Below are 56,683 nucleotides of genomic sequence, written 5' to 3' on the forward strand. Positions count from 1 at the left end.
CCAGGGGAGCGCGACACGGGGCAGACGGAAGTGGGTGGACACGGGGCTGCTCGTACGGGCCTACGTGGTCCTGCACGAAGAACGGCAGCACCCTCTCGCTCCGCCTGGGCATGGGCGGACAGGCCACCGGCCTGAAAGGAGCAACCCCATGACCGAACACGCACGGCCGGACCACACCCCGGCCCGAGACGCTGAGTCGAAGGCGTGGTCCGCGTTCATCACGCACGCCGCAGTCTGCAAAGGCCGGTGCCGGACCCACGGTGAGGACTGCGAGACCGCGGCGGAACTGCGCACGGTTTGGCGCGCGGCACGCGCCGAGGTCGTCGACCAGGACAGGCCGTGACGCTAAGGAGTGCCATCAGCCTTGGAGGTGTTCACTCGGCAGGTCAACGCGCTTTTGTCGGCGGTCGTAGCCACGCCATGTCATGGACTCGGATACTGCGACGAAGGCTTGCACGAGGGGACGGTTGTCTCCTCGACGAGTGGCCATGAAGATCCGGCTCACTGCGGGAGGCCCGTCGAGTTCGAGACGCCTGGCGCCTGCGGGGAGCAGCGTCGTGACGCTGTAGGGGGCGATGGTGACGCCAAGGCCGGCGGCGACGAACATGATGATGGTGTGCCAGTTCGAGCACTCTTGCGCGACCTGGACATCGATGCCGGCGTCCCGCAACGGCTGTGTGTTCACGTCGAAAGCTTGAGCCCCTGCTGTACGTGGAAAGAGGATCAGCGGGTCAGCGGCTAGCGCCCTTGCTTCCACACGGTCACCCCTCGCGGCGGGGTGCTCGGTGGGGATGACGGCGACAAACCGCTCCGTCATCAGCAGGGAAAGATCGATATCGTCTCGCTCCTCGGCATCCCGCACGATCCCGATGTCGGCTGTCCCCCGCTCCAGGGCCGCCAGCACGTCGACCGTGAAGCCGTCGTGCAGCTTGATCTGCACGTCTGGGCGGCGGCGGGAGAATTCACGGAGCCGTTCGCTGACGATCGCGGTGGCGGACGTGATGAAGGCGACATCCAGGCGACCGGCCTCGCCGCGCCCGACACGGCCGGCCTCGTCGAGGTCGGCCGCCAGACGACCCAGAAGGTCCCTCGCCCGTGGCTGGAACGTCGCTCCCGCGTCTGTGAGGCGGACGCTTCGAGAGGTCCGCCGGAACAGCTCAACACCGATAATCTTCTCAAGCTGCCTGATCTGTTGGGACAGGGCGGGCTGGGCGATGTTCAGCCGCTGGGCGGCACGGCCGAAGTGGAGTTCCTCGGCCACAGCCAGGAAGTACCGCAGATGGCGGAGCTCGATGCGCTGATCCATAGTTCAAACTTATCGATAGAGGCAACCGCTTGTATTGGACATATGAGTAGGTGGGGTCGGAGGCTGCTCACGGGAAGCCGCACCCGAAAGGAAACCCGCCTCATGCCGCACGCAACCGCCCCAACCGTGGTCTCCTCGATCGCCTCACAGAGTGATGCCGACGCGTTCCGCGCGTTGAACGAGGAGTGGATCTCGCGCCTGTTCACCCTGCAGGAAGAGGACCGGGCAGTTCTCGGAGATCCGTTCGGCCGCATCGTGGACCCGGGCGGCGACGTGCTCCTGGCCCGAGAGCCCGGCAGCGGCACCGTCGTCGGGTGCGTCGCACTACTGGCCTACCCGGACGCCGTGCTCGAGTTGGCGAAGATGGCCGTGGCCCCCGCCGCGCAGGGACGCGGCATCGGCCGCCAACTCATAGCCGCAGCGATCGACCGCGCCCAGGCACTCGGCGGGGCCCGGCTCTTCCTCGGCACGAACAGCAGGCTGGCTCCCGCCATCCACCTCTACGAGGAAGCCGGGTTTGTCAGGATCAGCCGCGACCGATGCCCGGTGGCCGACTATTACGCCCGCGCCGACATCCTCATGGAACTGAAGTGACGCCCCCGGCGGCTGTCATTCCCCGGTCGTGGGCTCATAGTTCGCGGACCGACGCGGGCGGGAGATGGCCCGGGCCGTGTAGAAGGACGGCTGGAGCCGGCCGGTCAGCGTGAGGAAGGCGACGAACACGCCTGTGACGGTCCAGCCGGGCCATCCGGCCATACCCATGTGCAGGGGATCCAGGGTCGCCTGGGGATCGGCGAACTCCTTGACCATGCCCACACTCACCGAACTCACGAACGCGTGGCCGATGACAGCGGGTACGACCGAGCCGGAGCGCAGACGCAGCCAGGTGAAGACCGGCAGGATGAGGACGCAACTCACCAGCATGGCGGGCACCGACACGTACCAGGGCCGCCCCGGGTACTGGCCGCCCATGAGCAGCGTGGGCAGGTGCCACAAGGCGAAGGCCGCGCCGGTGACCACGTACGCCCGTATCAGGCGCCGGCGGCCACCGTCCCGTGCGAGGCGCGGGAAGAGGTAACCCTGCCAGCCCAGTTCCTCCCCGAAGAACAACGGAAGCGACACCAGCATGTTCAGCACGGCTCCGGCCGCCCACGCACCGAGCCCGTTCCAGTGCACGCCACCGAACGGGTAGCGGCCGGCGAAGGTGCCGATGACAAGAGCGGCCGTGGTGAGGCCGGCGGGGACGACGAAAGCCGTCAGGCACGCCCGTGCGGCACGCCCCCAGGGCTTGGTCCAGCGTAGGGCGAGAGTGTCCCGTACCCGGCCGCCGCGCTCGACACAGCGGACGACGAGGATCGCGGCGAGGGCAGGGGCCAACATCGCGGCCGCGATACACACCTGCTCGAGCGCGCCGGTCTCCTCGCGCGCGTCGCCGCGCCGGTAACCACTGGCCAGGAGCGGTGACATGGCCGCCCACATGCCGATGTAGGCGACAGCGAGGAAGACGAACAGGCCGCGTCGCCGGTTGGCGAGTGGTGGGGAGCCGGTTGAGAGCGTCATGGCATGGACGCTACGGATCAGCACAGGGGCGAAGAATGGAGCGCGGGCGTGTATCGACAGTGGACCCAGCCCCACTTCCGCCACGGGAGTCTGCTCTACCCGGCGAAACTGACGTCGTGGGTTTGCGGTGAGTATGGGACAGTGACACGCCGACCCCACGGCGTGTCACTGTCCGATACTCACCGCAAATCCCCTCGCGCCGTTGTGGGCAGCCGCCTTCAGGACCCCGACGGCGCCACCAGCCCCGCCTCATAGGCGAGGATCACCAGCTGCACCCGGTCGCGGGCGTCGAGTTTGGCGAGGAGACGGGTGAGATAGGTCTTGGCGGTGGCCACGCTGATGCACAGCCGGTCGGCTATCTCGGCGTTGGACAGGCCGCTGCCGACCAGGGTCAGCACCTCGCGCTCGCGGTCGGTGATGCCGCCGAGCCGCGCGCGGCGCGGGGGCGTGGTCGTGGGGCGGGCGGCGAACTCCTTGATGAGCCGGCGGGTAACGCTCGGGGCGATCAGGGCGTCGCCGGAGGCTACGACGCGGACGGCGGCGAGGATGTCGTCCAGGGCCATGTCCTTCACCAGGAACCCGGAGGCGCCGGCGCGCAGCGCGCCGTAGACGTAGTCGTCGTCGTCGAAGGTCGTCAGGACGACCACGCGGGCCGTGCCGGGGCCGGTGGTGATCAGGCGGGTGGCCTCGATGCCGTCCATGCCGGGCATCCGGATGTCCATCACCACAACGTCGGGGGCGAGTTCGGCCGTCAGCCGGACCGCTTCGGCGCCGTCTCCGGCCTCGCCCACGACCTCGACGTCCGGGGCGTCGGTGATGACCATCCGCAGGGCGGCTCGCACCAGGGGCTGGTCGTCCGCGAGGAGGACTCGTGCGGACGTGACGCCGCTGTCGTCGGGGTCCCGAGTGGTCATGGCAGAAGCGTAGGTCAGCGGGTACGCGCGTCCGCCGGGAGCGGCAGGCGGGCCGCGACCCGGAAGCCGCCGTCGGTGCCGGGTCCGGCGGTGAAGTCGCCGTCCAGGAGGGCGATGCGCTCGCGCATGCCCACCACGCCGTACCCCGTGTCGTGCCCGGCGTCCGGGGCGGGGCCCTTCCCCCGGTCGCGGACCTCGATGGCGATCTCCTCCTCGCCGTAGTCCACGCTCACCCGGCAGGAGTCGGCGCCCGAGTGGCGTACGACATTGGTCACCGACTCCTGGACGATCCGGAACGCCGCGAGGTCGAGGTCCGGGGGCAGCGGCCGGCGCCTGCCCTGCCAGCGGACCTCCACGCGGACGCCGGCGGCGGTCGTGGTCGCGGCGAGTCGCTCCACGTCGGCCAGGCCCACGGCCGGGCGCAGCGATGCGGGGGCGGCGGGCTCCTGCGGCACCTCGGCGGTCCGGGCGGTTGTCCGGGCGGTGGTTCGGCCGGCTGTCCGGGCGGTGTCCTGGCCCGCCATGCCGTCGGCCTCCCGGTCCGCCTGGCGCAGCGCGCCCAGCATCCGCCGCAGCCCGGCCAGTGTCTCGCGGCCCGTCTTCTCCACGGTGAGCATCGCCTCGCGGGCCCGGTCCGGCTGGGTCTCGATGACCCGGGCCGCGGCGCCGGCCTGAAGGGCGATGATGCCGATGCTGTGGGCCACCGTGTCGTGCATCTCGCGGGCGATGCGCAGCCGTTCCGCGGTGACGGCCTGGGCGGCGGCCCGGGCGTGCAGTTCCTCGGTGTGGAGGCGGGACTGGCGTATCGAGTTGCCGACGAGCCACGCGATGACCACGATCAGGGCGATGTACGGGTCCGAGCCGAGCGCGTCCTGCTCCCCGAGGCCCAACCGCAGGGCCAGGTAGCAGGGCAGCGTGGCGAGCGCCGCCGCGGCCGCGATGAGCGAGGTCCGCCGGGGACGGGCGGCAGCGATGTAGCAGAGGGCGATGTCCACACCCAGGTACTGCACGGGCGGGATCTCGTGCTGGCGCCACGCCACCGTCGAGAAGACCGTACCGGTGAGCAGCAACCCATAGCCCATCGACGTCCTGCGGCGGAGCTGCGCGCTTCCGGCCATGATCATCACGAACGCGATGGCGAGCAGCAGCCGGGCCGACAGCGGGTCCAGGCCGTGGCGGGGGTAGCTGAGCGAGTACTTCCGGCTCGGCGGCATCAGGACGTACTCCACGATGGGTTCCACCGCCACCACGAACCACACCAGCCCCACCCACAGACCCGGCGGTATGCGCTTGAGCAGCGGCAGAGATGGTGAGGCGGACATGGCCGGATCGTAACGGCGGGGCCGTGGGCCGGACATCGGACCGTGGCTGTACAACCAGGGTCGACACGGGCTCCGGCGATTGTCAGCGGCGGTCCGACGACGGGCGGGGCCGCCCGGCGGCACCGTTGCCCCCGTGATCGAAGTCAAGCAACTCACCAAGCGGTACGGCGGCACGACGGCCGTCAAGGACCTGACCTTCACGGTGGATCCCGGCCAGGTGACCGGGTTCCTGGGGCCCAACGGGTCGGGCAAGAGCACCACCCTGCGGATGATCCTCGGCCTGCACGAGCCCACCAGCGGCACGGTCACCGTCGAGGGCCGCCCCTTCCGCTCCCGCCCCCGCGGGCTGCGCCACGTCGGCTCGCTGCTCGACGCGCAGGAGGTGCACGGCGGGCGCAGCGCCGTGGCGCATCTGTCGGCCCTGGCCCGGAGCAACCGCATCCCCCGCCGGCGGGTGGACGAGGTGTTGGAGCGGGTCGGTCTGGCCGAGGTCGCCGGGCGCCGGATCGGGGGCTTCTCGCTCGGCATGAAACAGCGGCTCGGCATCGCGGCCGCGCTGCTCGGCGACGCGCCGGTGCTGCTCTTCGACGAGCCGCTCAACGGCCTCGACCCGGAGGGCGTGAAGTGGGTGCGCGACCTGTTCCGGGGGCTGGCCGCCGAGGGCCGCACCGTGTTCGTCTCCAGCCATCTGATGTCCGAGATGGAGCACACCGCCGACCAGTTGATCGTCATCGGCCGTGGCGAGCTGATCGCGGCGGAGAGCCTCGAGGAGTTCTCGGCCCGTGGCACCCGCCAGAGCGTCATGGTGGGCACGCCCGACACCGAGATCCTGCGGGACCTGCTGGCGGCCGAGGGCGCGGCGGTGCGCGCGGACGGCCGGCTGCTGACCGTGACCGGGCTGAGCGCGGCCCGGGTCGGGGAGATCGCCCTGGTGCACCGCGTCCCGCTGCATCACCTCAGCACCCGGTCGGGCTCTCTGGAGGAGGCGTTCATGGAACTCACCGCCGACAGCGTCCAGTACCTGGCAGGAGAGCCCCGATGACCATGACCGCCGCGCACCCCCGGGCCACCGAACCCCGCCCCCGGTTCTCTGATCTGGTCGCCGCCGAGTGGATCAAACTCCGGTCGCTGCGCTCGACCTGGCTCGGATACGGGGCCACCGCGCTGGCCGTCATCGGGTTCAACGTGGGCACCGCCTATGACACCTACCACTACTGGTCGGAGGAGGACGCGGGGGACCGGGCCGACTTCGTCCGGGACGGGATCCCGCTCCAGGAGGCCTTCACCGGGAACGCCGCCACGGTCATGGTGCTCGCGCTCGGCGCGCTCGGTGCCATGGCCGTCCTCGGGGAGTACGCCTCGGGCACCATCCGTACGGCGTTCGCGGCCGTTCCCGCGCGCCGTTCGGTGATGGCGGCCAAGGCGGTGGTGGTCACCGCTGTGACGGCCGTCTTCGGCGCGTTCGTCGCGGGGGTCTCGTTCGCCGCCACCCAGGCGATCCTGGACAGGCGGGGCCTGGGCGTCTCGCTCGGCGACCCGGGCGCGCTGCGCGTCGTGGTGGCGTCCGCGCTGCTCGCTCCGCTGTGCGCGCTCGTCGGTCTGGCCCTCGGCACGGTCCTCCGGCAGACCGCGGCCACCATGATCGCTTCCGTTGTGGTCCTCCTGGTGCTGCCGGTGGCTCTCACCGACGGCCGCCACTGGTCGGCGGTCGCCTCCCACAGCACGCTCTACCAGGCGTGGAACCGGCTGGTGTCGGTCGCGTACCACCCGCTCCACTACCCGTGGACGATCGCGGGGGCCTGGACCGTCTACGCGGTGTGGGCGGTCGCCGCGGCCGTGATCGCCGTCGCCGCCGTACACCGGCGTGATCAGTGAACGACAACTCCTCCCCAGGCGGACGACTGCCCCGCCCCTGACCGGGAAATGACCATGAGGACGCCCCGCCACCCCGGTTGGGCGTGTCACCGGACGGGTCCCGGTCGTGAAAGGAGCAGCAGGTGCGGCGGTTCGAGGGTTATGCGGTCGTACTCACCGGCGCGGGCCGGGGCATCGGCGAGGTCACCGCCCGCCGCTTCGCCGCCGAGGGCGCCCGCGTGCTGATCACCGACCTCGACGGCGAGCGGGCCGCGAAGGCGGCCGCGGCGATACGGGCCGACGGCGGCGAGGCCGAGTCGCTGGCCTGCGACGTCGCCGACCGCGCGGCGGTCGAGGCCGCCGTCGCGCACGCCGTGGACCGCTTCGGCCGGCTCGACGTGCTCGTCAACAACGCCCTGTCCTGCCACCCCGACACCCCGCTCTTCGAGGACCAGCCGGACGACGAGTGGCAGCAGGACCTCGACATCACCCTGAGCGGCGCCTTCCGCTGCGCCCGCGCCGCGCTGCCCCACCTGGCCGCGGCGGGCGGGCGGGGCGCGATCGTCAACGTCGGCTCGGTCAACGGCGAGCAGGACTTCGGCAACCACGCCTACAGCGCAGCCAAGGCGGGCCTGGCGAGCCTCACCCGCACCCTCGCCGGCGACGCCGCCCCCCGTGGCGTCCGCGTCAACCTCGTCGCCCCCGGCACCGTCCGCACCCCCAACTGGGACGGCAGGGAGGACACCCTCGCCCGCGCCGCCCACGTCTACCCCCTGGGCCGCGTCGGGGAGCCCGCCGACATCGCCGCCGCGATCACCTTCCTGGCGTCCTCCGACGCCGCCTGGATCACGGGCGTCACCCTCCCGGTGGACGGCGGGCTCCTGATCAGCAACCTGGGTCTGCAGGCCGCCTTCCGGGGCGATTCCTGACCCGCGACTCCTGACCCGCGATTCCTGACCCGTGACGCCTGACCCGTGACGCCTAACCCGTGACGCCCAGCGAGGCGAAGTCGTAACCGCCCGAGTAGGCGTCACTCGTGTAGACGTTGGTCAGCCGGGGGCCGCGCCAGCTGTAGCTCTTCATGAAGACCAGCGGGACATAGGCGGCGGCATCGGAGATCCTCCGGTTGATCTGGGCGTAGACCTCCCCGGACTTCCGGGGGTCCTGCTCGGCGATCGCCTTGTCGAAGAGGCCGTTGATGGATTCGTCGTCCAGGTCGGCGACGTTGAAATTCCCGGAGGGCGTGATGAAGCGGCCGTCGGCCAGGGGTTGCAGAAATCCCTGGCCGGTCGGGAAGTCGCCCAGCCACCGCTGGACGATGATGCCGTAGCCCTTCTTCTTGACGACCGAGGGCGTGCCCACGGTCCGGTAGTAGTCGGCGAATCCGATCTGCTTGATGTCGACCTTGATCCCGACCGAGGCCAGCGAGGACTGCAGCGACTCGGCGCCGCTCAGCTCGTCGGGCCGGCTGCCGCTCACCACGAGGGTGGTCCGGAAGCCGTTGGGTTTGCCGCAGGCCTCCAGCTCCTTCTTCGCCTGGGCGATGTCCGCCTTTCCGCCGTTCTTGACCACGTCGTACGGGTCGTCGGTGGGGTCCGCTCCCGCGATGCCCGGGGGGAGCATGTTGGTGGCGATCTCACCGCTGGCGGCGGGGCCGCCGAAGGCCGTTTGCACGGATCGCCGGTCCGCCGCGTGGACGACCGCCTTGCGGCAGTGGATGTTGTCGAACGGTTTGACGGTGCGCGGCAGGGCCAGGTAGCGGATGCCCAGGGTGTACGGGTTGTCCAGGCGTGACTTGAGCTTGTCGGTGTGCAGGGCCTTGGCGACGGCGTCCTTGGAGAGGGTGGTCGGCTCCAGGTCCACGTCGTACCGGCCGCTGAGGAGCCCGCTGCTCCGGGCGCTGTCGTTCCCCACGAAGTCGACCGTGATCCGGTCGGGCAGGGCGGTGCGGATGGGGTCGGACTTCTGCTTCCACGCCGTGTTGCGGACCAGCTCGAGCGACGTGCCCGGCCGGTACGCGCCGAATTTGTACGGCCCGGAGGAGAAGGGCCGCTTGCCGTAGTCGTCCTTGGTGTCCTTCGCCCTCGGCACGGGCGAGCCGGCCGGCATCGCCAGCATGTGCTCGAAGTCGCCGTTCGGCTTGGCGAGATGGAAGGTGATGGTCTTGGAGTCGGGCGTCTTGATGGACTTCAGGCCCAGCTCGTCGTCCTTGTAGGGGCCCTTGTACGTGCCCTTGGGGTCGAGGACCTGCTGGAGGTAGGCCGGGCCGCCGGAGATGACATCGGGGGCCCAGGCCCGCTCGATGCCGTATTTGACGTCCTCGGAGGTGATGGCCGAGCCGTCCTCCCAGGTGATGCCGTCGCGCAGGGTGTAGGTGTACGTCTTGCCGTCGTCGCTCACCTCGGCCTTGCCCGCGGCGAGGTCCGGGACCAGCTCGGCGCCGTCGTGGCCCTGCTTGGGGGCGTAGGTGACCAGCTGGCGGGTGAAGTAGCGGGAGAAGTTCCACACATAGCCGTAGTAGCCGCGCTGCGGATCCCAGGAGTCGGCGTCCAACCTGCCGACGAACTTCAGCGTGCCGCCCTTGGCCCTGGACGGGTTGACGACGCCGTGGGCCGCGTCGTTGTACTCGGGGGCGGGAGCCGGGGCCGGCTTCGGGCTGCTCGTCGCCGTCGGCGACTTGTGCGCGGCCGGCTCCTTGCCGGAGTCGTCCCCCATCCAGCCGTTAACCAGCGGGATGCCGGCGGCCAGCAGGCCGGCGGCGACCGCCGCCGCTACGGCGGAGCGGACGAGGACCCGGCGCCTGCCCGGTCCGCCGCCGGGGGCCGCGGCCGGCAGCGGAGCCGGACCCGGGGCGAAGGCCGGAGGCCAGCCGGGCGGCGGTGTGGCCGGAGGGCCGGACAGCGGCCCGGGCGGTGGCGTGGACGGTGGCCCGGACGGCGGGGGCGTGGACGGCGGCCCGGACGGCGGAGGCCCGGACAGCGGCCCGGGCGGCGGAGGCCCGGACAGCGGCCCGGGCGGTGGCGTGGACAGCGGCCCGGACAGCGGCCCGGACGGCGGGGGCGTGGACGGCGGCCCGGGCGGGGGCGGCGGGGGTGCCTGCCCGGGGGCGTACGGCGGGGCCGGCGGGCCGAAGACGGGCCCGGCGGGGGCCACGTTGTGCGCCAGGGCGAGGCCGCCCGCGGTGCCCCCGTCGCGCTTGTGCGGCAGCGGCCGCCCCCTGGCGCCCAGCGCCGCGTACACCCGCGCGTACACCGTCTCCAGGTCGAGCGGTTCGGGCCCGCCCGGCACCCCGTCGTTCAGCAGCCTGAGCAGCTCGCCGGTGAAGGCCGTGTGGGGCTCGCCGGGCGGGGCGAACGCGAAGCTGTTGTCGGGGACGGCGGCCAGCAGGCAGGCGCCCTCGATCGCCGACCGGTCGATCAGCGCCTCGACCCCGTCGACGAAGCCGGGCACCTCACGGCTGAGGCAGCAGTCGAGCAGCATCACCCGGCGGCGAGCCCGCCCGTCGAGCACGACGTCGCGCAGGGTGGCGTAGGCCAGTCCCGTGTAGGACCGCTGCCGCACCGACCCGGTGAGGCTGAGGAACAGCTCGCCGCGGCGCTGCTCGACCAGGCCGTGGCCGGCCACGTACACCAGCAGGGCGTCGGTGGCCTCCTCGGCGGCGGCCCGGACGGCGTCCAGGACCTCGACCGCGCTGCCGGGGTTCTCGATGACCGTGCAGTGCTCGGGCGCCAGCCCCCACGCGTGCGGGGCGCACAGGGCGGCGGCCAGCGCGCGGAGGTTGTTCGCCACCGCCGGGAGCGGCTCCAGGTGGTCGTAGCGGCTGGTGCCGATGAGCACCGCCCGTGAGGCGGCCGGCTCGGGCAGGACCGTCACAGCTGCCGTCCCCCCTCCGCGCCACCGGGCGCGGCGGCGATCCGCCGCGGTCCCCGCTCCCCACCGCTCACGTCCCTGTCGAACCGCAACGGGCCCCCCTTGTGTGACGACGAGCTCGTATTCTGCCTCATGCCCCGACGGCCGGAAGGGCTCAACCGGCGTGCAGCATCAGCCCGATGCCCGCCACCATCAGCCCCGCGGCCGCGAGCCTGGGGGCGCCGAAGCGCTCCTTGAAGAAGAGCGCCCCGATGGCCGCGCCCACGATGATCGACGACTCGCGCAGCGCCGCGATCGGGGCGAGCGGCGCCCGGGTCTGGGCCCACAGGACGAGGCCGTACGCGAAGACCGACAGCACGCCGCCGAGCAGCCCGCGCAGTGCGACCGGCCGCAGCTGGCGGGCGAGCGCCCCGCGCCGGGTGGCCAGCGCGTACGCGGGGACGGCGAAGCCCTCCAGGAGCATCAGCCAGGCGATGTAGCCGAGGGCGCTGCCGGAGGCGCGTACGCCCAGGCCGTCCACGACCGTGTAGGCCGCGATGGACAGGCCGGTGGCCAGGGCCGCGCCGATCGCGGGCCACTGCGGGCCGCTCCCGGGGCGCCGCCCGGAGCCCCTGATGCCCCACAGCGCCAGCCCGACCAGGCCGGCGGAGGCCACCGCGATGCCGGCGGCCTGCCGGGCGTCCGGGGTCTCGCCGAGGAACACCGCGGCGACCACCGCCACCACCAGGGGCGCGGTTCCGCGCGCGATCGGGTACATCTGGCCGAAGTCGCCCAGCCGGAAGGAGCGCATGAGCAGCACGTAGTACAGCACGTGCACCAGCGCGGAGACGATCAGCCACGGCCAGGCGCCCGCCGCGGGCAGCGGGGTGAAGCAGACCATCACCGCTCCGCACAGCGCCCCGCCGCCGCCCACCAGCGTGAAGGCGAGGAGCTGGTCCTTGATGCCGTGCGCGATGGCGTTCCAGGCGGCATGCGTGACGGCGGCGACGAGCACCGCCAGCGCGACGAGCGGGGTCACGCGGCGGACTCGGACACGGAAGTACGTGTAGTCGGCATGCGCATGACCCTACGCTCGGCGGTGGGTCACGGGCCAGGCCGCGCGCCCGCCGCGCGGGGCAGCGCCCGGAAGGCCCCGGCCAGGCTCAGTAGTCGCCCGGCTCAGTAGCCGCCCGGCTCAGTAGTCCTTGAGCAGGTACGAGGGGACGACGTCCGACTCGGCCCGGAGGCCGGTGGTGAACTCCTCCGCCTCCACCTCGCCCAGCTCGACCGCCTTCCGGGCCTCCACCATGGCCTTGTTGATCAGCGCCAGCTCCTGGTTGCCGGTCACATACGCGCGCAGCTCCCGCTCGTAGGCGGCGAAGGCGGCCTCGTGGTCCCCGTCGGCGGCCTTCAGCTCGCCCGCCAGGACGTACGCGGCGACCAGGGCCACGCTGGTGCCCTGGCCGGACATGGGCGAACCGCAGTAGCCCGCGTCGCCGAGCAGCGTCACCCGGCCGCGCGACCAGGAGTCCATGCGGATCTGGGCCATGGAGTCGAAGTGGAAGTCCGGCGCCCCCCACATGTGCTCCAGCAGCCGGGGCATTTCCCAGCCGGCCCCCGCGTACTTCTCGGCGATCAGCCGCTTGTGGGCGCGCGGGTCGCGGGAGCGGAGCTCGGCCGGGGGCTCGTCCCACTCGAATCCGGCGTAGACGCGCAGCTCCCGGTTGTCGCGGACGCTCATCACCAGACCGCCCCACAGCGCGCCCCGCATCCGGTAGACGACCTGCCAGCGGTCGAGGCCGAGGATGTTGGGCGCCGTCCACACGGCCAGCGAGGTCCCCAGGTGGTGCAGGAAGTCCTCCTCGGGACCGAAGGCCAGCCGCCGGGTGTGGGAGTGCAGCCCGTCGGCACCGACGACCAGGTCGAAGACGCGCTTGGCGCCGCCGCGGAAGACGACCCGCACCTCCTCGGCGTCCTGTTCCAGCCGTTCGACGGAGTCGCCGAAGACGTACTCGATGCCGTCGCCGCCCGCGTCCGCGACGATCGTGGCGAGGTCGTCGCGCAGGATCTCCACGTCGGGGCTGTCGAGCTCGCCGCCGCTGACGGTCCGCTCGGTGGTGCGGAACAGCTCCCGGCCCTCGTCGTCGACCACCGACATCCCCCGCAGGCCGGTGGCGTGGGCGCGGATCCGGTCCAGGACGCCCATGCGTTCGGCCACCTCCAGCGCCGGGCCGCGCACGTCGATCGCGTGTCCGCCCGGGCGCGGCCCGGCGGACTGCTCGACGACCGTGACGTCGTATCCGTACCGGTCCAGCCAGTAGGCGAGCGCGGGCCCGCCGATGCCGGCGCCGGATATCAGGACGCTCTGCTGACGGCTCTGGTGACGCATAGTGACTCCCCAACAGTCCCTCGGTGATGGTCGGACAGCCCGATGCTGGCCCGGGCCGCCGACGCGCCACCGACGCGGAGCCGACAGGCGCGCGGATACGCCGACGCGGCGCCGACAAGGCCCTTTCAGGCCCCGCCGACGCCGCGTCCGCCGTCCGTGGGAGGTCGCCCGGGTCAGCCCGCGCGCAGCACCGAGGCCACGATCGGCCCGGCCGAGTCGCCGCCGTGGCCGCCCTGCGGGACCACGGCCGCCGCCGCGAGGTCCCCGCGGTAGGCGGTGAACCAGCCGTTGGGCTCCTTCTGGCCGTCGACCTCCGCCGAGCCGGTCTTCGCGCCGAAGTCACCGCTCATCCCGGACATCGCCTGGGCGGCGGTGCCCGAGGTGGCGGTCAGCTTCATCAGGCTCTTCAACTGCTGCCGGGTGCCCGGCTTCAGGCCGCGCGCGGCCTTGGCCAGGGTCCGGCCGTCCACGCTCGGGGAGACCAGGTACGGCTGGCGGAAGACGCCGCTGGCGACGGTGGCCGAGACCGACGCCATGTTGAGCGGGTTCATCCGCACCCCGCCCTGCCCGATCAGCGAGGCGCCCTTGGAGGCGGCGGACTGCACCGGCACCGCGCCGTCGAAGGAGGAGATGCCGGTCTTCCAGTTCAGCCCGATCCCGAAGACGTCCCGGGCCTCCTTGGTGAGGTCGTCGTCGGCCAGCTTGGGGGCCTGGCTGATGAAGGCCGTGTTGCAGGAGCGGGCGAAGCTCTGCTCGAAGCGGCCGCCCTTGATCTCGAACTTGTCGTCGTTCTGGAACTTCCAGCCGCCGTACGAGAAGTACTTCGGGCACGGGTGCGGCTTGCCGTAGCCCGCCAGTCCCTTGTCGATCAGCAGCGCCGAGGTGATGACCTTCATGGTCGAGCCGGGCGCGTACGACCCCTGGAAGGCGGTGTTGAACCCCTGAGCGGGGGAGTTGGCGACCGCCAGGACCTCGCCGGTGCTGGGCTTGATCGCCACCACCGCGGCCTTGGACCGCTTGTTCACCGCCCGCTCGGCCGTGGTCTGCAGCTTCGCGTCGATCGTGGTGCGGAGGGTGCCGGGCTTGCCCTTGGTGAGCACCTTCAGCGTCTCGTCGGGGGTCTTGGAGCCCTTGGCGCGGGAGATCCAGGTCTCCACGCCCGCCGTGCCGCCCGCCTTCTTGCCGTACCGCTCCCGGAGGCCGTCCAGGATCGCCTTGAGCGTCGGGTGGTCGGCGGCGCGCAGCTCCGCGCCGTCGCGGTCGACGGCCTTGACCGGCGGCGTGCCCGCCGGGCCCGTCTTGAGGGCGTCCCCGGCCCGCAGCTTCGGGTGGACGACCGACGGCTTCCAGTCGACGACCGCCGCCCCGGTGGTCTTGTCGCGGGTGACGGTCAGCGCGGATTCATACGTCCAGGGGACCTGCCGCCCCCCGTAGGAGATCCGGGCGTTGACCGTGAACGGCACCGTCCGGCCGGTCCGCTGCCCCGCCGTCAGCGCCACCTTGCCGATGTGGGCCGCTTCACGGTAGGCGGTGAGCGCGTCGGCGGCGGCCTTCTCGTCGTCCGTCAGCGCGGCGGCCTTCCCGGCCTCGCCCGCGGACCAGGCGGCGAGGAAGTCCCGGGCCGTGGCCTTGACCTCGGCCGCGCTGGGCGGGCCGGTCTTCACCTTCTTGACCACCGGCTTGTCGTCGCCCGACCCGGCCCCGGCGCCGTCCTTCGATCCGGCCGAGCCGTCCTGACCGCCACCGCAACCGGCGACCCCGACCATGGCGGCGAACACCGCACCGATGACCGCGGCTCTCGCGCCACTCCGCATTGCAGAACCCCCACAGTCCCTCGAAGCCCTCCACCACTCGATGGAGGTCGTGGTCCGGGGCACTCTACCGGCATCCCGCGCCCCGCCCGGGCCCCGCACGGGCCGCTCTAGATCCAGGTGTCGAGCCAGATCCGGGCCCGCCACTGGTCCATGGGCAGGGTCTGGCCCGTGTAGAGGGGGAAGAAGTAGATGAAGTTCCAGAAGATGAGCAGCACCAGCACGCCCGCGGCGACCGTGCCCACCACCCGCCGGTTCTCCCTCGCCCCCGGCGGCCCCACGATGGCCCCGACCATCATCGCCACCGCCAGGCACAGGAACGGCACGAAGACGACGGCGTAGAAGTTGAAGATCGTGCGCTCCTGGTAGAGGAACCACGGCAGATAGCCCGCCGCCAGCCCGCACAGGATCGCGCCCGCCCGCCAGTCGCGCCGCAGCGCCCACCGGAACAGCAGGTAGGCCACCGCGAAGCAGGCCGCCCACCACAGCAGGGGGGTGCCCAGGGCCAGCACCTCGCGGGCGCACTTCTCGGTCGCGTCCTTGGGGCAGCCGGCCTCACCCGGGGAGGGGGACTCGTAGAAGTAGGAGACCGGGCGGGACTGGATGATCCAGCTCCACGGGTTGGACTGGTAGATGTGCGGGTCGTTCAGCCCGACGTGGAACTTGTAGACCTCGTGCTCGTAGTGCCACAGGCTGCGCAGCGGGTTCAGCCAGGCGAGGGGGCCGTGGTCGCTGTAGCCGCCGCCGCCCTGAGACGTCGGCGTCTCGGCCCAGTGGCGGAAGTAGCCGCTGTGGGTCCAGCCGGTCCGGGGGCTGTAGCTGCCGCTGTTGGCGAACCAGCCCCACCAGGTGGCCAGGTAGGTGACGAGCGCCACGGGCACGGTGGACAGGAAGGCCCACGGGGTGTCGCGGCGCAGCACCGAGAGGAAGGGGCGGCGGGCGCCGGCCGTGCGGCGGGCGCCGATGTCCCACAGGACCGTCATCACGCCGAAGGCGGCCAGCACGTACAGGCCGTTCCACTTGGTGCCGGTCGCGAGACCCAGCATGACCCCGGCCGCGATCCGCCACGGCCGCGCGCCGAGCTTCAGCCGCGCGGCGACCTCCGCGTCGGGCCGGGCGGTGCCGTCCGGGGCGAGGGGCAGGGCGGCGGCGAGCCGCGCCCGCGCCTGGTCCCGGTCGACCAGCAGGCATCCGAAGGCCGCCAGGACGAAGAACATGACGACGATGTCGAGCAGCGCGGTGCGGCTCATCACATAGTGCAGACCGTCCACGGCCAGCAGCGCGCCCGCCAGGCACCCCAGGAAGGTGGAGCGGAACAGCCGCCGCCCGATCCGGCACAGCATCAGCACCGACGCCGTGCCGAGCAGCGCGACCATGAACCGCCAGCCGAAGGGGGTCAGGCCGAAGAGCTGCTCGCCGACCGCGATCACCCATTTGCCCACCGGGGGGTGGACGACGTACCCGGCGGCGTCGCTCAGCGGGATCTGCTGCGGGTCCGCCATGATCTTGGCGTTGGCGTTCTTCGGCCAGGTGCCCTCGTAGCCGAGCTGGAGCAGCGCCCAGGCGTCCTTGGCGTAGTACGTCTCGTCGAATATGACCTTGTGCGGGCTGTCCAGCCGCCAGAAGCGCAGCAGCCCGGCGAACAGCGCGACCAGCAGCGGCCCGCCCCAGCCGGTCCAGCGGGCGATCCGCGCCGCCGCCGGCGGGGCCGCGCCCAGCGCCTCCCACAGCCGGGTCCCCGGCTCCGGGTAGGGGGGCACCAGCCGCTCCCGTACGTCGGACCGCGGCCGGCCCGCGTATCCGAAGCGGCGCAGCCGCCGCTGCCAGGCGGGCGGATGCTGGCCGGCGGCTCGGCCCGGCTGGGCGTGGGTCGCGGTGTCACTCGTCACCCGGCCATCGTAGGGAAGCGGTGCGTGGGAGTGGGGGGCCAAGTCGCCCGGCCGGGGGTCGGCCGGGCTCCCGGCCCCGCCGGGAGGGGCCGCGGGGCGCCGGCCGGGACTGCGGGCCCGCCGGCCGGGGCCCGCCCGCCGGCCGGGGCCCGCCCGCCGGTCTCCGGCCCCGCCGGCCGGGGCCGCGGGGACATCGGGGTTCCGGGGCCCGGCGGCCCGGCTGCGAGGATGGGTCGCGTGACAGGAACGCTCGTACTGGCAGGGACCCCCATCGGCGACACGCGGGACGCGCCCCCGCGGCTGGTCGCCGAGCTCGCCGAGGCCGACGTGGTGGCCGCCGAGGACACCCGGCGGCTGCGCCGCCTCGCCCAGGCGCTGGATGTGCGGCCGGGCGGGCGGGTGGTGTCGTACTTCGAGGGCAACGAGGCGGCCCGTACCCCCGAGCTGGTGGAGGCGCTGGCCGGTGGCGCGCGGGTGCTGCTGGTGACCGACGCCGGGATGCCGTCCGTCTCCGACCCCGGCTTCCGCCTGGTCGCGGCGGCCGTCGAGCGGGGGATCAAGGTCACCGCGGTGCCCGGCCCGTCGGCCGTGCTCACCGCCCTCGCGCTGTCCGGGCTGCCGGTGGACCGCTTCTGCTTCGAGGGCTTCCTGCCGCGCAAGGCGGGGGAGCGGCTGGGGCGGCTGCGGGAGGTCGCGGCCGAGCGCCGCACGCTGGTGTACTTCGAGGCGCCGCACCGCCTGGCCGACACGCTGGCCGCGATGGCCGAGGTGTTCGGCGCGGACCGGCGGGGCGCGGTGTGCCGGGAGCTGACCAAGACGTACGAGGAGGTCAGGCGCGGCCCGCTGGAGGAGCTGGCGGCCTGGGCGGCCGAGGGCGTACGGGGCGAGATCACCGTGGTGGTCGAGGGGGCCGCCGAGCCCGGGCCCGGCGCGGCCGACCCGGCCGAGCTGGCCCGCCGGGTCGCGGTGCGGGAGGAGGCGGGGGAGCGCCGCAAGGAGGCCATCGCGGCGGTCGCGCAGGAGGCGGGCCTGCCCAAACGGGAGGTGTTCGACGCCGTCGTGGCGGCAAAGAACGCGGCAGGAACGGAGCCACGCGAAGGTAAAGGGAAAGGCTGAAAAGCAAAGGTTGGGCCGGGTGGCGGGGGTGTTGTGGCATCCGGCCGCCAAATCTCCCTCAAGAGGTGGAAGGGCGGCTGCGCTCCGGGGCCTCGAAGGCGTCCACTAGGAGGTGGGACGTCCAGTCCCGGAAGACTTGTCCTGCGGACAAGAGGAGTTGCCATGAGCGAAATCGCGGGTACCTCGAGCGGCGTTCGCCCGATAGCCCACACCACCACCGGCGCGACGGAGGGGGAGGTCGCCCATGAGGCGTACGCCTTCGCGTGCATGAAGTGCGGGCACGGCTGGGAGCAGTCGTACGACATCGAGCACCATGTGGACGCCGAGGGGAGGGCGTTTGTCGTCTACTTCACCGACGGCATGCGCGTCCGGTCCCCGCTGACCAGCCCCAACTGCCACAACTGCGGCGCCGACCTCGTGCGCATCATGCGTTCGGGTCAGGTGTCCACGGCCCTCAGGAGCCTGGGCTCCCAGCCCCGCCGGCGCGGCCGGCGGGGGGCCGCCGAGGCCCCCGACAGCCCGCCGGCCGGACCGCCGGCGCAGCAGGACGGGCAGCGGCGCCACCACTGGCACCTGTCGGATCTGCTCCACCCGTTCCAGAACCACCGGAAATGAACCGCTGGAAGTGAAGCGGCGGAAGTGAAGCGGCGGAAGTGAGCCGCCGGAAGTGAGTTCGGCCACGCGCATATGAGCCGGACCGTATCCGAATGAGCGCCGGAGCGCGATTCATTGCATTTCGCCGGCAAATAGAATCGCGCTCATGGCGCAGACGCAAAAAGAAAAGGACCTGCCCCCGCCGCTCCCCGAGCCGCTGCGGGTGCCGGTCGCCGATTCGCACACCCACCTGGACATGCAGTCGGGCACCGTCGAGGAGGCCGTGGCCAAGGCCGCGTCGGTCGGCGTGACCACCCTCGTCCAGGTGGGCTGCGACCTCGCCGGGTCGCGCTGGGCGGCGAAGACGGCCGAGGCCCACGAGAACATCTGGGCCACCGTGGCGCTGCACCCCAACGAGGCGCCGCGCATCGTCCACGGGGACCCGGACGGCTGGTCCCGGCAGGGCGCGCGGGAGCCCGGCGGCGAGGCGGCCCTGGACGCCGCGCTGGAGGAGATAGCGGCCCTGGCCGCGCTCCCGCAGGTGCGGGGCGTCGGCGAGACCGGCCTCGACCACTTCCGCACCGGACCCGAGGGCAGGGCCGCCCAGGAGAAGTCCTTCCGCGGCCACATCGCCATCGCCAAGCGGCACGGCAAGGCGCTGGTCATCCACGACCGGGACGCCCACGAGGACGTGCTGCGGGTGCTGGCCGAGGAAGGCGCGCCCGAGACCGTCGTCTTCCACTGCTTCTCCGGCGACGCCGCCATGGCGAAGATCTGCGCCGAGCGCGGCTACCACATGTCCTTCGCGGGCAACGTCACCTTCAAGAACGCGGCCCCGCTGCGCGAGGCGCTCGCCGTCGCCCCGCTCGACCAGGTGCTGGTGGAGACCGACGCGCCCTTCCTCACCCCCGCCCCGTACCGCGGACGGCCTAACGCCCCGTACCTCGTTCCGCTCACCCTGCGGGCCATGGCGGAGGTCAAGGGCGTGCCCGAGGACACCCTCGCGGCCGCCGTGGCGGCCAACACCGCGCGGGTTTTCGGCTATCGCGCGCCGGTCTCCGCGACCCGCGAGCCCGGGGAAGGGCGTCACGTACAGTAATCGTACCGCTTTGGAGAGTCGTCGCCGCTCCGCTACAGTCCCGGGACCCGTGCCCTGACCAGTGGACTTGTGGAGTGTTGCCGGAGTGTTCTCGTGAGCCGTACGCAGGGCCGCCGCCGCGCCCAGGGCGCCCACCGGGGCGCGGGCGGCCGGGCCGCCGCCCGCCGAGCCGCGCGCCGCGGCCAGCGCGCCGACCGGCCCGAGCAGCTCCGCCGGCTGCTGCCCCAGGCGCTGGTCGTCGCCGCGCTGGCCGGCGGCACCTCCGCCTTCGTGGCGCAGGACAAGGCCGTACGGCTCAGCGTCGACGGCAGCGCCCGCACCCTCCACACCTACGCCGAGGACGTCGGCGAGCTGCTCGCCGACGAGGACGTGCGGGTCGGCGCCCACGACCTCGTCGCCCCCGACCCCGGCCAGGCCCTCGTCAGCGGCGACCGGATCGCCGTCCGCTACGGCCGCCCGGTCACCCTCACCATCGACGGCGAGCGCCGCCGGGTGTGGACCACCGCCCGCACCGTGGAGGGCGCGCTGCGGCAGCTCGGGGTGCGCGCCGACGGCGCCCACCTGTCCGCCTCCCGCTCCGCCGCGATCTCCCGGCGCGGCCTGGACCTGCACGTACGGACCGAGCGCAGCGTCACCTTCATGGCCGACGGGCGCGAGCACACCATCCGCACCAACGCCGCCACCGTCGCCGCCGCCCTGGCGGAGGCCGGGATCGCCCTCCGCGACCAGGACACCACCTCCGTGCCCCGGGAGAGCTTCCCGCGCGACGGCCAGACCGTCTCGGTCCTGCGGATCACCGGCCGCCAGGAGGTGCGCGACCGGACCATCCCGTTCCAGACCGTCCGGCGCGCGGACCCCACCGTCCTCCAGGGCACCGAGCTGGTGGCCTCCGTCGGCGAGCCCGGCCTCGAGCGCACCACCTACCTGGTGCGCACCGTCAACGGCGTCCGGGAGCGGCCCCGGAAGCTCACCACCCGCGTGGTGCGCGAGCCCGTCACCCGCGTCGTACGGGTCGGCACCAAGCCCCCGCCGCCGCTGCCCGTCGCCGGCGCGGAAGGGCTCGACTGGCGGGCCATGGCGCAGTGCGAGTCCGGCGGGCGTCCGGACGCGGTCGACCGCTCCGGCCGCTACGGCGGGCTCTACCAGCTCGACCAGGACACCTGGCACGACCTGGGCGGGCAGGGCCGGCCGCAGGACGCGCCCGCGGCAGAGCAGACCTACCGCGCCAAGAAGCTGTATGTGCAGCGGGGCGCGAGCCCGTGGCCGCACTGCGGCCACCGGCTGAGCCGGTAGGCCCGGGCCCGGAGCCGTACGGGCCGCCGGCCCCGGCCGCGGGGCCGTAAACTTCACCGGTGAGCTCCACCGACGCAGACGTCCTGCTGGGCCCCGCCGACATCCGCGAACTGGCCGCCCGGCTCGGCGTACGCCCCACCAAGCAGCGTGGCCAGAACTTCGTCATCGACGCCAACACCGTCCGCCGGATCGTCCGCACCGCCGGGGTCCGGCCCGACGACGTGGTCGTCGAGGTCGGCCCGGGACTCGGCTCGCTGACCCTGGCCCTCTTGGAGGCCGCGGACCGGGTCACGGCCGTCGAGATCGACGACGTGCTCGCCGCCGCGCTCCCCGCCACCGTCCAGGCCCGGCTGCCCGGCCGCGTGGACCGCTTCGCGCTCGTCCACCGCGACGCCCTGCGCGTCACCGAGCTGCCCGGGCCCGAACCCACCGCGCTGGTCGCCAACCTCCCGTACAACGTCGCCGTCCCGGTGCTGCTGCACATGCTCGACCGCTTCCCGACCATCGAGCGGACGCTGGTCATGGTCCAGTCCGAGGTCGCCGACCGGCTCGCGGCGGCGCCCGGCTCCAAGGTGTACGGCGTGCCGTCGGTCAAGGCCGCCTGGTACGCCGAGGTGAAGCGGGCCGGGGCGATCGGCCGCAATGTCTTCTGGCCCGCCCCGAACGTGGACTCCGGCCTCGTCTCCCTGGTCCGCCGCGCCTCCCCGCCCCGGACCACCGCCACCAAGGGCGAGGTCTTCGCCGTGATCGACGCGGCCTTCGCCCAGCGCCGCAAGACGCTGCGCGCCGCCCTCGCGGGCTGGGCCGGATCCGCGGCGGCGGCCGAGGCCGCGCTGACGGCGGCCGGGATCTCGCCCCAGGCGCGGGGCGAGGCGCTGACGGTGGAGCAGTTCGCCGCGATCGCGGAGCGGCGGCCCGCGGCGGAGTGACCCCGCCCGCGAGACCCCAACGGCCTGAGACAAAGAGCCCGCACCAGCCCGAGGAGAGACCAGTCGTGACCCGATCCGTGACCGCCCGCGTGCCCGCGAAGGTCAATGTCCAGCTCGCGGTCGGCGGCCTGCGGCCGGACGGCTTCCACGACCTGGCCAACGTCTTCCTCGCGGTCGGGCTGTACGACGAGGTCACCGCCACCCCGGCCGACGAGCTGCGGATCACCGTCTCCGGCGCGGACGCGCACGCCGTGCCGCTCGACCGCACCAACCTGGCCGCCCGCGCCGCCCTCGCGCTCGCCGCGCGGCACGGCATCGAGCCGCGGGTCCAGCTGCACATCGCCAAGGACATCCCCGTCGCCGGCGGCATGGCGGGCGGCAGCGCCGACGCCGCCGGGGCCCTGGTGGCCTGCGACGCGCTGTGGGGCACGGCGGCCCCCCGTACGGAACTGCTGGAGATCTGCGCCGAGTTGGGCAGTGACGTGCCGTTCAGCCTGGTGGGCGGGGCGGCCCTCGGACGGGGCCGCGGCGAACTGCTGACCCCGCTGGAGACCGGCTCCACCTTCCACTGGGTCTTCGCCGTGGCCGAGGGGGGCCTGTCCACCCCCGCCGTCTACCGCGAGTGCGACCGGCTGCGCGCGGCCGACGGCCAGGGCGCGACGGTGGCCGACGTGCCCGACCCCGAGCCGTCCCCGGCCCTCCTGGACGCGTTGCGCACCGGCGACGCGAGGGCCCTCGCCGCCGCGGTGACCAACGACCTCCAGCCCGCCGCGCTGTCCCTGCGGCCCGGGCTGGCCGCCACGCTGAGCGCGGGCACCGGCGCGGGCGCGCTGGCCGCGCTGGTCTCCGGATCCGGCCCGACCTGCGCCTTCCTGGCCGAGGACGCGGAGGCGGCCGCCTCCGTCGCCAAGGGCCTGGCCGCCTCGGGCACCTGCCGTGCCGTACGGGTGGCCACCGGGCCGGCGCCGGGGGCGGCCGTCGTCGGGGCCTGACCGGTCGGGGCCTGAGCGGTCACTCGCTGATGATCAGCAGATTCACCAGCCAGGCGACGGCGAGCGCCGCGAGCGCGGCCCCCCACACCACGCGCCCGAGCAGGCGGCGGGAGAACGCCCCCCAGGTGCCGGCCAGGGCGGCGACCAGCGAGGTGTAGACCGCGATGTAGACGACGGTGTCCTGGCCGCCGTCCGTGCAGATGAAACGGGTGTCGTCGATCTCGCAGTCGGACCCGGCGGACATCGTGAGCATGGGCAGGAGCATGAGCGTCAGCCCGGCGCCCAGCCACACGAGCCCGGTCGCCACCGCCCGGAGGATCCTCTGCCCCCGCTCCGACCGCCGCCGGGCGTCGGCCGGCTCCGCGTCGGCCCGCCTCGCCCCGGCCGGCTCCTGCTCCCGGTCCGCCTCGATCGTCCCCGCACCGGCCCACGGGCTCCTCGCGTGATCCATGGCCCAGGACGCTAGGAGGAAGATCACCCGGGGGGCATCCGTACGGATACTCAGGCGAGGTACTCACGGCCGAGTACCCGGCCGGGATCTCACGGCGGAGCGCTCGCGGCGACGGGCCGCTCCGCGCGGCGACTACCCTGGGATGCCGATCGATCCGCGTACAGGAGTGTGATGGCCACCAACTTGGTCAACGTCGAAGCCGTCGGCAAGGTCTACGGCACCCGGGCGTTGCTCGACGGCGTCTCCCTCGGGGTGAACGAGGGCGACCGGATCGGGGTCGTCGGCCGCAACGGTGACGGCAAGACCACCCTGATCCGGATCCTCGCCAAGCTCGAGTCCGCCGACACCGGCCGCGTCACCCACGCCGGGGACCTGCGGCTCGGCGTGCTCACCCAGCACGACTCGCTCGACCCCGCGGCCACCGTCAGACACGAGGTCATCGGCGATCTCGCCGACCACGAGTGGGCGGGCGACGCCAAGATCCGCGACGTGCTGACCGGGCTGTTCGGCGGGCTGGACCTGCCGTCCTTCCCGCAGGGCCTGGACACCGTCATCGGCCCGCTGTCCGGCGGGGAGCGCCGGCGGATCGCGCTCGCCAAGCTGCTCATCGCAGAACAGGACCTGGTCGTCCTCGACGAGCCGACCAACCACCTCGACGTCGAGGGCATCTCCTGGCTGGCCGCCCATCTGCGGGCGCGGCGCTCGGCCCTGGTGGTGGTCACCCACGACCGCTGGTTCCTGGACCAGGTCTGCACCCGCATGTGGGACGTGCAGCGCGGCGTGGTGCACGAATACGAGGGCGGCTACAGCGACTACGTGTTCGCGCGGGCCGAGCGCGAGCGCATCGCGGCCAGCGAGGAGGCCAAGCGGCAGAACCTGGTCCGCAAGGAGCTGGCCTGGCTGCGCCGCGGCGCCCCGGCCCGCACCAGCAAGCCGCGCTTCCGGATCGAGGCGGCGAACGCGTTGATCGCGGACGTACCGCCGCCGCGGGACAGCGCGGAGCTGATGAAGTTCGCCAACTCGCGCCTGGGCAAGACCGTCTTCGACCTGGAGGACGTGACGATCCAGGCGGGCCCGAAGGTGCTGCTGACCCACCTGACCTGGCAGCTCGGCCCCGGCGACCGGATCGGCCTGGTGGGCGTCAACGGCGCGGGCAAGACCTCGCTGCTGCGGGCCATGGCCGAGGCGGCCGGCAGCGACGGCGAGCGGCAGCCGGCGGCCGGCCGGGTGGTGGTCGGCCGGACCGTGAAGCTGGCGTACCTCTCGCAGGAGGTCGCGGAGCTGGACCCGGCCTGGCGGGTGCTGGAGGCCGTGGAGCAGGTGCGGCAGCGCGTCGACCTGGGCAAGGGGCGGGAGATGACCGCCTCGCAGCTGTGCGAGAAGTTCGGCTTCACCAAGGAGAAGCAGTGGACGCCGGTCGGCGACCTCTCCGGCGGCGAGCGGCGCCGGCTGCAGATCCTGCGGCTGCTGATGGACGAGCCGAACGTGCTGTTCCTCGACGAGCCGACGAACGACCTCGACATCGAGACGCTGACCCAGCTCGAGGACCTGCTCGACGGGTGGCCGGGCTCCCTCGTGGTGATCAGCCACGACCGGTACTTCATCGAGCGGACGACGGACCGCGTCCTCGCGCTGCTGGGCGACGCCACCCTGCGGATGCTGCCGCGCGGCGTCGACGAGTACCTGGAGCGGCGGCAGCGCGCGAAGGAATCCGCCGCGGCACCGGCGGCCCCCGCCCGGCAGAAGGCCGCGGAACAGACGGGCGTGGCGCAGAAGTCGGCGGCCGAGCAGCGCGCCGCGAAGAAGGAGTTGCAGAAGATCGAGCGGCGTCTGGACCGCATCGGCGAGCAGGAGGGGGAGCTGCACGAGCGGATCGCCGAGCACGCCACGGACTTCGAGAAGGTCGCGGAGCTGGACACGCGGCTGCGGGAGTTGACGGCGGAGCGGGAGGAGCTGGAGACCCGCTGGCTGGAGCTCGCCGAGGACGCGTAGCGCGGCGGCCAAAGCGGCGGCGCCCGGCGCGGCGGGCGAAAGCAGCGCGCGGGACCGGCGTGTGAAGGCTGTGTGTTTACGAGGGCAACGGTCGCGTCACAGGCCGGTCTCAGCTGATCGATGAGCGTGAGACCGGCCCTGTGCCCGACAGGGGCGGGTGATACAAAGAACTCCCGCTTGCCTGCCGCTCACTGGTGGGTTCCGTGTCCGATTCGCTCCTTCCTGGCAGGCTTTGACCCCAGGATCGCGGGGGAGACCGGTCGGCTCACGGGCCCGCGCACAAAGGAAATTCCGATGTCACAGCCGCCTCCGCCGCCCAACCAGCCGCCGCAGGGCGGCTTCGGCGCACCGCAGGACCCCTCGTACGGCTATCCGCAGCAGCCGCCGGGACCGCCGCCCGCCCAGCCGGGCTACGGCTACCCGCAGGCGCCGGGCCAACCGCCGCAGGCTCCCCCGGCCCCACCGCACCAGACCCCGCCGCCGCCCCCGCCCGGCCTCCCGCAGACCCCTCCGTCCGGCATGCCCCAGACGCCCCCGCAGGGCGCCGGCGGCTACGGCTATCCGCAGCCGCAGTCCGTGCACGCGCAGCCGACCCAGGTGTCCATGCCCGCGGCGACCTACCCGCCCGGCCCGCAGCCGCAGTACGGATACCCGCCCCAGGCCCCGTACCCCGGCGGCCCCGTGCCGGGCGGCCCGGGTGGCGGCGGCAAGCAGTCGAAGCAGCGGATGATGATCATCATCAGCGCGGTGGTCGCGGTGGCGCTGATAGTCGTCGGCGGCATCTTCTTCGCCACCAAGGACGACGGCGGCGACCAGGCCAAGAACCCGGACAAGAAGACCAGCCAGAACGACACCTCGGGGACGACGGGCGGCAAGGACGTGCCCGCGCCCGAGACCATCGACGCCAAGCTGATCAACAAGATCGACATGCCCAAGGTGAGCGACCAGATCACCACCGAGGGCATGTGGGTCACCGACGACACCTTCGTGAAGGCCGACGTCTACAAGGTCGTCGGCTACCCGCTGGACGGCGGCAGCCCGAAGTGGACGATCCCGCTGGCCGGCGAGGTCTGCTGGTCCTCGGACCACCTGAGCGAGGACGGCCTGACGACGATCCTCTTCGCCGAGGCCAAGCCCTCCAAGGAGGACAAGTACCCCTCCTGCACCGAGGTCGGGCTGTTCGACCTGAACAACGGCAAGATGCTCTGGCAGAAGCACGTCAGCGACGGCGACGACAAGCTGCGCTTCGACGAGGTGACCCTCGGCGGCGGCACCGTGGCCGCGGGCGGCACCAGCGGCGGCGCGGCCTGGTCGATCGACGGCAAGCTGCTGTGGAAGCCGCAGCCCGGCGAGGAGTGCTCGGACGACGGCTACGCGGGCGGCGGCGACAAGCTGATCGCGGTGCGGCGGTGCGGCCAGTACGACAACCCGCAGTTGCAGGTGCAGACGCTCAACCCGAAGAACGGCAAGGTGAAGTCCAGCTACAAGGTCTCCTCGGGCCTGGACTACGTCCATGTGGCGTCCACCGACCCGCTGGTCATCGGCCTCGACGCCGGTGACACGACAGGCGCCTCGGTCTCCGACTTCCTGACGATCGACGACAGCCACAAGGAGGGCAAGGTCGTCAGCAAGATCTCCACGGAGGGCGGGAAGTACAACGCCGACTGCAAGACGACCGACGTCGAGCACTGCAAGCTGATCGCCATCAGCAAGTCGGCGAACGCCCTCTACATGGGGTCGGAGGACCGCGGCAGCGCGACCTCGGGCACGGCGAACGAGATCGTCGCCTTCAGCCTGAAGACCGGCAAGCCCATCGGGAAGACCGACGGTGTCACGGGCGCGGCGCTGACGCCGCTCGGCCTCGACAAGGACGGCTTCGTGCTCGCCTACCAGGAGAGCACCTACGACCAGGGCGGCGCGGTCTGGCGGATCGACCCGAAGTCGTACGAGAAGGACAAGCTGCTGCAGAACCAGGCGGCCGATCACCAGGTGGAGTCCGTCTTCAATGTGGAGTACTCGGCGGAGGTCATCTACGCCAACCAGCGGCTGTACATGAGCGACACGTACGCCACCAAGCCCACCAGCAGCTACGACAAGAACGACCCGCTCGCCGTGATCTTCGGCGCGGGCGGCTGAGGCACGGCCTCTTCGGCTCGCCCGCCGGCCCGGTGGTCGCTTCCCGGTGGCCCCGCCCGTACGTCGTCCCCTTCGCCAGGGGGGGGCGCGTACGGGCGGGGCCACCGCCGTTTTTCGGCTGCCCGGCCGCCCGTATCAGTCCGATTCGGGCGTGAAGTAGAGGTCAAGTAGGCGCGAATGGCCGGGATTTCGGCATTCCGGGGGGCTTCTTCCGGGTAAGGGGCGCGCGACGTCGAACAAGCGTGTAGCTTCCCGGGGACAAGGAATTGGCCTCGTTACGGGCCCGGCGGCCGAGGGGGTGCTCGCGCGGACGGCAGACGTGGTGGTCCGGGGCGGCCGGGACTCCGTTCCCGAGCGGATGGGGGGAGCTCATGGGCGTGCGACTCATGGTGGTCGATGATCACCGGCTGCTCGCCGAGGCGCTCGCCTCGGCGTTGAAGCTGCGCGGGCACCGGGTGCTCGCGGCGGCCGCGCCGAGCGCGGGGGCCGCGGAGCTGGTGGTGAGCCGGGCACCGGAGGTGTGCCTGCTGGGCACGGCGGCTCCCGCCGAGCCCGGCGCCTTCGAACCGGTCGTACGGATAAAGAAGGAGCGGCCGCAGGTCGCGGTGGTGGTGCTGGGCCCGGTGCCGAGCCCGCGCGGCATAGCGGCCGCGTTCGCGGCCGGGGCCTCCGGCTATGTGCGCCATGACGAGCGCATCGAGGGCGTCGAACGGGCGATGGTGAAGGCGCGCGCGGGCGAGGCCGCGGTGGCGCCCCAGCTGTTGCAGGGCGCGTTCGCGGAGCTGCTCAACCCGGCCGCGCAGCCGGACGACGAGGGCTCACGGCTGCTGCGGATGCTCACCCCACGCGAGGTGGAGGTGCTGATGCGGGTCGCGGACGGCGAGGACACCAGGCTGATCGCCGCGGGCATGGGGATCGCGCCGAGCACGGCGCGCACGCATGTCCAGCGGGTGCTGATGAAGCTGGGGGTGGGCTCCCGGCTGGAGGCGGCGGCCCTGGCGGCGCGCACGGGGCTGCTGGAGCGGGCGGCGACGCACCATGCGCCGCCGCCCTGAGCCCCGCCGGGCCGCGCGCCGCCGGGCTTCCCGCCGCCGTCCTGAGCCCCGCGGGCGCGGCCGCCCTGAGCCCTGCGGGGCTTACCGCCGCCGTGGCTCAGCCTTCGTCCGCGTCCCGCCTGGGGACCGGGCCGGGGCCCTCCTGGCGCGGCTCGGGCGCGGTGTGCGGCGCGGCGGTGGGCCTCAGCTTCAGCCACAGCAGGAACAGCAGCCCGACGACGAGCATGGACAGGCCCGTCCACAGGTTGATGTTGATGTTCTCGGCCTTTTTCAGGTCCGCGTCCGAGGCGGTGATCCCGGCGATGGTGACCAGGATGCCGTAGACCACGAACAGGCCGCCGATGATCCGCCGTACGTCGAAGAGCCGGGCCGCGGTCGCCGACTTCCCCTCGAGCTCCTCGACCTCGCGCTGGTACTCGTACTCTTCACTCATGATGTGAGGACTCGCCTCCGATCGGGCTCGCGGGTCACAGCGAGAACGGGACGTAGCACAGCGCGGCCAGGACGATCGCGCCCCAGCCCAGCAGGGCCGGCTTGCGGTACCAGGCCTCGTCGCCGGCCGCGGGGGGCTCGGCCAGGCCGGGGGAGGTGGTCCCGTAGACCAGGCCGGCCAGCGACTCCACCGGCTTGGGCTTGGTGAACGGCGTGACCCCGACCATCACCACGCCGCCGACCACGAACGCGACGATCGCCGAGACGAAGTTGGCCCCCTGGTCGCTGGGGATGGAGATCACGCCCCCCTTGTAGAGCCAGAAGTAATTGATCATCGCGGCCACGGTCCCCGCGAGCAGCCCCCAGAACCCGGCCGCGGCCGTGGCCCGCTTCCAGAACATGCCGATGATGAAGACGCAGAACAGCGGCACGTTGAAGAACGAGAACAGGGTCTGCAGATAGTTCATGATGTTGCTGAACGACGAGGCGATGAAGGCCGTCCCCATGCCGCACAGCACGCCGATCGCCGTCACCACGCGCCCGGTCAGCAGGTAGTGCGCGTCCGGGCGGCCCTTCTTGACGTACGCCCTCCAGATGTCGTTGGTGAAGACGGTGTTGAAGGACGACACATTGGCCGCCATGCCGGCCATGAACGCGGCGAGCAGACCGGTCACCGCCACGCCCAGCACCCCGTTGGGCAGCAGGTCGCGCATCAGCAGCGGGATCGCGTCGTTGTACTGCAACCCGCTCTTCTCGGTGCCGATCCCCGGCTCGACGACCAGCGCGATCAGGCCGGGGACGACCACGATCAGCGGGATGAAGATCTTCGGGAAGGCGGCGATCAGCGGGGTGCGCTGGGCGGCCGAGAGGTTCTTGGCGGACAGCGCGCGCTGCACCTCGGCGAAGTTGGTGGTCCAGTAGCCGAAGCTGAGGCAGAAGCCGAGGCCGAGCACGATGGTCAGCCAGTTGGCGCCCAGCGGGTTGTCGCTGCCGATGCCCGTGCCGCCCCAGGCCGAGGTGAAGTTCGCCCCGTGGCTCTCGGTGAGCGAGTCGGACAGCCCGCTCCAGCCGCCGACCCGCTTGAGGCCGACGACGGTGAGCGGGATCAGCGCGGCCAGGATGACGAAGAACTGGAGGACCTCGTTGTAGATCGCCGAGGACAGGCCGCCGAGGGTGATGTACACGAGGACGAAGAGGCCGGCCACCACGATGGCCACCCACTGCGGCCAGCCCAGCAGCGCCTCCACCACGATCGCCATCGCGTAGAGGTTGACGCCCGCGATCAGCACGGACGCGATCGAGAAGATGATCGAGCTGAGGAGGTGCGAGGAGGGTCCGTACCGGTGCAGCAGGAACTCGGGGACCGACCGCACCTTTGAGCCGTAGTAGAAGGGCATCATCACCAGGCCGAGGAAGACCATGGCGGGGATGGCGCCGACCCAGTACCAGTGCACGGTGTACACGCCGTACTGGGCGCCGTTGGCGGCCATGCCGAGGATCTCCAGGGCGCCCAGATTGGCGGCGACGAACGCGAGACCGGTCACCCACGCGGGCAGTGACCGGCCGGACAGGAAGAAATCAAGGCTGGTCTTGACGCTCGCTCTGGCGGCGAATCCGACCCCCAGGACGACCACGAAGTAGAGGATGAGAATGGAGTAGTCGAGCGCGTTGGTGGGGAGCCGAAGCCCTTCGGCCAGATAGTGCATGAGTCACTCGCTTCGTCGCCAGAACGGAATGCACCACAAACGTTCGGTGAAGGTATCCGAATTCTCCTGCTTTGTCCGGCCACCTTCACGCTCATTGACGGGGCTGTTGAGTTGTGGTTCATTGTGTTTGGTTGTGTTGGATGACGCGTACAATCAATGAAGAGACAGCGACAGGAGTTGCGGGAGTGAAGAAGACGGCGACGCGGCTCGCGGACGGACGCGAGCTGATCTACTACGACGCGCGCGACGACGCGGTGCGCGACGCCGTCGACCCGCGGCCCCTGGACCCCATCGCCACCCGCTCCGAGATCCGCCACGACCGCCTGCTCGGCGACCGGGTCGCGATCGCCTCGCACCGCCAGGGCCGCACCTACCACCCGCCGGCCGACGAGTGCCCGCTGTGCCCCTCCCGGGAGGGCCGGCACAGCGAGATCCCCGCCGCCGACTACGACGTCGTGGTCTTCGAGAACCGCTTCCCCTCGCTCGCCGGGGACTCGGGCCGCTGCGAGGTCGTCTGCTTCACCTCCGACCACGACGCCTCCTTCGCCGATCTCACGGTGGACCAGGCCGCCCTGGTGCTGGAGGCCTGGACCGACCGGACCGCGGAGCTGGCCCAACTCCCCTCCGTCGAGCAGGTCTTCTGCTTCGAGAACCGCGGCAAGGAGATCGGCGTCACCCTCGGTCACCCTCATGGGCAGATCTACGGGTATCCCTTCACCACGCCTCGTACACAACTGATGTTGCGCTCGCTCGCCGAGCACCGTGAGCGCACCGGCCGGAACCTCTTCGACGACGTGGTCGCCGACGAGCGGGCCGACGGGCGGCGCGTGGTGCTGGAGGGCGAGCACTGGATCGCCTTCGTGCCGTACGCGGCGCACTGGCCCTACGAGGTGCACCTGTATCCGAAGCGGCGCGTCCCCGACCTCCGCGAGCTGGACGAAGGCGCGCGCACAGAGTTTCCACAGATGTATCTGGAACTCTTGAGGCGCTTCGACCGGATCTTCGGGCCGGATGAGCCGCCGACGCCGTACATCGCCGCCTGGCACCAGGCGCCGTTCAGCGTCGCGGACCGGGGTGAATTCGCACTCCACCTCGAGCTTTTCACCATCCGCCGCACTTCCGGCAAGCTGAAGTTTCTCGCGGGTTCCGAATCCGGCATGAATGTGTTCATCAACGATGTGCCGCCGGAGGCCGCGGCCGAGCGACTGCGAGAGGTAGCGAGCGAGTGAGCAAGGCGCAGCAGAAGAAGTACCTGGTCACCGGCGGTGCCGGCTATGTGGGCAGCGTTGTCGCGGCGCATCTGCTCCAGGCCGGCCACCGGGTGACCGTGCTGGACGACCTGTCCACCGGGCACCGGGAGGGGGTGCCGGAGGGCGCCGAGTTCATCGAGGGGCGCATCCAGGACGCCGCCAAGTGGCTCGACCCCTCGTACGACGGCGTGCTGCACTTCGCGGCCTTCTCGCAGGTCGGCGAGTCCGTGGTCAACCCGGAGAAGTACTGGGTCAACAACGTCGGCGGGACCACCGAGCTGCTCGCGGCGATGCGCGAGGCGGGCGTCCGCACGCTCGTCTTCTCCTCCACGGCCGCCACCTACGGCGAGCCCGAGCGGGTCCCGATCACCGAGGACGCCCCGACCGCGCCGACCAACCCGTACGGGGCGAGCAAGCTCGCCGTGGACCACATGATCAGCGGGGAGTGCGCCGCCCACGGCCTGGCCGCGGTGAGCCTGCGCTACTTCAACGTCGCGGGCGCCTACGGGGCGTACGGCGAGCGGCACGACCCCGAGTCGCACCTGATCCCGCTCGTCCTCCAGGTCGCCCAGGGCCGCCGCGAGGCGATCTCCGTCTACGGCGACGACTACCCCACCCCCGACGGCACCTGTGTGCGCGACTACATCCACGTCGCGGACCTGGCCGAGGCCCATCTGCTGGCCCTGGGCGCCGCCGCCGAGGGCGAGCACCTGATCTGCAACCTGGGCAACGGCAACGGCTTCTCGGTCCGCGAGGTCATCGAGACCGTGCGCCAGGTCACCGGCCACCCGATCCCCGAGGTGATCGCGGACCGCCGCGGCGGCGACCCGGCGGTCCTGGTGGCCTCGGCCGAGCGGGCCAGGGAGCGCCTGGGATGGCGCCCGAGCCGCGCCGACCTGGCCGGAATAGTCGCGGACGCCTGGCGGTTCGCGCAGCACGTCGCACAGCAGAAGGAGAGCTAGCCCGTGAGTGACAGTGTGAGCGGCGCGGACCGCGCGGCGGAGGGTTTCCGCGCGGTGTTCGGCGCCGGGCCCGAGGGTGTGTGGGCGGCCCCGGGCCGGGTCAACCTGATCGGTGAGCACACCGACTACAACGACGGCTTCGTCATGCCGCTCGCGCTGCCGCACACCTGCCTGGCCGCCGCCCGCGCGCGCACCGACGGCGTCCTGCGGCTGCACTCCGGGGACGCCTCCGGCGGGGTCGTGGAGCTGCGCGTGGACGGCCTCGCGCCGGTCGCCGAGGCCGGGGCGGGCGGCGACCGCGGCGGCTGGGCGGCCTACCCGGCGGGCGTGGTGTGGGCGCTGCGCGAGGCGGGGCTGCTCTCCGGCGCCGCGGCCGGCGGGGCGGATCTGCACTACACCAGCACCGTGCCCACGGGCGCCGGCCTGTCCTCCTCCGCCGCGCTGGAGGTCGTGACGGCGACCGCGCTGAACGAGCTGTACGGTCTCGGCCTGGAGCCGCTGCGCATCGCCCAGCTGTGCCAGCGCGCGGAGAACGACTTCGTCGGCGTCCCCTGCGGAATCATGGACCAGACCGCGTCCGCCTGCTGCGCGGACGGGCACGCGCTGTTCCTGGACACCCGCGAGCTGGCCCTGCGCCAGGTGCCGTTCGACCTGGCCGCCGAGGGGCTGCGGCTGCTGGTCGTGGACACGCGGGTGAAGCACGAACTCGGCGACGGCGCGTACGCGAACCGGCGCGCCGCCTGCGAGGCGGGCGCGCGGGCGCTCGGGGTGCCCGCCCTGCGCGATGTCGCGTACGAGCGCCTGGAGGACGCTCTCGCCACCCTCGCGGGCGACGAGACGCTGGTCAGGCGGGTGCGCCATGTGGTGACCGAGAACCGCCGGGTCGAGGAGGTCATCGAGCGCCTCGACGCGGGCGCCACCCGGTCCATCGGCCCGATCCTGACCGCCGGGCACGCCTCCTGCCGCGACGACTTCGAGATCTCCTGCGCGGAGCTCGACCTGGTCGTGGAGACGGCCGACGCGGCGGGCGCGCTCGGGGCCCGGATGACCGGCGGCGGCTTCGGCGGCTCGGCGATCGTGCTGGTGGAGGAGGCGGACGCGGAGTCCGTGGGGAAGGCGGTGACCGAGGCGTTCGCCGCGGCCGGGTACCGGGCCCCGCGGATCTTCCCGGCGGTGCCGAGCGCGGGCGCGCGGCGCCTGGCGTAACCCCCTTGCGGCGACGGCTCGTTGACCGATCCACCGATCAAATCCCGTACAGTTTCGTTGACTTACTCCTCACAACGGAACACGATCCTCATCAGAGCGGGTCAACGTCGGTGCGCCGACGGTCAGTTTTGCCGAAATGCACCCCTGGTGTCGGACCCCGGCCGTACGCTGGGCACAGCGTCGGTGGGGGCCGACGCTGATCAGGGGGCGAGACAGGCAGGTACGACGCCCGGGGTGGGGTAGCGATCGGCACGGCGGCGGCCGTGCGGCCGCGGCGACCCCCGCTCCGGGCGCCGTACCCGCACTGGTTTTTCCGTATCCGGAGTCGTGGGGGGTTCCGTGGCACGTATTCGGGTTCTCGTGGTCGACGACCATCGCATCTTCGCCGAGTCGCTGGCGGCCGCCCTCGCGGCGGAGCAGGACGTGGAGGTCGCGGCGGCCGGGAGCGGTCCGGCGGCGCTGCGCTGTCTGGAGCGCGGGGCGTCGGAGGGGCGTCGCTTCGATGTGATGCTGGTCGACGCGGACTTGGGAAGGGCGGCCGGGGCCGCCGCGGGGGCCGTCGGCATCCCGCCGCAGCCCCTGCCCGCGCCCGCCGAGTCGCTGGTGCCGGGCGCGGCGGTGGCCTCGCCGGTGCACGGCGCGGTGCCGGGCCCGCCGGTGAACGGCGCGGCTGTCGGCGCCGCCGTCGGGGGTGCGGCTGTCGGCGGTGCGGCGGTGGGCGGCGCGGCCGTGGGCGGCGCGGTGAACGGCCGCGTGGCGCCCGGCCGGATGGCCCCGGCGCGGCCGGTGGACGGCATCGCGCTGGTCGGCGGGGTCCGCTCCGCGCAGCCGGGCGTGCGCACCGTCGTGCTGGCCGAGCGCGACGACCCGCGCCGGGCGGCGGCGGCCCTCCAGGCCGGGGCCTGCGGCTGGGTCGCCAAGGACTGCTCGCTCTCCCGGCTGCTCGCGGTCATCCGGGGCGTGCTGCGCGACGAGACGCATCTGCCGCCCGCGCTGCTCACCGGCGTGCTGCGGGAGCTGACGGCCGCCCGCAAGCACCGCACCGAGAGCGAGCGGCTGGTGGAGTCGCTGACCCCGCGCGAGCGCGAGGTGCTGCGCTGCATGGTGGCCGGCCTCGGCCGCAAGGCGGTCGCCGAGCGGCTGTATCTGTCCCCGCACACGGTCCGCACCCATATGCAGAACGTGCTGGGCAAGCTCGGGGTCCACTCCACCCTGGCGGCCGTGGCCCTGGCCCGCCGCGCCGGCGTCGGACCGGTCGACCTAGCCGGGGAGGTTGTCGAACGGGGCGGTCAGCTGGCGTAGTAGCGCGGCCAGCTCCGCGCGCTGTGCCTGGGACAGCTCGGCGAGGATGGCGCGCTCCTGGTCGAGCAGCCCCGCGAGCGCCTGGTCGGCGCGGTCCCGGCCCTCGACGGTGAGCCGCACCAGCACCCCGCGCCGGTCGCTGGGGTCGGGCAGCCGCTCGACGAGGCCCTTCTTCGCGAGCCGGTCGATCCGGTTGGTCATGGTGCCCGAGGTGACCAGCGTCTGGGTGAGCAGCTGCCCCGGCGAGAGCTGGTACGGCGTCCCGGCCCGGCGCAGCGACGTCAGCACGTCGAACTCCCAGGGCTCCAGGTTGTGCTCGGTGAAGGCGATCCGCCGCGCCCGGTCCAGATGGCGGGCGAGCCTGCTGACGCGGCTGAGCACTTCCAGCGGCTCCACGTCGAGGTCGGGGCGCTCCCGCCGCCACGCCGCGACCAGCCGATCGACCTCGTCCTCCATGACGATCAGTGTAGTTGGTCTGTCGACATGAAGTCTCTTGACGTCAAGAGACCTCTTGGGGCACGGTAGGCCCGACAGCGCGGATCATCACGCACCACGCCTACCTGCCAGGGGGCTTCGCCATGCACTCCTCACCCACCTGGGACCCGGGGCAGTACCTCCGCCACGCCGGCCACCGCACCCGCCCCTTCCTCGACCTCCTCGCCCGCGTCCCCGACCTCCCCACCGCTCCCGGCAGCCCGCCCCGCATCGCCGACCTCGGCTGCGGCGCCGGCAATGTGACCGTCCACCTCTTCGACCGCTGGCCCGACGCCCATGTCACCGGCCTGGACAACTCCGCCGAGATGCTGGAGGCGGCCCGCGCCCACACCCCGCCCGAGGGCGGCGGCCGGCTCGACTTCCGCCTCGCCGACGCCGCGCGCTGGATCCCCGACGAGCCCTTCGACCTGATCGTCTCCAACGCGCTGCTCCAGTGGGTCCCCGGCCACACCGAGTCCTTCCCCGCCTGGGTCGCCGCCCTCCGCCCCGGCGGCACCTTCGCCTTCCAGGTCCCGGGCAACTTCACCGCCCCCAGCCACACCCTGCTCGCCGAGCTGTCCACCTCCCCCCGCTGGCGCGACCGCCTCCCCACCCCCCGCGCCCACTCCACCCCCGTCCTCGACCCGGCCGCCTACCTGGAGCACCTGGCCGCGCTCGGCTGCGAGGTCGACGCCTGGGAGACCACCTACATCCAGATGCTGACCGGCCCCGACCCGGTCCTCGACTGGGTCAAGGGCACCGCCCTGCGCCCCGTCCTCACCGCCCTCGAAGACGACCCCACGGCCCGCGACACCTTCCTCGCCGAATACGCCGCCCTCCTCCGCGAGGCCTACCCACCCGGCCCCCACGGCACGGCCTTCCCCTTCCGCCGCATCTTCGTCGTGGCGCGCACCGCCGCCTGACCTCACCCGATCGGATGATCGGATCTCGTTCCGGCGCGGGGGCGTGGGGCGGCTGCGTAGCGTTGCGGTGTCGCTTGTGCCGACAAGCCGAGGGAGAGGCCAGATGGGCGAGAGCTCAGGCCAGGGCGTGCTGGACGATTTCATGTGGCGAGCCTGGAAGGCCATGTGGCCCCTTGACGGCTTGCGCCCTGAGATCATCGAGGAGGCGATCGAGGTATCCCCTCCGCCCCGTCGTCGTCATAGCGTGGTCGCGAACCGTCTCCGTCAAGCCTCCGGCGCTCACCTCGCGGACGGCGGCCACGCCGCCTATCAGGGGCTCACAGTCATCCACCACCGCAAGGCATGGACCCCGGATCTGGTCATTGCCCCCCGTGACCTGGACGAGCTCTCCGATGAAGAGGACCTCGGGGTCGACGCGAGCGGTGTCGCGGCCGTCTTCGAGGTGGTCTCGCCCGGCCGCGAAGCCCGGTCGCGTGACAGGGAGCGCAAGCGCCGGGCGTACGCCCGGGCGGGCATCCCGCTCTACGTCATGATCGACGACTTCGACGGCGAGGGGACGGTCAGCGTCCTCACCTCCCCCAACCCCGACAAGGCCGTCTACGCCGACGATCACCGCGTCCCCTACGGAAGCGACGCGGTCGTCCCCGACGGCCCGGCGAAGGGCTTCGCAATCGGCGAGGCGATCACCAAGCCCTGACTAGTCTGCCGGGCATGGATCTTGGACTCGCAGGACGACGTGCGCTGGTGACGGCAAGCAGCGGAGGCATCGGCGCGACGGTGGCGCGGACGCTGGTCGGGGAAGGGTGTGCGGTGCTGGTGCACGGGCGCGATCCGGGGCGCACGAGTGCGGTCGCGCGGGAATTGCGCGACGCTGGAGGGACGGTCGAGGCCGTGCTGGGTGACCTCAGCGACGACGAGGCCGCCGAGGAGGTGTCCGAGCAGGCCCTGGCCTGGGGCGTGGACGTGCTGGTCAACAACGCGGGTCCGTTCGTCGAAAACGACTGGGAGACCGCGGAGCCAAAGGCGTGGCTGGAGGCGGTGAACGGTAATGTCCTCTCCGCGGTGCGAATGATCCGGGCTCTGGTGCCACCCATGCGCGAGCGCGGCTGGGGGCGGATCATCAACGTGGGCAGCCGGGCGGCGACGACGCCGCTGCCGAACATGGTCGAGTACTCGGCGGCGAAGGCCGCGGTGGTCAATATGACCACCAGCCTGGCCCGGCATCTCGCCGGATCCGGGATCACCGCGAACACCGTGAGCCCCGGAGTGGTCGTCACCGACGGGATGCGGCGGATGTTCGAGGAGGGGGCGGCCGAGCGGGGCTGGCCGCAGGAGTGGCCGGAGTTGGAGCCGCGCGTGGTGGCCGAGTACGCGCCGAATCCGGCGGGGCGGCTGGGCACCGGAGAGGACATCGCGGCGGCGGTTGCCTTCCTGGCCAGCCCGCTGGCCGGCTACATCAACGGGATCGACCTGCGCGTCGACGGGGGAATCGCAGCGGTGCCGTGAAGCCAAGGTCACATACCGGGCACGCTTTGCCGCGGCACGCTCCCCCCGAGCCGCGTGGCGTGAGATCGTAGAGCGCTGAACAACCATAGGGCGGGCCAAGGTTTCCACGGGGGAGAGCCATGGACGGGGCGTCGGGCGGGTTGGGGCCGGGGGCAGGCGGGGCGAGCGAGGAGCAGCGGCAGCGCGGGGTGTGGATACTGGTCGCCGCCGCCCTCGCCTTCGCCGTGCTGGTGCTGCCACAGGTCGTCACGGACGACGACAAGACCTCGTTCGCGGGCAGCGTCCTGCCCTCCGGCGGCGACTCGCGGCTGCCGTCGCTGCCCGGCGGCCTGCCCAGTGGGCTGCCCAGCGGCGGTCTCCCCAGCGGTCTCCCCAGCGGTCTTCCCAGCACCTCGGCGCCCGGCTACGGGGCCGGGCAGCCGACGGGTGGCGGGGGGACGGACGGGGGCAGCGGGGGAGGCGGGGGCTCGGTGCGGACGCAGGAGCCCGCGACGCCCACCGTCGCGCCCGACCCCACCGCCGACGCCTACCGGGCGGTGAGCCCGGGCGACTGCCTGGCCGTGTACGACACCGGATACGACGACTACAACACCCGGATCCCCTACCGGGTGAGCTGCGGCGCCGGGAACGCCTACATGTGGGTGAGCGCCGTGCGTTCGAGCGGCGGCGCCTGCCCGCAGGGCCCGGGCCGCAACTACATGTCGTACACCTCCCGGGGGCAGACCACCGCCCTGTGCCTGACCCGCCAGTTCAAGGTGGGCTACTGCCTGCTGGCCAAGCAGTCGGGCAGCGGCGCGCAGGCGCGGATGAACGCCGGGCTGATGACCGCGGTGGACTGCGACGACAAGCGGGTCCCGGCCCAGTACAACCAGATCCTGCACATCACCGGCGTCTACCGGGCCCCGGCGAACGCCTCCGCGCGCAACTGCGCCCGGGTCCAGGGCGACCGCACGTACTACTGGTCGTGGCTGGTGAACGGCGGCCGGACGCTGCTGTGCACCATGATCTACCAGGGGTGAGCCGGTCTACCAGGGGTGAGCGCCGCCGGCCTCAGCGCGTCGCCACATGCACCAGGCCCCCGCTGAGCGCCAGCAGCAGGATGACGCCCGCGCCCGGGGCGGCCAGATAGGGCATGAGGGCCACGGTGGCCAGCAGACAGTAGGCGGCGGTCACCCAGGACAGGGCCTGCTGGACCTCCTCCGGGCCGTGCCGGTTGAGACGGACGACCAGCGCCATGAGCACGGCCGCCCACAGGGCGGCGCGCGGCTGGCCGAAGGAGACCTTGTCGTACAGGTCCACGGCCGTCTTGTACCAGTCCTCGTCCGCCAGATCGGCCGCCAACCGCAGCATGTCCTTCAGATACGAGTGCGACGCCAGCGACGTCGCGTCCTTCAGGTCGGCCCTGACCCACTCCGTGATGGCCAGCACCATCAGGCCCAGTGCGTGACAGGCGCCCGACCCGAGGCCCACCGCCTTCCGGCGCGCCTCGGACACTTCCCCCGTGACCATGTGTGACTCCCCTCCCCGTGGCCCACATCATCCTCCGGTGAGGGACGCGCGGACCAGCCCCCGGAGGGTCAGGACTTGCGGTGGCCGATCAGCCGGGGCCTGGGCTCCAGGCCGTCCAGGCCGTGCCAGGCCAGATTCACCAGGTGGGCCGCCACCTCGGCCTTCTTCGGCCGGCGCACGTCCAGCCACCACTGGCCGGTGAGCGCGACCATGCCGACCAGCGCCTGCGCGTACAGCGGGGCGAGCTTCGGGTCGAAGCCGCGGGCCTTGAACTCCAGGCCCAGGATGTCCTCGACCTGGGTGGCGATATCGCTGATCAGCGAGGCGAAGCTGCCCGTCGACTGGGCGACGGGGGAGTCCCGCACCAGGATGCGGAAGCCGTCGGTGTACGCCTCGATGTAGTCCAGCAGGGCGAACGCCGCCTGCTCCAGGAGCTCCCGCGGATGGCCCGCGGTCAGCGCGCCGGTCACCATGTCCAGCAGCCGGCGCATCTCGCGGTCCACCACGACCGCGTACAGCCCCTCCTTGCCGCCGAAGTGCTCGTACACCACCGGCTTGGAGACCCCGGCCTTGGCCGCGATCTCCTCCACCGACGTGCCCTCGAAGCCGCGCTGGGCGAAGAGCGTGCGACCGATGTCCAGCAATTGCTCGCGGCGCTCCTTGCCGGTCATCCGCACCCGGCGGGCGCGCCGGGTCCCGGAACCGGAGGCCCGGGCCGCCCGGGCCTTGTCACCGCTGGTATTACTGTCGGTCGCCACGCCCCCCATCATGCCGCTTCTGCGGTTTCCTCTTTACGGCGGGCGTCGATACGCGCCTCGCTGGGCCAGCGGACGTCATACGCCCAGCCCGCCTTCTCGAACCAGCGGATGATCCGGGCGCTGGAGTCCAGCTGGCCCTTCATCACGCCGTGGCGGGCGCAGGTCGGGTCCGCGTGGTGCAGGTTGTGCCAGGACTCGCCGCACGAGAGCACCGCCAGCCACCACACATTGCCGGACCGGTCGCGCGACTTGAAGGGGCGCTTGCCGACCGCGTGGCAGATCGAGTTGATCGACCAGGTCACATGGTGGAGCAGAGCCACCCGGACGAGCGACCCCCAGAAGAACGCGGTCGCCGCGCCCTGCCAGGACCAGGTGACCAGGCCGCCGATCAGCGCGGGCAGCAGCAGCGAGGTGACCGTCCAGAACACGAACTGCCGGGAGATGCGGCGGATCGTGTCGTCCTTGATCAGATCGGGGGCGTACTTGTGCTGCGGGGTCTGCTCCTCGTCGAACATCCAGCCGATGTGCGCCCACCACAGGCCCTTCATCAGCGCCGGCACGGTCTCCCCGTACCGCCACGGGGAGTGCGGGTCGCCCTCCGCGTCGGAGAACTTGTGGTGCTTGCGGTGGTCGGCCACCCAGCGCACCAGCGGCCCCTCGACCGCCAGCGACCCGGCGATCGCCAGGGCGATCCGCAGCGGCCGCTTGGCCTTGAAGGAGCCGTGGGTGAAGTAGCGGTGGAAGCCGATGGTGATGCCGTGGCAGCCGATGTAGTAGAAGACCACCATCAGCGTCAGGTCCAGCCAGCTCACCCCCCAGCCCCAGGCCAGCGGGATGGCCGCGGCCAGGGCGAGGAACGGCACGGTGATGAACAGCAGAAGGGTGATCTGTTCGATGGAGCGCTTGTTGTCCCCGCCGAGCGTGGCGGAGGGAGGGGTGGGCTCCTGGGCCTTCGGCGCGTCGTGGATCACGTCGGGGCTTGCAGTCATGGGATCCCTCATGGGGCTCGGGGGTACGGCTACGGGACCGTAACCTACGGCGACGTAAGTATGGCAGGGCCCCGAAGCGGGGCAATAGGGCTATGGGTTCCCCCGAAGGCGCGCCGCATATCCTGGTGACGTCGGACAGCGCGGTCCGCACATCGCCGACGACACGGGGGTCCCGGGCCCGGGCGCCACCCGGCGGATGCCGCGTATCCACCGGAGCAGCAGCCGTACCGTGGCGTTTCGGCCCCGTCGTCACCCGTCGTTACCCGACCCATGCGACCCGAACACTGCAAGGAGCCCGCACCTGTGAGCAGTGCCGACAACACCAACGCCGCCCTGCGTGCCGACATCCGCCGCCTGGGTGACCTCCTCGGCGAGACCCTCGTCCGACAGGAGGGCCCCGACCTCCTCGATCTCGTCGAGCGGGTCCGTGCCCTCACCCGCAGCGACGGCGAGGCCGCCGCGGAGCTGCTCGGCTCCACCGACCTGGAGACGGCGGCCAAGCTCGTACGCGCGTTCTCCACCTACTTCCACCTGGCGAACATCACCGAGCAGGTGCACCGCGGCCGCGAGCTGCGCGCCAAGCGCGCCGCCGAGGGCGGCCTCCTGGCCCGCACCGCCGACCAGCTCAAGGACGCCGACCCCGACCACCTCCGGGAGACCGTCCGGAACCTGGGCGTCCGGCCCGTCTTCACCGCCCACCCCACCGAGGCCGCCCGCCGCACCGTCCTGAACAAGCTGCGCCGGATCGCCGAACTCCTCGACACCCTCGCCGTCGGCGGCGACCGCCGCCGCACCGACCTGCGGCTGGCCGAGAACATCGACCTGCTCTGGCAGACCGACGAGCTGCGCGTCGCCCGCCCCGAGCCCGCCGACGAGGCCCGCAACGCCGTCTACTACCTGGACGAACTCCACGCGGGCGCGGTCGGCGACGTGCTGGAGGACCTGTCCGCCGAGCTGGAGCGGGTCGGCGCCCCGCTGCCCGCCACCACCCGCCCGCTCACCTTCGGCACCTGGATCGGCGGCGACCGCGACGGCAACCCCAACGTCACCCCCCAGGTCACCTGGGACGTGCTGATCCTCCAGCACGAGCACGGCATCACCGACGCCCTCGCCGTCGTCGACGACCTGCGCGCCGCCCTCTCCAGCTCCATCCGCAACTCCGACGCCTCCGAGGAGCTGCTGGACTCCCTCCAGCGCGACCTGGAGCTGCTGCCCGAGATCAGCCCCCGCTACAAGCGGCTCAACGCCGAGGAGCCCTACCGGCTCAAGGCCACCTGCGTCCGCCAGAAGCTCCTCAACACCCGGGCCCGCCTCGCCGGCGGCACCCCCCACCAGCCCGGCCGCGACTACCTGGGCACCGCCGAACTCCTGGCCGACCTCCACCTCATCCAGGAGTCGCTGCGCGCCCACCGAGGCCGGCTGATCGCCGACGGCCGGATGGAACGCGCCCTGCGCACCCTCGCCGCCTTCGGCCTCCAGCTCGCCACCATGGACGTACGCGAGCACGCCGACGCCCACCACCACGCCCTCGGCCAGCTCTTCGACCGGCTCGGCGAGGAGTCCTGGCGGTACGCCGACATGCCCCGCGACTACCGCCGCAAGCTGCTCGCCAAGGAACTCCGCTCCCGCCGCCCCCTCGCGCCCACCCCCGCCCCGCTGGACGCCGCCGGGTCCAAGACCCTCGGCGTCTTCCACACCATCCGCGAGGCCTTCGAGCGGTTCGGGCCCGAGGTCGTCGAGTCCTACATCATCTCCATGTGCCAGGGCTCGGACGACGTCTTCGCCGCCGCCGTCCTCGCCCGCGAGGCCGGCCTGATGGACCTCCACGCCGGCTGGGCCAAGATCGGCATCGTGCCGCTGCTGGAGACCACCGAAGAACTCAAGATCGCCGACCAGCTCCTCGACGAGATGCTCTCCGACCCCTCCTACCGGCGGCTGGTCGCCCTGCGCGGCGACGTCCAGGAGGTCATGCTCGGCTACTCCGACTCCTCCAAGTTCGGCGGCATCACCACCTCCCAGTGGGAGATCCACCGCGCCCAGCGGCTGCTGCGCGACGTCGCCCACCGGCACGGCGTACGGCTGCGCCTCTTCCACGGCCGCGGCGGCACCGTCGGCCGCGGCGGCGGCCCCACCCACGACGCGATCCTCGCCCAGCCCTGGGGCACCTTGGAGGGCGAGATCAAGGTCACCGAGCAGGGCGAGGTCATCTCCGACAAGTACCTCGTGCCCTCCCTGGCCCGGGAGAACCTGGAGCTGACCGTGGCCGCCACGCTCCAGGCATCCGCCCTGCACACCGCCCCGCGCCAGTCCGACGAGGCCCTGGCCCGCTGGGACGCCGCGATGGAGACCGTCTCGGAGGCCGCCCACCGCTCCTACCGCGCACTGGTCGAGGACCCCGACCTGCCCGCGTACTTCTTCGCCTCCACCCCCGTCGACCAGCTCGCCGAGCTCCACCTCGGCTCCCGCCCCTCCCGCCGCCCCGACTCCGGCGCCGGCCTGGACGGGCTGCGGGCCATCCCGTGGGTGTTCGGCTGGACCCAGTCGCGGCAGATCGTCCCCGGCTGGTTCGGCGTCGGCTCCGGGCTCAAGGCCGCCCGCGAGGCGGGTCTTGACGCGGTCCTGGACGAGATGCACCAGCACTGGCACTTCTTCCGGAACTTCCTGTCCAACGTCGAGATGACGCTCGCCAAGACCGATCTGCGGATCGCCCGGCACTACGTCGACACGCTGGTGCCCGACGAGCTCAAGCACGTCTTCGACACCATCCGGGCGGAGCACGAGCTGACCGTGCGGGAGGTGCTGCGGATCACCGGCGAGACCGAGCTGCTGGACTCCAACCCGGTGCTGAAGCAGACCTTCCACGTCCGCGACGCCTACCTGGACCCCATCTCCTACCTCCAGGTCTCCCTGCTCCACCGCCAGCGCACCGCCCGCGAGCGCGGCGAGACCCCCGACCCGCTCCTCGCCCGCGCCCTCCTGCTGACGGTCAACGGCGTCGCGGCGGGCCTGCGCAACACGGGCTGACCCGCGTCCGGCGCCCGAGGTGACCGCGGCCCGGGCCGCTCCGCGAGGAGCGGCCCGGGCCACGGTCTTCGGCGCGGTCTTCGGCGCGGTCCTCGGCGCGGTCCTCGGGTTCAGAACGTGAGGGTGGCGAAGGACGCGGCCAGGAGGGTCACACCGGTGAGGCCCAGGGCCCAGGCGGTGCGGCGGAGGCGGAGGCCGCCGGCGACCATCAGGGAGGCCAGGAGGAGGGAGCCCGCGAAGGGCACCCAGGCGTGCAGCACACCGGCCCAGCCGGTCCGTACCGCCTCGTCCGTGCCGGGCTTCAGGGCCACCGGCAGACGGTCGCCCGGGCCGTCGGCGACCGCCTTGTCGATCCGCACCCGGGCGCGGGCGCGGCCGGAGCCGTCGGTGGGCGCGAAGGCGCCGGTGCACCAGTCGTCGTCGCACCGGGAGACCGTGACCGTGCCGCGTTCGAGATTCTTGGTGAACATCGCCGGCTTGGCGGTCCCCCACGAGTACCACACCCCGGCGACCAGGACGAACAGCGCGATAAGCGCCATGACCACGTTCTTCGTGAGCAACAGCAGCCCGTACGCGTTCTCGCCCGCCCGCCGCGTACGGCTGCGCTTGATCGTGCCGGTGGAAGACATGGCGGCGATCCTGGCGACACCCGGGCGCGCGGTCAACCTTTCCGGTCGGGGCCCGCCCGAGCGAGGGTCAGGAGTTGTACGTGCCCTGCGCGCGCTCCAGGCCGTCCACGATCAGCGTCTCCACGGCGTCCGCCGCGCGGTCCACGAAGTAGTCCAACTCCTTGCGCTCGGCGGCGGAGAAGTCCTTGAGCACGAAGGCCGCGACATCCATCCGGCCGGGCGGGCGGCCGATGCCGAAGCGGACGCGGAAGTAGTCGGGGCCGAGCGACTTGGTGATCGACTTCAGGCCGTTGTGGCCATTGTCACCACCGCCGAGCTTCAGCCGCAGCGCGCCGTAGTCGATGTCCAGTTCGTCGTGGATCGCAATGATGTGCCCGACCGGCACCTTGTAGAAGTCGCGCAGCGCGGTGGTCGGTCCTCCGGAGAGGTTCATGAACGACATCGGCTTGGCGACGATCATCCGCCGGCCGGCCGGGCCGGGCGGGCCGACGCGCCCCTCCACGACCTGCGCACGGGACTTGTGCGCCTTGAACCGGGCACCCATGCGGTCGGCCAGCAGGTCGGCCACCATGAAGCCGACGTTGTGGCGGTTGCCCGCGTACTCGGGCCCGGGGTTGCCGAGGCCCACCACGAGCCAGGGGCTGGCTTCGTCCGTCATCTGGCTGTCTCCTGGAGTGGGCCGGGGGTGGCTGCGGCCGCCGCCCCGGGCCCGGCCCCGGGAGGGGTGGGGGCGGGACGGCGGCCGGAGAAGGGAAGGGCGTCGCGCCTCGGTGCTCTACGGCGCCGAGGCGGTGTGGTGACGCCCGCGGGGCGTGGTTACGCCTCCTCGCCCTCACCCTCGCCCTCGGCGGCCTGGGCCTCGGCCTGGGCACCGACGACCTGGAGCACGACGGTGTCCTCCTCGACCGCCAGGGTGGTGCCGGCCGGCAGGGTGATGTCCTTGGCCAGGATGGAGTGACCGGCGTCCAGGCCCGCGATGGAGACGGTGACCGACTCCGGGATGTGGGTGGCCTCGGTCTCCACCGGCAGCGCGTTCAGCACGTGCTCCAGCAGGTTGCCGCCGGGGGCCAGGTCGCCCTCGGTGTGGACCGGAATCTCGACGGTGACCTTCTCGCCGCTCCGGACCAGGAGCAGGTCCACGTGGCGGAGGAAGCCCTTGATGGCATCGCGCTGCACGGCCTTGGGGATGACGAGCTCCTTCTTGCCCTCGAGGTCGAGGGCAAGAAGCGCGTTCGGGGTCTTGAGCGCGAGCATCAGGTCGTGGCCCGGCAGGTTGACGTGGACCGGCTCGGCGCCGTGGCCGTACACCACGGCGGGGACCAGACCCTCACGGCGGGCGCGGCGGGCGGCGCCCTTGCCGAACTCGGTACGGGGCTTGGCGGAAAGCTTGATCTCGGCCATGACTGCACTCCTCGTAGTCATTCGATGAACGATCTGACGGCCGTCACCCGGCCCACGACAGACCACCTCTACGAAGAGCGCGTCGATAACGGACGAGCCGCGCGCGTGGCCGCACACAGCTTCCCTCGCCGAGCAACCCGGCAATTCTACCGTCCCCGGACCCATGCCCCCGCACACGGCCCCGGTACGCCCCCGCCCGCGGCCCCGGCACCCGGCACCCGCCCGCGCCCGCGGCTCCGGCACATGGCTGAGGCCACCCCGCCGGGGGTGGCCTCAGATCGGTCGGCGGGCGCCTAAGTCACCGGCGCCGGTGCCGGCACCCATCAGTGCTCCTCGAAGAGGCTGGTCACCGAGCCGTCCTCGAAGACCTCCTGGACCGCGCGGGCGATGGTGGGCGCCATCGACAGCACGGTGATCTTGTCGAGCTCGACCTCGCTCGGGGTGGGCAGGGTGTTGGTGAAGACGAACTCGCTCACCTTCGAGTTCTTCAGCCGGTCCGCGGCCGGGCCGGACAGCACACCGTGGGTGGCGGTCACGATCACGTCCTCCGCCCCGTTGGCGAACAGCGCGTCCGCCGCGGCGCAGATGGTTCCACCGGTGTCGATCATGTCGTCGACCAGGACGCAGACCCGGCCCCGGACATCACCCACGACCTCATGGACGGTGACCTGGTTGGCCACGTCCGGGTCGCGGCGCTTGTGCACGATGGCCAGCGGGGCGCCGAGCCGGTCGCACCAGCGGTCGGCGACCCGCACCCGGCCGGCGTCCGGGGAGACCACGGTGAGCTTGGAGCGGTCGACCTTGGCGCCCACGTAGTCCGCGAGCACCGGCAGGGCGAAGAGGTGGTCGACCGGGCCGTCGAAGAAGCCCTGGATCTGGTCGGTGTGCAGATCGACCGTGAGGATCCGGTCGGCGCCCGCCGTCTTGAGCATGTCCGCGATCAGACGGGCCGAGATGGGCTCGCGGCCGCGGTGCTTCTTGTCCTGGCGGGCATAGCCGTAGAACGGCACGATCACCGTGATCGAGCGCGCGGAGGCCCGCTTCAGCGCATCGACCATGATGAGCTGCTCCATGATCCATTTATTGATCGGAGCCGTGTGGCTCTGGATCAGGAAACAGTCGGCGCCTCGCGCGGACTCCTGAAAACGGACGTAGATCTCGCCGTTGGCGAAGTCGAATGCCTTGGTCGGGACCAAGCTGACGCCCAGCTCGTGGGCGACCTCCTCGGCCAGCTCGGGGTGGGCGCGGCCGGAGAAGAGCATCAGCTTCTTCTCGCCGGTCGTCTTGATCCCGGTCACAGCAAGTCTCCTTGGATGTCACTTTGATGCGCTTATCACGGTACGCCCCGCACGGCGCACCCGTGCACGGGTCATCCCTCGCCCGCGTCCTCCTGGCGGGCCGACTCGGCGGCCCTGGCGGCGGCGCTTCCGGGGCGCTTGCGGGCGACCCAGCCCTCGATATTCCGCTGCTGGCCGCGTGCGACGGCGAGCGAGCCCGGGGGCACATCCTTGGTGATGACCGAGCCGGCGGCGGTGTAGGCGCCGTCCCCGATCGTGACCGGAGCCACAAGCATGTTGTCCGCTCCGGTGCGGCAGTGGCTGCCGATGGTGGTGTGGTGCTTGTTGACGCCGTCGTAGTTCACGAACACGCTGGCGGCGCCGATGTTGGTGTATTCGCCGATGGTCGCGTCGCCGACGTAGGACAGGTGCGGCACCTTGGTGCCCTCGCCGATCCTGGCGTTCTTCATCTCCACGTACGTGCCGGCCTTGGCCTTGGCGCCGAGCCGGGTGCCGGGGCGCAGATACGCGTACGGGCCGACGCTCGCGCCCGCGCCGATCTCCGCGCCCTCGGCGACGGTGAAGCTCACCTTCGCGCCCTCGCCGACGGTGGTGTCGGTGAGCCGGGAGTCCGGGCCGACCTCGGCGTCCGCCGCGATGTGGGTGGCGCCGAGCAGCTGGGTGCCGGGGTGGACCAGGGCGTCCGGCTCGAAGGTGACGGTCGCGTCCACCCAGGTGGTGGCCGGGTCGACGACGGTCACCCCGCTGAGCATGGCCCGGGTCAGCAGCCGGTCGTTGAGCAGCCTGCGCGCCTCGGCGAGCTGCACCCGGTTGTTGATGCCGACGATCTCGCGGTGGTCCCCGGCCACACAGGCGCCGACGCGGTGCCCGGCCTCGCGCAGGATGCCCAGCACATCGGTGAGGTACTCCTCGCCCTGGCTGTTGTCGGTGCGCACCTTGCCCAGGGCGTCGGTCAACAGGCGGGCGTCGAAGGCGAAGACCCCCGAGTTGATCTCGCGGATCTCGCGCTGGGCGTCGGTGGCGTCCTTGTGCTCCACGATCGCGGTGACCGCGCCGCTCGCCCCCTCGCGCACGATCCGGCCGTAGCCGGTCGCGTCGGGGACCTCGGCGGTCAGCACGGTGACGGCGTTGCCCTCGGCGGCGTGGGTCCCGGCGAGCCGGCCGAGGGTCTCCCCGGTCAGCAGCGGGGTGTCCCCGCAGACGACGACCACGGTGCCGTCCAGGACGACCCCGCTGTCGGAGAGCTCCTCGAGCCCCATCCGCACGGCGTGGCCGGTGCCGTTCTGCTCGTGCTGCACGGCGGTGCGCACCTCGGCGTCGATCTCCGCCAGATGGGCGGTGACCTGCTCGCGGGCGTGGCCGACGACGACCACCAGGTGCTCGGGGGACAGTTCGCGGGACGCGGCGACGACGTGCCCGACGAGGGACCGGCCGCAGATCGCATGCAGGACCTTGGGAGTCGCCGACTTCATGCGGGTGCCCTCACCCGCTGCGAGGACGACGACGGCTGCCGGGCGGTTGACGCTCACGGATGTGCCCTTCGGGCTCGGCTCGGGGTGGACACCCGGCAGGATACCGAGAGGTTTCGGGGCGGGAACGAGGGTGGGTCCCGGCGTGGGCGGTCAGGTTTCGAACTTGAGCTCCCCTGCAAGGACTCGAACCTTGACAAACAGCTCCAAAGGCTGCTGTGCTACCTGATTACACCACAGGGGATGGTAAAGCGGTCAAATCGGACGCCTGGTGGAGGTCACCGACTTGGCCCCCACCACTATGCCGTACCAAGCGCCCTCGATGCGACGGTAGAGCTCCGCGCTTTGGGCCACATAGATCACGAGGCAGCCCCTGTAGGCGTCTGTCGTGTTGTGTCGCGTGGTCTTGGGGTTGTGCTTCTTGAGTGTCGCGCGTTGGAAGGTGCTGGGATCGACGCCTGCCAATTCTGCCCAGAAGCGCGTCGCCGCCGGCACGTCTGCCGACTCGTGAATGCTGAGGCGGAAACGCAAGTGCTCCGGGGGCACCTCCAATAGGTCGAGCCAGCGCAGATAGAGCTCGATGACGTTCGGGTCGCTATTGATGAATTGCAGGGTCTCGCGCCGCTGGTACGGCTTGTCCTTCGCTCCCTCTGCCCAGTACAGCGCGACTCCGGCGATGAACAGCTCCCGGTCCGTCATCTCGCCGATCTCCCGCGCCGCCGCCAGCTTCGTCTGCTGGCGCTCGATCTCGCGTCGCCGCAGCGTGGCCTCCCATCCCCGCTTGGCGATCGCCGACGCCTCCTCCCGTGTGCGCGGCGGCGGCTTCGGCAGGTCGCGTACCCACAGCGAGATCGAGCTCTTCGAGCACCCCAGCTCCAGCTGGATCTGGTCGTAGGTCATGCCGCGCAGTCGCATTTCGCGGGCTTTCGCCCGTAAGCCGTCCTTCGTGTTCGGCCGCTTGGTCCACTCGGGTGGCGGCTCGCCCTCCAGGAGGCGGTTCAGGATGTCGTTGTTGTGGACCTTCAGGCGGTCGCGGATCTGCCTACGGCTCAGGCCTTCCCTCCGTAGCGCGATCGCCCGCTCTCGCAGTTCCTCGAAGATGGCCGACCGGTCGCACGGGCCGCTCGGCCCGTCGCCGTCGCGGCGTCCTGGTTCGCTCATGGCCACACTGTTGTTCGCCCCGCAGACGCGTGTGTCGCAAACATGGACGATTCATTCGTTCGAGTTAAAAGTCGCACTTTGCGTTCTGTTCGAGGGCGCTTCACCCGTGCCGTGTCCCGGGGTGCACCCCTGGGACACGGCCGTAGTCTGGTCCGTATGACTGCGACGGGGGATACGGGGGACGTCGAGGCGGCGGGCGCGCGGGGCGCGCCCGCCGGGCCGTGGTGGTGGCCGCGGCGGCGGAGCATGGTGCTGGACATCGTCCTGGCCGTGGTGTCGGCGGTGGAGTGCGCGGCGGAGGGCGTCGCGTTCGCCCATGACGCCGGCGTCCCGGCCGCCGTAGGGGTGGCGATGGGGCTGCTGGTCGGCGCCACGCTGCTGCTGCGGCGGCGCTGGGCGATCGCCGTGGTGCTGATATCGATCGCGGTCACCCCGGCGGAGATGGGCATGCTGCTCAGCATCGTCGGCCTCTACACCCTCGCCGCCTCCGAGGTGCCGCGCCGGATCACGGCCGTGCTGGCCGGGATGTCCGGCGCGGGCACGCTGATCATCTCGACCATCCGGTTCCGGGAGGACATGCACCACAGCACCACGGCGTCCACCGGCTGGTGGATCCCGCTGGTCGCCGTGGTGATGTCCCTGGGGCTGACCGCGCCGCCCATCCTGCTCGGGCTGTACGTCAGGGCCAGGCGGCGGCTCGTGGAGAGCCTGCGGGAGCGGGCGGACGGCCTGGAGCGCGAGCTGTCGCTGCTGGCGGAGCGGGCCGAGGAGCGGGCGGAGTGGGCCCGTAACGAGGAGCGCACCCGGATCGCCCGCGAGATGCACGACGTGGTGGCTCACCGGGTGAGCCTGATGGTGGTGCACGCGGCGGCCCTCCAGGCGGTCGCCCTCAAGGACCCGGAGAAGGCCGCGAGGAACGCGGCGCTGGTCGGCGACATGGGCCGGCAGGCGCTGACCGAGCTGCGGCAGATGCTCGGAGTGCTGCGCTCCGAGGACGTCGGCCAGCGGGCCCCGGCCTCGGCCGCCACCCGCCCGGCGGACGAGGAGCCGGCGCCGCTGGCGGCGGTGGCCGCCGCCGCGTCGGCCGCGGCGGAGGCCGCCGGGGCGGCGGAAGGGGCCGGGGCGGCGGACGCGGGGGGCGTGCGCGGGGCCCGGGCGGCGGAGGGGGCCGGGGCGGCGGACCTCGCCGGCGGGCCCGGCCTGGCGGGCGGGCCGCGCCTGGCGGAGCTGGAGACGCTGGTCGGGCAGTCGCGGGCGGCCGGGATGGTCGTGGAGCTGTCGGTGGAGGGCGAGGAGCGCGGCTACGCGCCCCGGGTGGAGCAGACCGCCTACCGCGTGGTCCAGGAGGCGCTGACCAACGTCCACAAGCACGCGCCGGGCGCGCGGGCGCGGGTCCGGCTCGCCTACCGGACCTCCGAGGTCGCGGTGCAGGTGGAGAACGGCCCGTCGGAGCGGGGCGCGGCGGACGCGGGGCTGCCGAGCGGCGGCAACGGCCTGCTGGGGATGAAGGAGCGGGTGGCGGTGCTCGGTGGCGGGTTCGTGTCGGGGGCCACGGAGGCGGGCGGCTTCCGGGTCTCGGCGGTCATCCCGGACCGTGCGGCAGCGGATCGTACGGCCGGGGATCGTACGGCCGGGGACCGTGCGGCCGCGGACGCTGTGGTCCGTACGGCCGACGGCTCCGCCGGCGGCTCGGTGGACCTCCCCGTGCGGGAGCGGGACGCCGAGCGGGCGAAGAGCGCGTAGCTAGCCCTCCTGGGTCCCGTGCCCGTGGGTTTGCGGTGAGTATCGGACAGCGACACGCCGACACGACGGCGTGTCGCCGTCCGATACTCACCGCGGATCGGGCCCTACCCGCGGGCCAGGCGCTGCGGCTGGACGCCCGTCACCAGCGCCGCCAGCGCCGCGTCGATGTCCGGGCCCAGGTACCAGTCCCCGGTGTGGTCCAGGCTGTACACCCGGCCCTCCGCGTCGATGGTCAGCAACGCCTGCCCGTCCGCCTCCTCGCCCAGCGGGCAGACCTCCGTGCCCAGCGCCCGTCCTAAATCGCCCAGCGTCCTGGCCAGGTGCAGGCCGTGCAGCGGGTCGATGTGGAAGGGGGTCGGGGCGATGTGCCGCCCGGCCCCGGGCGGGACGACGCGCAGCCCGCCGAACTCGGCCCACGCCTCGACGGCCGCCGGGAAGACGGCGTGCAGGTGCCCGGCGGGGGAGATGTGGGCGCGCAGGGTGTCCGCCCACACCTCGGCCTGCCGGATGTCGCGACGCCCCGGCCGCCAGCCGGCCTCGCGCAGGGCGGCGTCGACGGCGACGGAGAAGCGGGTGGTGTCCATGGCGCGCACGCGTGGCGATGCCTCCAAGGTCAGCCCCTGGCCGGGCCCGCCGGGGCCTCTGCCCCGCCGGCCCCATCGGGGTGTCCCACGGCCCGTACGCCGAAATGGGCCAGCAGCGGCACGCAGGACCGGCACGGCGGGGCGTAGCTGCCGTGGTGCGGGTCGCCGGCCTCGCGGATCCGGCGCGTTGTGATCTTGGCCTGTTTGAAGGCGCGGCGGGCCTCGCCTTGGCTGAGCGGCTTGCGGGCGGCGCGCTTGGAGCGGTTCGCCTCCACGCCGGTCAGATGGCGGGACAGCAGGATCGCCTCCGGGCAGCGGCCGGTGAACCGCTCCCGCTGCGCGCTGGTGAGGGTGTCCAGGAAGTCCTGGACCAGGGGGTGCAGCGCGGGCGGCTGGTCGCCCTTGCTCGCGGTGCAGGTGAGGGTCTGCCCGCGGACGGAGAGCGCGGCGGCGACGGTCGGCAGGATGCCGTCGCGGCGGTGGAGGAGCTCGGGCGGCCCGGCCGCGCCGTCGGTGTCGCTCCAGCTGAGCCGTGGGTCGTGCTGTCCGGGCGCGGCGCCGTCGTGGCCGCCCGGCCTGCTCGTACCGTGCATGTTCTGCCTTCCCTCCCCGCGCAATCCGCGCGCGATCCCGCGCAATCCCCCCCGGTTGCGAAGATCAGCCTGCCAAATGTTGCGCGTGGTGCGAAAGTCCGGGGGTGTCCGGTGCGGGCCGGGCGAAAATCGGCGGGGCGCGGAGCGGTCCCGGATCGGCCCGTGGGCGGCGGGCGCGGCGGGGTCCGGGTCGGCCCGTGGGTGCCGGGCGCGGCGGGGTCCGGCCTCGCGCTACCGCATAGTCTGTCCGTAGTAGCCAGCAGCAGCAGGGGGCATCCGCCATGACGACAGGTCGGCTCGGGCAGCACGCCGCGCCACCGAACACGGCCTACGCCGGGCAGGTCGTGCACTTCCCGGACCCGGTGAGGGCCGCCAGGCACCCCAAGGGCGTCTGGGTGGACGAAAACGGCTATCCGGACTTTACGCCCTATGCGCGCGCCGCCGCCGAAATAGCCGAGCCCCCCGAGGGATTCGGCGTCGACGAACTGCGGCTGACCGACTACGTGTCCGCCAACGCCGCGCTGCACGCGGTCGGCCACGACCTGTGGGACGGCTCGTCGAGCGTGGCCACCCCGCACGGCTGGACCTGGCACCACGTCGCCGGCACCCGCCGCCTGGAGCTGATCCCGGTGGAGGTCAAGGCGCTGCTGCGGCACCACGGCGGGCTCGCGACCGCCGCCGTCGACCAGGACAAGCGCGGCACCCGGCCCCTCCAGGAGACCCGCCCGGTCCACTTCCGGCTGCCCAAGCGCGGTCTGTCGGTCACCGAGGAGCAGGTCCTCGGCGTCGAGGAGGACCTCGGCTACCGGCTGCCCGGCGCGTACCGCGCCTTCCTCAAGGCGGCGGGCGGCTGCGCGCCCGTCGGCGCGGCGCTCGACCCCGAGCTCGGCCTGCTGGTCGACCAGCCGTTCTTCACGGTGCGCGACGAGGCCGCGGTCAACGACCTCGTCTACATCAACAAATGCCTGCGCGACCACTTCACCAAGGACTTCCTCGGGGTCGGCTTCGTGCAGGGCGGGGTCATCGCGGTGAAGGTCAAGGGCGACGCGATCGGCTCGGTCTGGTTCTGCGCGTACGACGACGCGCGGGACCGCGACGGCTGGACGGTGCAGGAGCGCGTCGAGCACCTGATGCTGCCCTGCGGCGACGACTTCGACGCCTTCCTGCTGCGGCTCGCGGGCAACCCGCCGGAGTTGGAGACGGTGGCCAACCTGATGGTGGAGGGCGGCTTCGCGTACGCCGTCCCGGTGGAGGGGTGAGCGCGATGGTGACCTTCGCACAGGCGCAGGAGCGCGCGGAACTCTGGATCAACGGCGACGTGCCCGGCTACCAGCAGCGCGAGGTGCGGGTGCGGGAGTTCGACCTGGGCTTCGTGGCCTGGGCCGAGGACCGCGCGGACGGCCCCGTCTCGGACGCGCCCGCCGAGGGCGCCCGGCTGGTCATCGCCCGCGACAGCGGGGACACGACCCTGTGGCCCGCGCTGCCGGTGGGCGAGGTCATCCGCCGGTACGAGGAGGAGTACGGATCCGCCGGCGGCCGCGAGGAGACCACCTCCACGGGGAGCCGGCCCCAGCGCATCGACCTCAACGCGACCTCCTTCCTGCTGACCCCGCCGGCCTGGCTCCAGGAGGCGGCCGACGCCATGGGCATCCCCGACCAGCGGTCGGGCGCCAGTGGTGGTGGGCGCGGGTCGGACTCCGGCCCGGCGCCCGCCGGGCCGGCGGGCGACTCGACCGGCGGCACGCCGGGGGCCGGAGCCGCGCCGCCTGCGGCGCCGGACGGTGATTCCGCCGCGGGTTCCGGCACGGCCGGTGGTTCGGCCGATGGCGGGGCGGACGATTGGCCGGGTTCCGGTACGGGCTCGCCTGCGGCTTCCGGCACGGCCGGTGGTTCGGCCGATGGCGGGGCGGACGATTGGCCGGGTTCCGGTACGGGCTCGCCTGCGGCTTCCGGCACGGCCGGTGGTTCGGCCGATGGCGGGGCGGACGATTGGCCGGGTTCCGGTACGGGCTCGCCTGCGGCTTCCGGCACGGCCGGTGGTTCGGCCGATGGCGGGGCGGACGATTGGCCGGGTTCCGGTACGGGCTCGCCTGCGGCTTCCGGCACGGCCGGTGGTTCGGCCGATGGCGGGGCGGACGATTGGCCGGGTTCCGGTACGGGCTCGCCTGCGGCTTCCGGCACGGCCGGTGGTTCGGCCGACGGTGGGGCGGACGACTGGCCGGGCGCGTCCGGCCCGGCGAGGGGCCCCGCCGGCGGCGAGCCCGGTGTGGTGGACGACTGGCCGGGCTCTGGCGCGTCGGGCACGGCCGGAGCCGGGGCGGCTGCGGCGTCGGGTGCGTCGGGTTCGTATGACGGTGGTTCCGAGGCGGGTGCTTCGGGTGGCGTCGGTGACGGGGCTTCGGGGACGGATGACTGGCCGGGCGCTTCGGGCGTAGCCGGAGCTGCGACGGCTGCGGCGTCGGGTGCGTCGGGTTCGTATGACGGTGGTTCCGAGGCGGGTGCTTCGGGTGGCGTCGGTGACGGGGCTTCGGGGACGGATGACTGGCCGGGCGCTTCGGGCGTAGCCGGAGCTGCGACGGCTGCGGCGTCGGGTGCGTCGGGTTCGTATGACGGTGGTTCCGAGGCGGGTGCTTCGGGTGGCGTCGGTGACGGGGCTTCGGGGACGGATGACTGGCCGGGCGCTTCGGGCGTAGCCGGAGCTGCGACGGCTGCGGCGTCGGGTGCGTCGGGTTCGTATGGCGGTGGTTCTGGGGCGGGTGCTCCGAACGGGGCCGCTGACGGCGCGCCGGGGGCCGACGACTGGCCGGGCGCTTCGGGTGCGGCCGGTGGGTACAGCGGTGCCTCCGGGGGTGGCGCTCCGAGCGGGGCCGCTGACGGCGCGTCGAGTACGGACGACTGGCCGGGCGCGGCCGGCGCGGGTGCTCCCGGGGGTTCCGGTGGGGCCGCTGGGCGGTCTTCGGCGGTGGACGATTGGCCGGGTTCCGGCACATCGGGCGCGAGTGCGGGGGCTTCTGACGACGACTCGCGGGGCGGTCGGCAGGGCGTCGGGGCGGATGCCGCCGCGGGGGGCGACAGCCCCTGGGGTGTCCCCGCCGACTCCCCGGCCCCCGGTGCCCCCGCCGGCGGCACGCCGTGGGCGGGTGCCGACACCAATTCCGGGAGCGACGACAGCGACCGGTCGGTCGCCCCGCCCGTCACGGTCTTCGCCCCGCC

General features: G+C 72.6%; 51 protein-coding genes and 1 tRNA gene (1 of these 52 cut by a window edge). 26 read left to right on the forward strand and 26 right to left on the reverse strand.

The window, feature by feature from the left end:
- Window positions 1-148 precede the first annotated feature (148 nt).
- The gene (locus BBH68_RS17835; RefSeq protein WP_065963597.1) at window positions 149-343 is read left to right on the forward strand and encodes a hypothetical protein; all 195 of its coding nucleotides are present in this window, start codon (window positions 149-151) and stop codon (window positions 341-343) included.
- 15 nt (window positions 344-358) lie between these two features.
- Here the strand turns inward: BBH68_RS17835 and BBH68_RS17840 are convergent, their stop codons facing one another.
- The gene (locus BBH68_RS17840) at window positions 359-1,306 is read right to left on the reverse strand and encodes a LysR family transcriptional regulator (RefSeq protein WP_245738099.1); all 948 of its coding nucleotides are present in this window, start codon (window positions 1,304-1,306) and stop codon (window positions 359-361) included.
- A gap of 102 nt (window positions 1,307-1,408) precedes the next feature.
- Here BBH68_RS17840 and BBH68_RS17845 point away from each other — a divergent pair, with 102 nt between their 5' ends.
- Window positions 1,409-1,900: a GNAT family N-acetyltransferase gene (locus tag BBH68_RS17845; RefSeq protein ID WP_065963600.1), complete on the forward strand. Its 492-nt coding sequence runs from the start codon at window positions 1,409-1,411 to the stop codon at window positions 1,898-1,900.
- Window positions 1,901-1,915: 15 nt separating this feature from the next.
- Here BBH68_RS17845 and BBH68_RS17850 read toward each other — a convergent pair whose 3' ends face one another.
- From BBH68_RS17850 to BBH68_RS17860, 3 genes are all read right to left on the reverse strand, one after another.
- Window positions 1,916-2,866: a CPBP family intramembrane glutamic endopeptidase gene (locus BBH68_RS17850; protein ID WP_065963602.1), complete on the reverse strand. Its 951-nt coding sequence runs from the start codon at window positions 2,864-2,866 to the stop codon at window positions 1,916-1,918.
- Window positions 2,867-3,084: 218 nt separating this feature from the next.
- A complete protein-coding gene (locus BBH68_RS17855; RefSeq protein WP_065963603.1) occupies window positions 3,085-3,780 on the reverse strand; it encodes a response regulator in 696 nt (231 codons plus the stop codon).
- A 14-nt stretch (window positions 3,781-3,794) separates the two neighbouring features.
- Entirely contained in the window at window positions 3,795-5,102 is a 1,308-nt protein-coding gene (locus BBH68_RS17860; protein ID WP_174589040.1) for a sensor histidine kinase, read from the reverse strand.
- A gap of 133 nt (window positions 5,103-5,235) precedes the next feature.
- Between BBH68_RS17860 and BBH68_RS17865 the strand changes: the two genes are divergently transcribed.
- The 3 genes from BBH68_RS17865 to BBH68_RS17875 all read left to right on the forward strand — a co-directional run bounded on the left by BBH68_RS17865 (window position 5,236) and on the right by BBH68_RS17875 (window position 7,885).
- Window positions 5,236-6,144 (forward strand): ABC transporter ATP-binding protein, encoded by a 909-nt coding sequence (locus BBH68_RS17865; protein WP_065963606.1) that lies wholly within the window; start codon window positions 5,236-5,238, stop codon window positions 6,142-6,144.
- The gene (locus tag BBH68_RS17870; RefSeq protein ID WP_065963607.1) at window positions 6,141-6,977 is read left to right on the forward strand and encodes an ABC transporter permease; all 837 of its coding nucleotides are present in this window, start codon (window positions 6,141-6,143) and stop codon (window positions 6,975-6,977) included. Before BBH68_RS17865 ends, BBH68_RS17870 begins: the two co-directional genes overlap by 4 nt.
- A gap of 122 nt (window positions 6,978-7,099) precedes the next feature.
- Window positions 7,100-7,885, forward strand: coding sequence for an SDR family NAD(P)-dependent oxidoreductase (locus tag BBH68_RS17875; protein ID WP_065963608.1), 786 nt, complete (start codon window positions 7,100-7,102; stop codon window positions 7,883-7,885).
- A 52-nt stretch (window positions 7,886-7,937) separates the two neighbouring features.
- Here BBH68_RS17875 and BBH68_RS17880 read toward each other — a convergent pair whose 3' ends face one another.
- The 5 genes from BBH68_RS17880 to BBH68_RS17900 form a co-directional block, all read right to left on the reverse strand.
- Entirely contained in the window at window positions 7,938-10,829 is a 2,892-nt protein-coding gene (locus BBH68_RS17880) for an ABC transporter substrate-binding protein (protein WP_065963610.1), read from the reverse strand.
- Window positions 10,830-10,980: 151 nt separating this feature from the next.
- Window positions 10,981-11,844 (reverse strand): DMT family transporter, encoded by an 864-nt coding sequence (locus tag BBH68_RS17885; protein WP_065963612.1) that lies wholly within the window; start codon window positions 11,842-11,844, stop codon window positions 10,981-10,983.
- Window positions 11,845-12,000: 156 nt separating this feature from the next.
- Complete coding sequence (locus tag BBH68_RS17890; protein WP_065963613.1) at window positions 12,001-13,194, reverse strand: FAD-dependent monooxygenase; 1,194 nt, start codon at window positions 13,192-13,194, stop codon at window positions 12,001-12,003.
- A gap of 173 nt (window positions 13,195-13,367) precedes the next feature.
- Window positions 13,368-15,008, reverse strand: coding sequence for a penicillin-binding transpeptidase domain-containing protein (locus BBH68_RS17895; protein ID WP_065963615.1), 1,641 nt, complete (start codon window positions 15,006-15,008; stop codon window positions 13,368-13,370).
- 107 nt (window positions 15,009-15,115) lie between these two features.
- Window positions 15,116-16,894, reverse strand: coding sequence for a dolichyl-phosphate-mannose--protein mannosyltransferase (locus BBH68_RS17900; protein ID WP_065963616.1), 1,779 nt, complete (start codon window positions 16,892-16,894; stop codon window positions 15,116-15,118).
- Window positions 16,895-17,131: 237 nt separating this feature from the next.
- Here BBH68_RS17900 and rsmI point away from each other — a divergent pair, with 237 nt between their 5' ends.
- From rsmI to BBH68_RS17930, 6 genes are all read left to right on the forward strand, one after another.
- The gene (rsmI, locus tag BBH68_RS17905) at window positions 17,132-18,010 is read left to right on the forward strand and encodes a 16S rRNA (cytidine(1402)-2'-O)-methyltransferase (protein ID WP_065963618.1); all 879 of its coding nucleotides are present in this window, start codon (window positions 17,132-17,134) and stop codon (window positions 18,008-18,010) included.
- A 162-nt stretch (window positions 18,011-18,172) separates the two neighbouring features.
- Window positions 18,173-18,625, forward strand: a complete 453-nt coding sequence (locus BBH68_RS17910) for a hypothetical protein (protein ID WP_065963620.1) — start codon at window positions 18,173-18,175, stop codon at window positions 18,623-18,625.
- 145 nt (window positions 18,626-18,770) lie between these two features.
- Window positions 18,771-19,703: a TatD family hydrolase gene (locus BBH68_RS17915; protein ID WP_065963622.1), complete on the forward strand. Its 933-nt coding sequence runs from the start codon at window positions 18,771-18,773 to the stop codon at window positions 19,701-19,703.
- A 93-nt stretch (window positions 19,704-19,796) separates the two neighbouring features.
- A complete protein-coding gene (locus BBH68_RS17920; protein WP_065963624.1) occupies window positions 19,797-20,996 on the forward strand; it encodes a resuscitation-promoting factor in 1,200 nt (399 codons plus the stop codon).
- Window positions 20,997-21,055: 59 nt separating this feature from the next.
- On the forward strand, window positions 21,056-21,925 hold the full coding sequence (gene rsmA / locus BBH68_RS17925) for a 16S rRNA (adenine(1518)-N(6)/adenine(1519)-N(6))-dimethyltransferase RsmA (RefSeq protein WP_065963628.1): 870 nt from the start codon (window positions 21,056-21,058) through the stop codon (window positions 21,923-21,925).
- A gap of 65 nt (window positions 21,926-21,990) precedes the next feature.
- Complete coding sequence (locus tag BBH68_RS17930; protein WP_065963631.1) at window positions 21,991-22,917, forward strand: 4-(cytidine 5'-diphospho)-2-C-methyl-D-erythritol kinase; 927 nt, start codon at window positions 21,991-21,993, stop codon at window positions 22,915-22,917.
- Between the two features lie 19 nt (window positions 22,918-22,936).
- Here the strand turns inward: BBH68_RS17930 and BBH68_RS17935 are convergent, their stop codons facing one another.
- On the reverse strand, window positions 22,937-23,368 hold the full coding sequence (locus BBH68_RS17935) for a hypothetical protein (RefSeq protein WP_141713019.1): 432 nt from the start codon (window positions 23,366-23,368) through the stop codon (window positions 22,937-22,939).
- A gap of 171 nt (window positions 23,369-23,539) precedes the next feature.
- Between BBH68_RS17935 and BBH68_RS17940 the strand changes: the two genes are divergently transcribed.
- The 3 genes from BBH68_RS17940 to BBH68_RS17950 all read left to right on the forward strand — a co-directional run bounded on the left by BBH68_RS17940 (window position 23,540) and on the right by BBH68_RS17950 (window position 28,551).
- On the forward strand, window positions 23,540-25,360 hold the full coding sequence (locus BBH68_RS17940; protein WP_065963635.1) for an ABC-F family ATP-binding cassette domain-containing protein: 1,821 nt from the start codon (window positions 23,540-23,542) through the stop codon (window positions 25,358-25,360).
- 294 nt (window positions 25,361-25,654) lie between these two features.
- Entirely contained in the window at window positions 25,655-27,496 is a 1,842-nt protein-coding gene (locus BBH68_RS17945; protein ID WP_065963636.1) for a hypothetical protein, read from the forward strand.
- Window positions 27,497-27,867: 371 nt separating this feature from the next.
- Window positions 27,868-28,551, forward strand: coding sequence for a response regulator transcription factor (locus BBH68_RS17950; protein ID WP_065963638.1), 684 nt, complete (start codon window positions 27,868-27,870; stop codon window positions 28,549-28,551).
- A 97-nt stretch (window positions 28,552-28,648) separates the two neighbouring features.
- On the opposite strand, the gene BBH68_RS17955 is transcribed toward BBH68_RS17950, so the two are convergent.
- Window positions 28,649-28,984 carry a hypothetical protein gene (locus BBH68_RS17955; protein WP_065963639.1) on the reverse strand — a complete coding sequence of 112 codons (336 nt, stop codon included), beginning with the start codon at window positions 28,982-28,984 and terminating at the stop codon, window positions 28,649-28,651.
- Between the two features lie 34 nt (window positions 28,985-29,018).
- Entirely contained in the window at window positions 29,019-30,689 is a 1,671-nt protein-coding gene (locus tag BBH68_RS17960) for a sodium:solute symporter family protein (protein ID WP_065963641.1), read from the reverse strand.
- A gap of 185 nt (window positions 30,690-30,874) precedes the next feature.
- On the opposite strand from BBH68_RS17960, the gene galT reads away from it, so the two are divergent.
- The 4 genes from galT (at window position 30,875) to BBH68_RS17980 (ending at window position 35,409) form a co-directional block, all read left to right on the forward strand.
- A complete protein-coding gene (galT, locus tag BBH68_RS17965; RefSeq protein ID WP_065963642.1) occupies window positions 30,875-31,918 on the forward strand; it encodes a galactose-1-phosphate uridylyltransferase in 1,044 nt (347 codons plus the stop codon).
- Complete coding sequence (galE, locus tag BBH68_RS17970) at window positions 31,915-32,901, forward strand: UDP-glucose 4-epimerase GalE (protein WP_065963645.1); 987 nt, start codon at window positions 31,915-31,917, stop codon at window positions 32,899-32,901. The genes galT and galE overlap by 4 nt, the downstream gene beginning before the upstream one ends.
- 3 nt (window positions 32,902-32,904) lie before the next feature.
- Window positions 32,905-34,107, forward strand: a complete 1,203-nt coding sequence (gene galK / locus BBH68_RS17975) for a galactokinase (RefSeq protein ID WP_065963647.1) — start codon at window positions 32,905-32,907, stop codon at window positions 34,105-34,107.
- A gap of 339 nt (window positions 34,108-34,446) precedes the next feature.
- Complete coding sequence (locus BBH68_RS17980) at window positions 34,447-35,409, forward strand: response regulator transcription factor (protein ID WP_065963649.1); 963 nt, start codon at window positions 34,447-34,449, stop codon at window positions 35,407-35,409.
- Here BBH68_RS17980 and BBH68_RS17985 read toward each other — a convergent pair.
- Window positions 35,368-35,865 (reverse strand): MarR family winged helix-turn-helix transcriptional regulator, encoded by a 498-nt coding sequence (locus BBH68_RS17985; protein ID WP_065963651.1) that lies wholly within the window; start codon window positions 35,863-35,865, stop codon window positions 35,368-35,370. The two genes, BBH68_RS17980 and BBH68_RS17985, sit on opposite strands and share 42 nt — an antisense overlap.
- A 122-nt stretch (window positions 35,866-35,987) precedes the next feature.
- Between BBH68_RS17985 and BBH68_RS17990 the strand changes: the two genes are divergently transcribed.
- From BBH68_RS17990 to BBH68_RS39485, 4 genes are all read left to right on the forward strand, one after another.
- Window positions 35,988-36,806 carry a trans-aconitate 2-methyltransferase gene (locus tag BBH68_RS17990; protein ID WP_065963656.1) on the forward strand — a complete coding sequence of 273 codons (819 nt, stop codon included), beginning with the start codon at window positions 35,988-35,990 and terminating at the stop codon, window positions 36,804-36,806.
- 103 nt (window positions 36,807-36,909) lie between these two features.
- Window positions 36,910-37,503: a Uma2 family endonuclease gene (locus tag BBH68_RS17995; RefSeq protein WP_065963658.1), complete on the forward strand. Its 594-nt coding sequence runs from the start codon at window positions 36,910-36,912 to the stop codon at window positions 37,501-37,503.
- A gap of 14 nt (window positions 37,504-37,517) precedes the next feature.
- Entirely contained in the window at window positions 37,518-38,312 is a 795-nt protein-coding gene (locus BBH68_RS18000) for an SDR family NAD(P)-dependent oxidoreductase (RefSeq protein WP_065963659.1), read from the forward strand.
- 119 nt (window positions 38,313-38,431) lie between these two features.
- Window positions 38,432-39,331, forward strand: coding sequence for a hypothetical protein (locus tag BBH68_RS39485; RefSeq protein ID WP_141713020.1), 900 nt, complete (start codon window positions 38,432-38,434; stop codon window positions 39,329-39,331).
- A 31-nt stretch (window positions 39,332-39,362) separates the two neighbouring features.
- Here the strand turns inward: BBH68_RS39485 and BBH68_RS18010 are convergent, their stop codons facing one another.
- The 3 genes from BBH68_RS18010 to BBH68_RS18020 form a co-directional block, all read right to left on the reverse strand.
- Entirely contained in the window at window positions 39,363-39,821 is a 459-nt protein-coding gene (locus BBH68_RS18010) for a hypothetical protein (RefSeq protein WP_065963662.1), read from the reverse strand.
- Window positions 39,822-39,889: 68 nt separating this feature from the next.
- A complete protein-coding gene (locus tag BBH68_RS18015; RefSeq protein ID WP_065963664.1) occupies window positions 39,890-40,588 on the reverse strand; it encodes a TetR/AcrR family transcriptional regulator in 699 nt (232 codons plus the stop codon).
- Window positions 40,588-41,568 (reverse strand): acyl-CoA desaturase, encoded by a 981-nt coding sequence (locus BBH68_RS18020; RefSeq protein ID WP_174589041.1) that lies wholly within the window; start codon window positions 41,566-41,568, stop codon window positions 40,588-40,590. The genes BBH68_RS18015 and BBH68_RS18020 overlap by 1 nt, the downstream gene beginning before the upstream one ends.
- A 303-nt stretch (window positions 41,569-41,871) precedes the next feature.
- On the opposite strand from BBH68_RS18020, the gene ppc reads away from it, so the two are divergent.
- Entirely contained in the window at window positions 41,872-44,592 is a 2,721-nt protein-coding gene (gene ppc / locus BBH68_RS18025; protein ID WP_065963668.1) for a phosphoenolpyruvate carboxylase, read from the forward strand.
- A gap of 110 nt (window positions 44,593-44,702) precedes the next feature.
- Here the strand turns inward: ppc and BBH68_RS18030 are convergent, their stop codons facing one another.
- The 7 genes from BBH68_RS18030 to BBH68_RS18060 all read right to left on the reverse strand — a co-directional run bounded on the left by BBH68_RS18030 (window position 44,703) and on the right by BBH68_RS18060 (window position 50,550).
- Complete coding sequence (locus BBH68_RS18030) at window positions 44,703-45,221, reverse strand: hypothetical protein (protein WP_065963671.1); 519 nt, start codon at window positions 45,219-45,221, stop codon at window positions 44,703-44,705.
- Window positions 45,222-45,288: 67 nt separating this feature from the next.
- Window positions 45,289-45,879, reverse strand: a complete 591-nt coding sequence (pth, locus tag BBH68_RS18035) for an aminoacyl-tRNA hydrolase (RefSeq protein ID WP_065963673.1) — start codon at window positions 45,877-45,879, stop codon at window positions 45,289-45,291.
- Between the two features lie 158 nt (window positions 45,880-46,037).
- The gene (locus BBH68_RS18040; protein WP_065963675.1) at window positions 46,038-46,622 is read right to left on the reverse strand and encodes a 50S ribosomal protein L25/general stress protein Ctc; all 585 of its coding nucleotides are present in this window, start codon (window positions 46,620-46,622) and stop codon (window positions 46,038-46,040) included.
- A gap of 323 nt (window positions 46,623-46,945) precedes the next feature.
- Window positions 46,946-47,920: a ribose-phosphate diphosphokinase gene (locus tag BBH68_RS18045; RefSeq protein ID WP_065963677.1), complete on the reverse strand. Its 975-nt coding sequence runs from the start codon at window positions 47,918-47,920 to the stop codon at window positions 46,946-46,948.
- 71 nt (window positions 47,921-47,991) lie between these two features.
- Window positions 47,992-49,449, reverse strand: a complete 1,458-nt coding sequence (glmU, locus tag BBH68_RS18050) for a bifunctional UDP-N-acetylglucosamine diphosphorylase/glucosamine-1-phosphate N-acetyltransferase GlmU (protein ID WP_076970810.1) — start codon at window positions 49,447-49,449, stop codon at window positions 47,992-47,994.
- 111 nt (window positions 49,450-49,560) lie between these two features.
- Window positions 49,561-49,633 (reverse strand) — tRNA-Gln (locus BBH68_RS18055).
- 11 nt (window positions 49,634-49,644) lie between these two features.
- Window positions 49,645-50,550 (reverse strand): hypothetical protein, encoded by a 906-nt coding sequence (locus BBH68_RS18060; RefSeq protein ID WP_065963737.1) that lies wholly within the window; start codon window positions 50,548-50,550, stop codon window positions 49,645-49,647.
- A gap of 156 nt (window positions 50,551-50,706) precedes the next feature.
- Here BBH68_RS18060 and BBH68_RS18065 point away from each other — a divergent pair, with 156 nt between their 5' ends.
- Complete coding sequence (locus BBH68_RS18065; RefSeq protein ID WP_079151051.1) at window positions 50,707-52,293, forward strand: sensor histidine kinase; 1,587 nt, start codon at window positions 50,707-50,709, stop codon at window positions 52,291-52,293.
- Window positions 52,294-52,397: 104 nt separating this feature from the next.
- Here the strand turns inward: BBH68_RS18065 and BBH68_RS18070 are convergent, their stop codons facing one another.
- On the reverse strand, window positions 52,398-52,877 hold the full coding sequence (locus tag BBH68_RS18070; protein WP_065963681.1) for an SUKH-3 domain-containing protein: 480 nt from the start codon (window positions 52,875-52,877) through the stop codon (window positions 52,398-52,400).
- A 29-nt stretch (window positions 52,878-52,906) separates the two neighbouring features.
- Window positions 52,907-53,470: a YwqJ-related putative deaminase gene (locus BBH68_RS18075; RefSeq protein ID WP_065963683.1), complete on the reverse strand. Its 564-nt coding sequence runs from the start codon at window positions 53,468-53,470 to the stop codon at window positions 52,907-52,909.
- A 281-nt stretch (window positions 53,471-53,751) separates the two neighbouring features.
- On the opposite strand from BBH68_RS18075, the gene BBH68_RS18080 reads away from it, so the two are divergent.
- Window positions 53,752-54,729 carry an SMI1/KNR4 family protein gene (locus tag BBH68_RS18080; RefSeq protein ID WP_065963685.1) on the forward strand — a complete coding sequence of 326 codons (978 nt, stop codon included), beginning with the start codon at window positions 53,752-53,754 and terminating at the stop codon, window positions 54,727-54,729.
- Between the two features lie 67 nt (window positions 54,730-54,796).
- Here BBH68_RS18080 and BBH68_RS41990 read toward each other — a convergent pair whose 3' ends face one another.
- On the reverse strand, window positions 54,797-55,276 hold the full coding sequence (locus BBH68_RS41990) for a hypothetical protein (protein WP_158080305.1): 480 nt from the start codon (window positions 55,274-55,276) through the stop codon (window positions 54,797-54,799).
- Between the two features lie 1,156 nt (window positions 55,277-56,432).
- On the opposite strand from BBH68_RS41990, the gene BBH68_RS43185 reads away from it, so the two are divergent.
- On the forward strand, window positions 56,433-56,683 hold the start of the coding sequence (locus BBH68_RS43185) for an SUKH-4 family immunity protein (protein ID WP_425428821.1). Its footprint extends 2,242 nt past the window's final position; the window shows 251 of its 2,493 coding nt (coding positions 1-251); its start codon is at window positions 56,433-56,435; the stop codon falls past the right edge of the window.

The sequence above is a fragment of the Streptomyces sparsogenes genome, assembly GCF_001704635.1.
GTDB lineage: Bacteria > Actinomycetota > Actinomycetes > Streptomycetales > Streptomycetaceae > Streptomyces > Streptomyces sparsogenes.

Bases quoted from the DNA above. Each gene is read 5' to 3' on its own strand.
- BBH68_RS17835 (WP_065963597.1), top strand. From the start codon at position 149: ATGACCGAACACGCACGGCCGGACCACACCCCGGCCCGAGACGCTGAG.
- BBH68_RS17840 (WP_245738099.1), bottom strand. From the start codon at position 1,306: ATGGATCAGCGCATCGAGCTCCGCCATCTGCGGTACTTCCTGGCTGTG.
- BBH68_RS17845 (WP_065963600.1), top strand. From the start codon at position 1,409: ATGCCGCACGCAACCGCCCCAACCGTGGTCTCCTCGATCGCCTCACAG.
- BBH68_RS17850 (WP_065963602.1), bottom strand. From the start codon at position 2,866: ATGACGCTCTCAACCGGCTCCCCACCACTCGCCAACCGGCGACGCGGC.
- BBH68_RS17855 (WP_065963603.1), bottom strand. From the start codon at position 3,780: ATGACCACTCGGGACCCCGACGACAGCGGCGTCACGTCCGCACGAGTC.
- BBH68_RS17860 (WP_174589040.1), bottom strand. From the start codon at position 5,102: ATGTCCGCCTCACCATCTCTGCCGCTGCTCAAGCGCATACCGCCGGGT.
- BBH68_RS17870 (WP_065963607.1), top strand. From the start codon at position 6,141: ATGACCATGACCGCCGCGCACCCCCGGGCCACCGAACCCCGCCCCCGG.
- BBH68_RS17890 (WP_065963613.1), bottom strand. From the start codon at position 13,194: ATGCGTCACCAGAGCCGTCAGCAGAGCGTCCTGATATCCGGCGCCGGC.
- BBH68_RS17895 (WP_065963615.1), bottom strand. From the start codon at position 15,008: ATGCGGAGTGGCGCGAGAGCCGCGGTCATCGGTGCGGTGTTCGCCGCC.
- BBH68_RS17910 (WP_065963620.1), top strand. From the start codon at position 18,173: ATGAGCGAAATCGCGGGTACCTCGAGCGGCGTTCGCCCGATAGCCCAC.
- BBH68_RS17915 (WP_065963622.1), top strand. From the start codon at position 18,771: ATGGCGCAGACGCAAAAAGAAAAGGACCTGCCCCCGCCGCTCCCCGAG.
- BBH68_RS17935 (WP_141713019.1), bottom strand. From the start codon at position 23,368: ATGGATCACGCGAGGAGCCCGTGGGCCGGTGCGGGGACGATCGAGGCG.
- BBH68_RS17940 (WP_065963635.1), top strand. From the start codon at position 23,540: ATGGCCACCAACTTGGTCAACGTCGAAGCCGTCGGCAAGGTCTACGGC.
- BBH68_RS17945 (WP_065963636.1), top strand. From the start codon at position 25,655: ATGTCACAGCCGCCTCCGCCGCCCAACCAGCCGCCGCAGGGCGGCTTC.
- BBH68_RS17950 (WP_065963638.1), top strand. From the start codon at position 27,868: ATGGGCGTGCGACTCATGGTGGTCGATGATCACCGGCTGCTCGCCGAG.
- BBH68_RS17955 (WP_065963639.1), bottom strand. From the start codon at position 28,984: ATGAGTGAAGAGTACGAGTACCAGCGCGAGGTCGAGGAGCTCGAGGGG.
- BBH68_RS17960 (WP_065963641.1), bottom strand. From the start codon at position 30,689: ATGCACTATCTGGCCGAAGGGCTTCGGCTCCCCACCAACGCGCTCGAC.
- BBH68_RS17985 (WP_065963651.1), bottom strand. From the start codon at position 35,865: ATGGAGGACGAGGTCGATCGGCTGGTCGCGGCGTGGCGGCGGGAGCGC.
- BBH68_RS17990 (WP_065963656.1), top strand. From the start codon at position 35,988: ATGCACTCCTCACCCACCTGGGACCCGGGGCAGTACCTCCGCCACGCC.
- BBH68_RS17995 (WP_065963658.1), top strand. From the start codon at position 36,910: ATGGGCGAGAGCTCAGGCCAGGGCGTGCTGGACGATTTCATGTGGCGA.
- BBH68_RS18000 (WP_065963659.1), top strand. From the start codon at position 37,518: ATGGATCTTGGACTCGCAGGACGACGTGCGCTGGTGACGGCAAGCAGC.
- BBH68_RS39485 (WP_141713020.1), top strand. From the start codon at position 38,432: ATGGACGGGGCGTCGGGCGGGTTGGGGCCGGGGGCAGGCGGGGCGAGC.
- BBH68_RS18010 (WP_065963662.1), bottom strand. From the start codon at position 39,821: ATGGTCACGGGGGAAGTGTCCGAGGCGCGCCGGAAGGCGGTGGGCCTC.
- BBH68_RS18015 (WP_065963664.1), bottom strand. From the start codon at position 40,588: ATGGGGGGCGTGGCGACCGACAGTAATACCAGCGGTGACAAGGCCCGG.
- BBH68_RS18020 (WP_174589041.1), bottom strand. From the start codon at position 41,568: ATGACTGCAAGCCCCGACGTGATCCACGACGCGCCGAAGGCCCAGGAG.
- BBH68_RS18030 (WP_065963671.1), bottom strand. From the start codon at position 45,221: ATGTCTTCCACCGGCACGATCAAGCGCAGCCGTACGCGGCGGGCGGGC.
- pth (WP_065963673.1), bottom strand. From the start codon at position 45,879: ATGACGGACGAAGCCAGCCCCTGGCTCGTGGTGGGCCTCGGCAACCCC.
- BBH68_RS18040 (WP_065963675.1), bottom strand. From the start codon at position 46,622: ATGGCCGAGATCAAGCTTTCCGCCAAGCCCCGTACCGAGTTCGGCAAG.
- BBH68_RS18060 (WP_065963737.1), bottom strand. From the start codon at position 50,550: ATGAGCGAACCAGGACGCCGCGACGGCGACGGGCCGAGCGGCCCGTGC.
- BBH68_RS18065 (WP_079151051.1), top strand. From the start codon at position 50,707: ATGACTGCGACGGGGGATACGGGGGACGTCGAGGCGGCGGGCGCGCGG.
- BBH68_RS18070 (WP_065963681.1), bottom strand. From the start codon at position 52,877: ATGGACACCACCCGCTTCTCCGTCGCCGTCGACGCCGCCCTGCGCGAG.
- BBH68_RS18075 (WP_065963683.1), bottom strand. From the start codon at position 53,470: ATGCACGGTACGAGCAGGCCGGGCGGCCACGACGGCGCCGCGCCCGGA.
- BBH68_RS18080 (WP_065963685.1), top strand. From the start codon at position 53,752: ATGACGACAGGTCGGCTCGGGCAGCACGCCGCGCCACCGAACACGGCC.